The sequence below is a fragment of the Cellulosimicrobium sp. BMG9.22 genome (assembly GCF_059159975.1).
In genome coordinates this window covers 55891-112776 of record NZ_JBZGBY010000008.1, presented here as the reverse complement: position 1 = coordinate 112776, position 56886 = coordinate 55891, and the positions used below count along the sequence as shown (strand labels likewise).

Sequence of the window (56886 nt, the reverse complement as noted above, 5' to 3'; positions counted from 1 at the left end):
CCCGCGTGCGGGGGTCGTCCTACCGTACCCCGAGGGCGGTCCGCTCACGTCCCCGGTACGACTGCCGGGACGAGCCTGCGGGACGCCGACCGGTCTGCTGACGGTCCTGTTGGCGATCACGTGCTGTGCAACGCGCCGACGTGGGGTGTTGTTCCCGTCCGTGCCGGTTCGACGGCCGGTGCCCGGCATGTTCACGAGCCCTCCACGCGGTGCGCGCGGGAGGCGACCGAGGCCACCCGGAGATCGGCCACAGGTTCACCCGGGACCGGACGCCGGGGTCACCCGACGGGCGTGCCGACCAGAGTCAGCGCGAGCTCCACGGCAGCACGTGCCGCACCCTCGCGGACCGCGGCGCGACCGCCCGCGAGCCGCGACGCGCGCACCTCCGTCGCGTCCGGGGTGCTGACGGCGACGAGCACGGTGCCCGGCGCATGCCCGTCCTGCGGGTCCGGCCCGGCGACGCCCGTGGTCGCGAGCCCCACGTCCGCGCCCAGGACCCGGCGAGCACCGAGAGCCATCTGCCGCGCGACCTCCGCGTGCACGGCGCCGTGCTCGGCGAGCAGGGCGGCGTCCACGCCGAGCACGCCTGCCTTGACGTCCGTCGCGTACGCGACGACCGCACCCCGGAGGGCACGGGAGGCACCCGGAACGTCGACGATCGTCGCGCACAGCAGGCCGCCCGTCAGCGACTCCGCGGTCGCGAGCGTCCACCCGCGTGCGACGAGCCGGTCGAGCAGCGCGGCGGCGGGCGCCATCTCGGACGCCGCCTCGACGGTCATGCGATCGGCGCCTCGCCGGCCAGGCCGCCGGTCCGGGCGGCACGTGCCGCGCGGATCGCGTCCCGGCGCAGCCGCCAGCCCTGGTACGCGTACTCGACACCGGTCACGACCGTCACGACGATGGCCGCACCCAGGACCACCCAGGCCACGACCCCGATCCACCCGGGCAGCTGGGACAGCGGGAGGAGGAAGAGGGTGATGGCGACCGACTGCAGCACCGTCTTGAGCTTCCCTCCCCGCGACGCCGGCATGACCGCGTACCGCAGGACCGCGAAGCGCAGGAGCGTCACGCCGAGCTCGCGCGCGAGGACCAGCACGGGCACCCACCAGGGGAGCTCGCCGAGCGGCCACGCGAGCAGGACCAGAGCCGTCCCGATGAGGAGCTTGTCGGCGATCGGGTCGAGGAGCTTGCCGAGGTCGGTCACCAGGTCGTACCGACGCGCGAGGTAGCCGTCGAGCCGGTCGGACGACGCGGCGAGGACGAAGACGCCCGTCGCGACGAGCCGCCACGTCGTGGAGTCCCCGCCGTCGACGAGGAGCGCCCACGCGAAGAACGGGACCAGGAGGATCCGCACCATCGTGACGATGTTCGCGGAGTTCCACGGGGAGGGGACGGCGGTGACCACGGCTCCAGCGTAGGCGGTCGGCGCACGTGCCCGGCTACGGTACCCTCGCCGTCGTCCCGCTCGCCTGAACCGCTCGCCCGAGACCGCCGTCCTGAACAGGGCTCAGCGCCAGCCCTGCTCCACGTCTGCGCCGTCGTGGTAGTCGCCGGCGGCGGGCGGCATGTGCCCGTCCGTGCCGTCGGAGTAGTCGCGGGTCGCGGTGGCGGGGGCAGCTGCGGCAGGCTCCGCCTGGCCGTCGAACACCTCCTGCGCCGGTTCGCCACGGATGAGCGCGAGAGCCGACGGCAGCTCCTCGGGGCTGACGAGCACCTCGCGCGCCTTGGACCCTTCCGAGGGGCCGACGATCTCGCGCGCCTCGAGGAGGTCCATGAGGCGTCCTGCCTTGGCGAAGCCGACGCGCAGCTTGCGCTGCAGCATGGAGGTGGAGCCGAACTGCGAGGTGACGACGAGCTCCGCGGCCTGCAGGAGCAGGTCGAGGTCGTCGCCGATGTCCTCGTCGATCTGCTTCTTCGCCGCCACCTGGGTGACGTCCTCGCGGTAGACCGGCTTGAGCTGGGCCTTGACGTGCTCGACGACCGAGTGCACCTCGGACTCGGAGACCCAGGCGCCCTGCACGCGCATCGGCTTGGCGGCGCCCATCGGGAGGAACAGGGCGTCACCCTGGCCGATGAGCTTCTCCGCGCCCGGTTGGTCGAGGACGACGCGGGAGTCGGCGAGCGACGACGTCGCGAACGCGAGCCGCGACGGCACGTTCGCCTTGATGAGGCCCGTCACGACGTCGACCGACGGGCGCTGGGTCGCGAGCACGAGGTGGATGCCCGCGGCTCGCGCGAGCTGGGTGATGCGCTGGATCGACGACTCGACGTCGCGCGGGGCGACCATCATGAGGTCGGCGAGCTCGTCGACGACCACGAGCAGGTACGGGTAGGGCGCGATCTTGCGCTCGGATCCCGGCAGGGGCTTGACCTTCCCCGAGCGCACCGCGGCGTTGAAGTCGTCGATGTGCTTGTAGCCGAACGCCGCGAGGTCGTCGTAGCGCGCGTCCATCTCGCGCACGACCCAGTCCAGCGCCTCGGCGGCCTTCTTGGGGTTGGTGATGATCGGTGTGATGAGGTGCGGGATGCCCTCGTAGATCGTCAGCTCGACACGCTTGGGGTCGACGAGCACGAGGCGGACCTGCTCGGGCGTCGAGCGCATGAGGATCGACGTGATCATCGAGTTGATGAAGCTCGACTTGCCCGCGCCCGTGGCGCCGGCGACGAGGATGTGCGGCATCTTCGCGAGGTTCGCGACGACGTACCCGCCCTCGACGTCCTTGCCGACACCCATGACCATGGGGTGCTCGGTGCGCCGCGCTGCCGACGAGCGCAGCACGTCGCCGAGCACGACGGTCTCGCGGTCGGTGTTGGGGATCTCGATGCCGATCGCGGACTTGCCGGGGATCGGTGCGAGGATCCGCACGTCGGCGCTCGCGACGGCGTACGCGATGTTGTTCGACAGCGAGGTGATGCGCTCGACCTTGACCTTCGGGCCGACCTCGACCTCGTAGCGCGTGACGGTCGGGCCACGCGTGAAGCCCGTGACCTTGGCGTCGACCTCGAACTGCTCGAACGTCTGGGTGAGCGCGTCGACGACGCGGTCGTTCGCGGCAGAGCGCACCTTGTGCGGCGCGCCCTTGACGAGCGAGTCCTCGTTCGGGAGCAGGTAGACCGTGTCGCCCTCGAGCATCGGCTGCACGCCGCGCGGCAGAGGGCTGCTCGGCGGCGGCGGGGGCACGCTGCCCGCCCCGTCCCCCGGCGCCGGTGCCACGGCCGCCATCGCCGCCGCGGCCGTGTCCTGCGCGGCGCCCGGGGCGACGGCGGGCACGGCCTCGGTCGGGGCCGTCCCGGCGGGTGGCTCGTCGCCACCCTTGCGCCCCTTGCCGCGGCCCCGGGGTGACCCGTCCTCGTGGTCGAGGAACGCGGCCGTCTCGAACGCCTCGTCGCCGGCGAAACCACCCTCGGGCTTCTCGATCTCGGCCGCCTCGGCGGCGCGCTGCGCCTTGGTCTTGCGGGGTCTGCGCGGACGCCGTGCTGCACCCGGTTCGTCAGACCCGTCGTGGCGCGACACCCCCTCCGCGAGCGGGAGGCCGTCCGCGTCGGTCGCGCCGTCGTCGTCGTCGTGATGGTTGCCGGTGAGCGTGTCGTAGAGGCCGCGCAGCCGGCTCGGGATGCGGTGCACCGGTGTCGCGGTGACGACAAGGAGGCCGAAGAGGCCGAGCAGCAGGAAGATCGGGACCGCGAACCACTCGGTGAGCCCGGTCGTCACAGGCGTCGCCGCGAGGTAGCCGATGATCCCGCCCGCGTCCTGGACGGCCGCGAAGCCGTCACGCGGGGCCGGCAGGTCCTCGGCGACGTGCACCAGGGAGCACACGGACACCACGATGAGCGTGAGCCCGATCGCGACGCGCGAGTTCGCCTGCGCGCGCTCGGGGTGGCGCATGATCCGCACGGCGAGCCACAGGAGCAGGACGGGCACGGCCACGCCCGCGAGCCCGAAGGTGCCCGCCACGACGGCGTGCACCACGTCCCCGAACGTGCCCTGGATGCCCCACCACTCGCGCGCGGCGACGACGACCGCCAGGGCGATCAGGAAGAACGCGACGCCGTCGCGTCGATGTGCCGGGTCCAGCTCTCTCGCTCCCTTTCCGATGGTGCGCACGACCGCCCCCACGCCGTGCGCCGCGCCCAGCCAGACCCCACGCACGGCGCGGACGGGCCACGGCGGAGCAGCAGGACGTCGGGCCGGAGCCCGTGTGCTCGAGGACGACGGCCTGCCCGTGCCGGCGCGTGACGTGCCGCGGGCCGTGGACGAACCGCCGCGCGCCGAGGTGCGTGGCGCTGGCTTGCGGTTGCTCGCGGTCCGACGTGCCTGCGGGGACGTGCGGGTCGCCATAGTGGTCCTAACCTACCCGTGGGGGACGACACGGACGCGCACCCCGGCTCGCGTGTCCTGGGGCTCTCGCCGACCGGACGACGTCGTACCCGACGTGGAGAGGCCCTCGGTGACCGTGCCCGACGACGCCCGGACCACCGGTGCCGACGTGGCGACCGTCGGCGCGACGACCGCCGGGTACTCGACGCACCCGCACGGGGACCACGTGCTGTGGACCCGGTCGCACGGGGACGCCAGGAGGAGCAGCTCGCCGCGCTGCGCGCCCGCCGATCCTCCTCGCGCGCCCGCCCTCGGGGGCGCGTCGTGCGGCACCGGGCCGGCCACGGACGTCAGGCGGTGAACAGGCCGACCGCGAGCGTCACGACGCCCGCCGCGAGGACCACGCCACCTGCGGGCAGCAGCACGACGGCGCGGTTCGGCGCCTCGCGGCCGTTCCCGATCGCCGACAGGAAGAACCCCGCCGGCAGGAGGATCGCCGCGACGAGGACGCCCGTCGCCGCCAGCCAGCGCCAGAACCCGGTGAGGTCGGTGGCCTCGGCGAGCAGGACGCAGACCAGACCGAGGATCACGAGCACGCCGGCGTGGGCGTGCCCGGCACGGAAGAACGACGTCTGGAACCCGGTCGCCGGGACGCGCCGGGTCACGACCTTGACGAGGAACGCCCCGCCCGACTCGATGCCGACGACGGTGACCAGGACGATGCCCGCGGTGATGCGGGCGGCGTCGGTGAGCTCGAGCACGGGGACCTCCGGGATGGGCGACGCGCCCGCGATCGGCGGACGCGTTTGCGAACACTGTTATAGAACACCGTTCGCAAACGCGCGTCAAGACCTCTAGACTCGCTGCGTGGCCCGCCCCCGACTGCACGACGACGCCCTGCGCGACCGCCTCCTCGACGTCGCGTCGCGCGCGATCTCCGAGCGCGGCGAGGCCGCCGCGACCGTCCGGTCGGTCGCGACCGAGGCGGGCACGAGCCCGTCCGCGGTGTACGCGCTGTTCGGCAGCCGTGACGACCTCGTCGCCGCGGTCTCCGCCGAGGGCTTCCGTCGGTTCGCCGCGTTCCTCGACGCCGTCCCGCGCACCGACGACCCGGGCGCCGACCTCGCCGCGCTCGGCCTGGCGTACCGGGCCTTCGCGGTCAGCGACCCGCACTTCTACGCGGCCATGTTCGGGCGCGGCGCACGTCCCGCGACCGGTGCCCCGGACGCCGTCGCCCGGCCCACGTTCGGCGTCCTGCGCGACGCGGTCGCGCGGCTCCTGCCCGGCGCCGGCGCCAGCCGGGTCCAGGACGTCGCGCTCGGCCTGTGGGGACTGGTGCACGGGCTCGCGTCGCTCGAGCTCTCGGGGCTCGTCCCCGGGGACGACGCGGAACGCGAAGCGCGCTACGCCGCCGCCACCGTCACGGTCGGCCGCGCTCTCACCACGCCTGCGACGGCCTGACCCCGGAGCGCACGTCGGGCCGGGACACCCGGTGCCCCGGCCCGCCCCGTGCGCTCGTCGCGATCAGGACCAGGGCGCCCCGGCCGGGAAGGGGGCCGCCGCGGCTCGTTGGCCGGCCGTGATCTCCCGGACCACCCGGACCCACATCACGAGGGCGAGGACGACTGCGGCGGTCCCGACCGTCTCGGCGACGGGCAGGATGGTGAACGTCTCGTACCCGCCGACCGACGTGGACGTCGTGAACTGGGCCTCGACGTTGGTCGCCACACCGAAGAGCAGCCACCCGGCCCACCACCAGCCGAGGAGGACGCGCGGGTCGCGCACCGTGGCCGCGCGCACGTCGCGCACGACCTGGTAGGGGAACCAGAACGAGACGACGGGCACGATCCACCCCAGCCAGATCCACACCCGGCTGCGCGCGTGGGGCGCCCTGGGTGAGACCGCCTCGGCGAAGGTGCGGCTCTGCCACAGCCACACGCACGTGACGATCGCCGCGGCGAGCTGGGCGGCCACGAGCACACCGCCGACGGCGTCGTACGTCGTGAACACCTCGGCGCTCGGGATGCCGAGCCGTGCCGCCTGCGCGAACTCTTCCGCCGCCGAGAACGACGTGAGCCAGGCGGCCGCCTGAAGCACCGTCACGGCCGCGGCCAGCACGATGCTCGCCGTGCCGAGACCTCCCGGCACCGTCGGGAGCAGCGGGTACCCGCCGTACGGGGCCTGGGCGCCGTACGCGGGCGGTAGGCCGTACGCGGGCTGGGCGCCGTACGGGGGCGGACCGGGCGGAAGATTCGGCGGCGGCCCCTGGGGCGGCCCCCCGTAGGACTCGTGGTGCGTCACTGCAGCCTCCTCGGGCTCGAGCGGGGCGCCAGCATAGCGATCCCGACGAGCCCGAGGAGCACGTGTCCGGCGTTACGCCTCGACGACCACCGGGACGATCATCGGGCGGCGGCGCAGGCGGTTCGACACCCACCGGCCGATGACCCGGCGCATGATCTGCTGGAGCTGCTGCGTGTCCGTGGCGCCGCCGGCGATCGCGTCCTCGAGCGCCTTGACGACCTCAGGACGGATGTCGTCGAACACCTTGTCGTCCTCGGCGAACCCGCGCGCGAGGATCTGCGGGCCGGCGAGCACCTTGCCGGTCGCGGAGTCCACGACCGCGAACACCGAGACGAAGCCCTCCTCGCCGAGGATGCGCCGGTCCTTGAGCTCGGCGTCGGTGATCTCCCCGACGCTCGACCCGTCGACGTACACGTACCCGCACGGCACGGCACCCACGACCGACGCCCGCCCGTCCACGAGGTCGACGACGACGCCGTCCTCGGCGAGCACGACGCGGTCGGCGGGCACGCCCGTCCGGACCGCGAGGGCGGCGTTGGCGACGAGGTGTCGCACCTCGCCGTGCACCGGCATGACGTTCTTCGGCTTGAGCACGTTGTAGCAGTACAGGAGCTCACCCGCGCTGGCGTGCCCGGACACGTGCACCTTGGCGTTGCCGCCGTGCACGACCCTCGCGCCGAGGCGTGTGAGTCCGTTGATGATGCGGAAGACCGCGTTCTCGTTGCCCGGGATGAGGGACGACGCGAGGATGACGGTGTCGCCGTGGCCGACCTGGACCTTGTGGTCGCCGTTGGCCATGCGCGACAGGGCGGCCATGGGCTCGCCCTGGGACCCGGTGCACATGAGGACGATCTCGTCGTCGCGCAGCGAGTCGACCTTCTTGAGGTCGATGAGCACGCCCTCGGGCACGTGGAGGTAGCCGAGGTCGGACGCGATCGTCATGTTGCGGACCATCGAGCGCCCGACGAGCGCGACGCGCCGGCCGTGGTGGTGCGCGGCGTTGAGGACCTGCTGCACGCGGTGCACGTGCGAGGAGAACGACGCGACGATGATGCGCTTCTCGGACGACGCGAACACGTTGTCGAGCACGGGCCCGATCTCGACCTCGGGCGTGACGAAGCCCGGGACCTCGGCGTTGGTGGAGTCGACCATGAAGAGGTCCACGCCCTGCTCGCCGAGTCGGGAGAACGCGCGCAGGTCGGTGATGCGCCCGTCGAGCGGGAGCTGGTCCATCTTGAAGTCGCCGGTGTGCAGCACCGTGCCCGCTCCCGTCGTCACGGCGACCGCGAGCGCGTCGGGGATCGAGTGGTTGACGGCGACGAACTCGCACCCGAACACGCCGAGCTGCTCGACCTGCCCCTCCTTGACCGCGAGGGTCACGGGCGCGATGCGGTGCTCCTTGAGCTTCGCCTCGACGAACGCGAGCGTGAGCTGGGACCCGACGAGCGGGATGTCGCGACGCAGGCGCAGGAGGTAGGGCACAGCACCGATGTGGTCCTCGTGGCCGTGAGTGAGGACGATCGCCTCGATGTCGTCGAGGCGGTGCGCGATGTAGTCGAAGTCCGGCAGGATCAGGTCGACACCGGGCTGGTTGTCCTCCGGGAAGAGCACGCCGCAGTCGATGACGAGCAGACGCCCGTCGTACTCGAGGACGGCCATGTTGCGGCCGACCTCGCCGAGCCCGCCGAGGGCGACGATGCGCAGCCCTCCGGCCGGGAGCTCGGGAGGCAGGGAAAGTTCGGGGTGGGGATGGCTCACGGGGCCTCCTGTCGTGGCTGAGCCGGATGGTCGAGAGCTCGTGCTCTCGCTAGTTCGTGGTGGTGCCCGCGCCGGCCGTCTCGAGGACGCCCGCCGCGGCGAGCGCGTCGCGCACGAGGGCGACGTCCTCGTCGCTCGCGGCGACGTTGGGCAGGCGCAGGTGGCGGTTGTCCGTCACGCCGAGCAGCTCGACGGCGGCCTTGGCCATGACGGCCTGGAAGCCGGCGCCGTTGAGCGCGTCGATGACGGGCGTGGTGGTGAGGAACACGTCGAGAGCGCCCGCGTGGTCGCCCGCGTCGAAGCGGCGCACGACCTCGGCGAGCTGCACGGCCACCGCGTGCCCGGAGACGGACACGATGCCCGCGGCGCCGTGCGCGAGGAACGGCAGCAGCAGACCGTCGTCGCCGCTGTAGAGCGCGAGGCCGGTCGCGGCGGCGAGCTTCGCGGCGGCGTACACGTCGCCGGTCGCGTCCTTGCTCGCGACGACCCGCTCGTGCGCCGAGAGCCGGGCGTAGGTCTCAAGCGCGATCCGCACGCCCGTGCGGCCCGGGACGTCGTAGAGCATGACGGGCAGGTCGGTCGCGTCGGCGATCGTCACGAAGTGCCGGTACAGGCCCTCCTGGCTCGGGCGCGAGTAGTACGGCGACACGACGAGGAGCCCGTCGGCACCTGCCTCCGCCGCCTGCTCGGCCATCCGCACCGCGTGGTCCGTGTCGTTGGAGCCGGCTCCGGCCAGGACCGCCGCACGGTCCCCGACGGCCTCCACGACGACGCGCACCAGGTCCTGCTTCTCCGGCGCGTGCGTCGTCGGGGACTCGCCCGTCGTGCCGCTCAGGACGAGCCCGTCGTTCCCGTCGTCCACCAGGCGCTTCGCGAGCCGGGCCGCGGCCGCGAGGTCGACGGCGCCGTCGGGCGCCATCGGGGTGACCATGGCGGTGAGGACCGCACCGAACGGGCGCGCGGGTGTGGCGGGAAGGACCATGTGCACAAACTACCGTGCAGCGCGGCCGACCACCGCGTCCGTCCGGTGCACCGCCCCGCGTGCGGCGCGCCGAACCGCAGGGCGATACTCGGAGCATGTCCCGTCCCGCCTCGACGTCGAGCCTCTCCCCCGCGCTCGTCGCGCACGTGCCCACGGGGCTGCTCGTCGACGGCCACTGGGGCTCGGCCGAGGGCGGCCGGACGTTCGAGGTCGAGGACCCGGCGACCGAGGAGTCGATCTTCGACGTGGCGGACGCGAGCCCGGGCGACGCGCTCCGGGCGCTCGACGCGGCCCACCGGGCGGCGCCGGCCTGGCGTGCGACGCCGCCGCGCGAGCGTGGCGAGGTCCTGCGCGCGGTCCACGACCGCGTCGTCGCGCGGGCCGACGACGTCGCTGCCCTCATCACGGCCGAGTGCGGCAAGCCGCACGCGGAGGCGCGCGCGGAGGTGCTCTACGGCGCCGAGTTCCTGCGCTGGTACGGCGAGCAGGCGGTGCGCGCCGGGGGCCTCGCGCGCACCGCTCCCGCGGGCGGGAGCCGCCAGCTCGTCTTCCGCCGACCCGTCGGGCCTGCGCTGCTCATCACGCCGTGGAACTTCCCCCTCGCGATGGCGACGCGCAAGATCGGCCCGGCGCTCGCGGCCGGGTGCACGGTCGTGATCAAGCCGGCGCGCCTCACGCCGCTCACGACCGCGCTCGTCGCCGAGGTGATCCGCTCCGAGCTCGCGGAGCGCGGCCTGCCGACCGGCGTCGTCAACGTGGTCCCGTCGTCGCGCGCCGCCGACGTGACGGGACCGCTGCTCGCGGACCCCCGCCTGCGCAAGCTCTCCTTCACGGGCTCGACCGCGGTGGGGCGCACGCTCCTCGAGAAGGCCGCGCCCCAGGTGCTGCGCACCTCGATGGAGCTCGGCGGCAACGCGCCGTTCCTCGTGTTCGCCGACGCCGACCTGGACGCGGCGGTCGAGGGCGCGCTCGTCGCGAAGCTCCGCAACGCCGGGCAGTCGTGCGTCGCGGCCAACCGCTTCCTCGTGCACGACGCCGTCGCGCGCGAGTTCGCGCAACGGCTCGCCACCGCGTTCGCGGACCAGAGGGTCGGGCCGGGGGCGGACGAGGGCGTGCAGGTCGGTCCGCTGATCGAGGCGAAGGCCGTCGACAAGGTGGCCGAGCTCGTCGACGCCGCGTCCGACGGCGGGGCGCAGGTCCTCACGGGTGCCGACCGACCGCGCGAGGTGGGGCACTTCTACTCTCCGACCGTGCTCTCGGGCGTGGATCCCGACGCCCGCGTCGTCACGGAGGAGATCTTCGGGCCGGTCGCGCCGGTCGTCGCCTTCGGGGACGACGACGAGGGACTCGCGCTCGCGAACGCGACCGAGTACGGGCTCGCCGCCTACGCGTACACGACGTCGCTCGACCGGGCGGTGCGCGTGTCCGAGGAGGTCGAGGCGGGGATGATCGGGATCAACCGCGGCATGGTCTCCGACGCCAGCGCCCCGTTCGGCGGCGTCAAGCAGTCGGGACTCGGTCGCGAGGGTGGCGAGGCGGGCCTCGAGGAGTACCTCGAGACGGTGTACGTCGCCCTCTGAGGCGCCGGACGGTGCGTGCGACGGTCGACCTGCCCGCCGCCTCCCGTTGGTAGCCTGACGCTCCCCGCCACCGACTCCCGGAGAGCCCACGCCCGTGCCCTCGACGCCCGCGCCCGTCATCACCCCGAACGTCCCCTCCCCCCACGCCCGCTTCACCGCGGTCGGGTACATGATCTTCGCCTCCCGCTGGCTCCAGGCGCCGCTCTACTTCGGCCTCATCGTCGCCCAGGTCGTCTACGTGTGGCAGTTCCTCAAGGAGCTGTGGCACCTCATCGTGGGCGGTTTCACCGGTCGTGCCGTGGACCACGCGACCCACGAGGTCACGAGCTTCGGTGCCGAGGAGATCATGCTCGCGGTCCTCGGGCTCGTCGACGTCGTGATGATCTCCAACCTCCTCATCATGGTCATCGTGGGCGGCTACGAGACGTTCGTGTCCCGCATCCGGCTCGACCACCACCCCGACCAGCCCGAGTGGCTGAGCCACGTCAACGCGAACGTGCTCAAGACCAAGCTCGCGATGTCGATCATCGGCATCTCGTCGATCCACCTGCTGCGGACGTTCATCGAGTCGTCGACGGGCCGGATCACGGGTGAGGTGATGCTGTGGCAGGTCGTCATCCACCTCGCGTTCGTCGTCTCCGCCGTCGCGCTCGCCGCCATCGACCGCATGTCGCTCACCGCCCACCAGCGCGCGGCCAACGCCGCCGCCGCGGGCGAGGGGCCCGCGGACCCGCACGCATGAGCGGACCCGACGACGTCCCCCGCTCCGACGCCGACGCCTCCGGGGCGCTCGAGTCCCAGGAGACGGACGCCGGCGAGCACGCGGCCGAGCGGGCGGTCGAGGACGAGGTCCGCGCGGCGGTCCGCCAGGCCGTGTCCGTGTCCGTCGCGACGGGCCTCTACGGGATCTCGTTCGGTGCGCTGTCCGTCGTCGCGGGGCTCGACCTCGCCCAGACCATGGCGCTGAGCCTGCTCATGTTCTCCGGCGGGTCGCAGTTCGCGCTCATCGGCGTCGTCGGCGCAGGTGGCGCCCCGGCCGCGGCGATCACGACGGCCGGTTTCCTCGGCGTCCGCAACGCGCTGTACGGGGCACAGCTCGGGCCGCTCCTCGCCCTGCGCTCGTGGCACAAGGTCGTCGCCGCCCAGTTCACGATCGACGAGTCGACGGCCGTCGCGACCGCGCAGCGCTCGCGCCGCGCGGTCCGCGCCGGGTTCTGGTGGACCGGGGTGGGCATCTTCGTCCTGTGGAACGCGATGACCCTGGTCGGTGCGCTGGCCGGCGACGCCCTGGGCGACCCCCGGGCATGGGGGCTCGACGCCGCCGCCGCGGCCGCGTTCCTCGGTCTCCTCTGGCCGCGCCTCGCCTCGCGCGCGATGCAGCTCACCGCGGCCGCGGCCGTCGTCGTCGCCGCCGCGCTCATCCCCGTCACGCCCGGCGGCGTGCCGGTCCTGGCCGCCGCCGCGGTCGCGATCCTCGTCGGGGTGATCGACGCCCGGCGCCGGTCCGGCGGCACCGGTCCGCGCGATGCCGAGAACGGGCGCAGGCCCGAGGAGGAGTCCTCATGATGACGCCCGCGACCGTCTGGGTCGTCGTGCTCGTCGCGTCGGCGGTGTGCTTCGCGCTCAAGCTCGCCGGTCACCTCGTGCCCGAGCACTGGCTCGGCGACGAGCGGGTGGCACGCACCGCGGCGCTCGTCACCGCGGCGCTCCTCGCGGCGCTCGTGACCGTGCAGACCGTCGGGGACGGGCAGGCCGTCGTGGTGGACGCCCGGCTGCCCGCGCTCGCCGTCGCCGCGGTCGCCCTCGCGCTGCGCGCGCCGTTCATCGTCGTGGTCGTCCTCGCCGCCGTCACCGCCGCCGGCCTGCGGGCGCTCGGCTGGGGCTGAGGGCGCCGCGGCCCGTGCGCCGGGCCGTTCCCGCGGTCTCGTAGGGTGGGCCCGTGAGCCTCTTCCGCGAGACCGCCGACGTCTCCGTCCGCCCTGCCGTGCCCGGCGACGACGTCGCGATGACCGCGATCCAGGTCGGGGCGTGGCGCTCCTCGCACACCGACGTCCTCGGCGACGAGGTGCTCGACTCGCTCGACACCGTGCGCATGCGCGAGCAGTGGGCCGCCGCGATCTCGTCCCCGCCCGGCCCCGGCTTCGCGGTGCTCGTCGCGTGCGCGGGCCCCGACGTGGTCGGGTTCGCCGCCGTCGCCCCCGGGCAGGTGCTCGCTCTCGAGGTCGAGCCGCGGCACCAGCGCGGCGGGCACGGCTCGCGCCTGCTCTCCGCCGCGGTCGACCGGTTGCGCCGCGACGGGGCGGACGAGGTCGTCACGTGGGTCCTCGACGGCGACGACGCGCGCGAGACGTTCCTCGCCGGCTCGGGCCTCGGACCCGACGGCCGGACCCGCACGCTCGCGACCGGGCTGCGCGACGTCGTCGAGCACCGGTGGGCCGCGGAGATCTGAGCCGACGCCGCCACGGCGGTCCGTGCGAGGCGCGCGCACGGCCTCGTCAGCGCGTCGGGCGCCCCGACCGGTAGAGGCCGGCGGCCTTGCGCAGAGCCTCGCGGGCGCGACGGCGGTCGCGCGCCGCGTCGTAGGCGAACGCGAGGTGGTACCACGCCTCCCAGCTCGTCGGGTCGGCGTCGACCGCGTCGCGGTAGGGGCCGAACGCCGCGTCCGCGGCCTCGCGGTCGATGCGCCCGCCCGGCGACCGGGGCAGGTCGTCGACCGGCAGGCGGTCGCGCGCCGCGAGGTCGTCGGCCATGCGCTGCACGGTCCCGGCGAGCAGGAACTCCCGACCGACGAGCCCGACGACGAGCAGCGGCAGGAGGAGCACCCCGGCGCCGATCGCGACCGCGACGGGCTCGCCCGTGCGGATCAGCGCGGCCGAGCGCCCCGCCACCTGCCACACGTAGAGCCCGAGCAGCACGGTGACGAGGATCGCCCCGAGGATCGCCTTCCAGGGACGGCCGGTGCGCGCGGGTAGCGCCGACCCGCCGGAGCCGTCCGTCGCACGGTCGTCCTCGTCGGGACCGCCGGCGGCGCTCACGCCAGGTCCAGCACGTTCTCGAGCCCGACGGTCAGCCCCGGTCGTCCGACGACCTCGCGCACCGCGAGCAGCACGCCCGGCATGAACGAGACGCGGTCGAACGAGTCCTGGCGGATGACGAGCTGCTCCCCCGGGTTGCCGAAGAGGATCTCCTCGTGCGCGACGAGGCCGCGCAGGCGCACGGCGTGCACGCGCACGCCGTCGACGTCCGCGCCGCGCGCGTCCCAGCCCGACTCGGTCGCGTCCGGGCTCGCCGCGAGGCCGGCGTCGGCGCGCGCGGCGGCGATCGCCGCCGCGGTGTGGCGGGCGGTGCCCGACGGCGCGTCGACCTTGTCCGGGTGGTGCAGCTCGATGACCTCGGCGGACTCGAAGTAGCGCGCGGCCTTCGCGGCGAACGTCATCGCGAGGACGGCGGAGAGGCCGAAGTTCGGGGCGATGAGGACTCCGACGGCCGGGCCTCCCGACGCGACGACGCGCTCGAGGTGCTCGGTGACGCGACCCCGGCTCTCGTCCGTCCAGCCCGTCGTCCCCACGACGGCGTGCACCCCCGCGTCGATCAGCGCGTGGACGTTGGCCTCGGTCGCCGACGGCACGGTGAAGTCGATCGCGACGTCCGCCCCGCCCAACGTGCGCGCCGAGACCTCGTCACCGGCGTCGAGGCGGGCGACCAGCTCGAGGTCCGCCGCGCCGTCCACGGCCACGCAGACCGTCGCCCCCATGCGTCCGGCGGCCCCGAGCACGGCGACCCGGAGCGGTCGCCCGGCACCCTGGCCGTCGACGGTCTCGGAGGAGCTGGGCGCGGTCGTGTTCTGCTCGTTCACGCCCGTCACCCTATCGGGCACCGGGGCGAGGTCGTGGCCCACGGGCGGGTGCGCGCTCGCGGCCGGGCCACCGCACGGAGCACGCCGACGGCCGCCCTCCGGACGGAGGACGGCCGTCGGCGAGGAAGGACGGTCAGGCGCCGAAGGGGCCCACGCGTACGACCGACCGCGCTCGCGAGGCGAGCTCGTCGGCCAGCTTCTGCACGTCCTCGGCCGTCACGGAACGGATCGCGTCGAGCGATTCCTCGACGCTCAGGAGCTCGCCGTAGACGAGCTCGGCCTTGCCGAGCCGGCTCATGCGCGAACCCGAGTCCTCGAGCCCGAGGACCATGCCGCCCGAGAGCTGACCGATGCTGCGGTCGAGCTCGGCACCGGTGATGCCGTCGCCGGCGAGCCGGTCCAGCTCCTCGTGCAGGAGTGCGGTGACCTCGTCGACCTTCGCCGGGGCGCACCCGGCGTAGAGACCGAACGTCCCGATGCCGCCGTGGCCCGACGCGAAGGAGTACGTCGAGTACGCGAGGCCGCGCTTCTCGCGGATCTCCTGGAACAGTCGCGAGCTCATACCGCCGCCGAGGACGGCGCTGAGCACCGACAGCGTGAAGCGCCGGTCGTCCGTCGCGGACAGTCCCGTACCGCCGATGACGACGTTGGCCTGCTCGACGGCGCGGTGCACCGTGAGCTCGACGCCCGTCGTCCCGACGCCGGCGAGGGCCGGGTCGTCCGCGTCGCGACGCGCGCGGGGCACGCCGGCCGCGTCGAGCGACCAGCCGCCGTCGTGCAGCGCCCGGCCCACCTGGGCGACCAGCGTGTCGTGGTCGACGCCGCCCGCCGCCGCGACGACGAGCGTCTCGGGACGGTAGTGCCAGCGGTAGTGCTCCCAGACGGCCTCGCGCGGGACGGCGTTGATCGTGTCGGGGGTGCCGCCGATGGGGCGGCCGAGCGCGTGCCCGCCGAGGACGGCGGTCGCGAACTCCTCGTGGACGACGTCCGACGGGTCGTCGTCGTTCATCGCGAGCTCTTCGAGGATCACGCCGCGCTCGGTCTCGAGCTCGTCGGGATCCAGACGTGCGGACGTCACCATGTCGGTGATGACGTCGACCGCCATGGGCAGGTCGGCGTCGAGCACGCGCGCGTAGTAGCACGTGTGCTCCTTGCCGGTCGCGGCGTTGGCCTCGCCGCCGACGGCGTCGAACGCCTCGGCGATGTCCATCGCGGAGCGGCGCGCGGTGCCCTTGAACAGCAGGTGCTCGAGGAAGTGCGTCGAGCCGAAGTGGCCGTCGGTCTCGTCGCGCGAGCCGACGCCGACCCACGCACCCATCGTCGCCGAGCGCAGGCCCGGCATGGACTCGGTGAGCACGCGGACCCCGCCGGGCAGGACGGAGCGACGGATCGTCGCGCCGTCCTGCCCGGCGGTCAGCTCGGCCCCGGCACTGCCGGCCGGGACGAGCGGGAGGTCCCAGGGCACGTCAGGCGTCCGCACCCTCGGTCGCGGGTGCCTCGGCGTCCGCTGCGGCGTCCTCCTCGACCACGGCGTGCAGCGAGAGCTTGCCGCGCGGGTCGATCTCGCCGATCTCGACCTGGACCTTCTGGCCGATGGACAGCACGTCCTCGACGTTCTCGACGCGCTTGCCGCCCACGAGCTTGCGGATCTGGCTGATGTGCAGCAGACCGTCCTTGCCCGGGGAGAGCGAGATGAAGGCGCCGAACGACGTCGTCTTGACGACCGTGCCGACGAAGCGCTCGCCGATCTCCGGGACGTGCGGGTTGGCGATCGCGTTGATCGCCGCGCGGGCGGCCTCGGCCGACGGGCCGTCGGTGGCGCCGATGTACACGGTGCCGTCGTCCTCGATGGAGATGTCCGCGCCCGTCTCCTCCTGGATCTGGTTGATCATCTTGCCCTTCGGGCCGATGACCTCGCCGATCTTGTCGACCGGCACCTTCACGGAGATGACGCGCGGGGCGTTCGGGGACATCTCGTCCGGCACGTCGATGGCCTCGGCGAGGACGTCGAGGATCGTCAGGCGCGCGTCGCGCGCCTGGGTCAGCGCGCCGGCGAGCACCGAGGCGGGGATGCCGTCGAGCTTGGTGTCGAGCTGGATGGCCGTGACGAACTCACGGGTGCCGGCGACCTTGAAGTCCATGTCGCCGAACGCGTCCTCGGCCCCGAGGATGTCGGTGAGCGCCGCGTAGCGGGTCTCACCGTCCACCGTGTCGGAGATGAGGCCCATCGCGATGCCCGCGACGGGCGCGCGCAGCGGCACGCCCGCGTTGAGGAGCGAGAGCGTCGAGGCGCACACGGAGCCCATGGAGGTCGACCCGTTGGAGCCGAGCGCCTCGGACACCTGACGGATCGCGTACGGGAAGTCCTCGCGGCTCGGGAGCACCGGCACGAGCGCACGCTCGGCGAGCGCGCCGTGGCCGATCTCGCGGCGCTTCGGGCTGCCCACGCGGCCGGTCTCGCCGGTCGAGTAGGGCGGGAAGTTGTAGTTGTGCATGTAGCGCTTGCGCGTCTCCGGACCGAGCGAGTCGATCTGCTGCTCCATGCGGAGCATGTTCAGCGTCGTGACGCCGAGGATCTGCGTCTCGCCACGCTCGAACAGCGCGGAGCCGTGCACGCGCGGCAGGACCTCGACCTCGGCCGAGAGCGTGCGGATGTCCGCGAGCCCACGGCCGTCGATGCGCACGCCGTCGGTGAGCACGCGCTGGCGCACGAGCTTCTTCTGGAGCGAGCGGTACGCGGCGGAGAGCTCCTTCTCGCGGCCGTCGAAGCCGGCCTGGAGCTTGCCGACCATCTCGTTCTTGATCTCGTCGAGACGGTTCTCGCGGTCCTGCTTGTCCGCGATCGCGAGCGCGTCGCGCAGGTCGGCCGAGACCTCGGCCTCGACCGCGGCGAACGCGTCGTCCTGGTAGTCCAGGAAGACCGGGAACTCCCTGACCGGCTTCGCGGCCTGGGCGGCGAGCGCCGACTGCGCGTCGCACAGGGCCTTGATGAACGGCTTGGCCGCCTCGATGCCCTCGGCGACGACCTCCTCGGTCGGCGCGGCGACGCCCTCGTCCTTGACGAGGCCCCACGCACCGTCGGTGGCCTCGGCCTCGATCATGGCGATCGCCACGTCGGCCGTTCCGTCGTCACCAGTGACCACTCGTCCGGACACGACCATGTCGAAGACGGCGCGCTCCTTGTCGGAGTACTTGGGGAACGCGACCCACTGGCCGTCGACGAGCGCGATGCGCACGGCGCCGATCGGGCCGGAGAACGGCAGGCCCGAGATCTGCGTGGACAGCGACGCCGCGTTGATCGCGAGCGTGTCGTACGCGTCGTCCGGGTGCAGCGCGAGGACGGTCACGACGACCTGGACCTCGTTGCGCAGGCCCTTGACGAACAGCGGGCGCAGCGGGCGGTCGATGAGGCGGCACGCGAGGATCGCGTCCGTCGAGGGACGGCCCTCGCGGCGGAAGAACGAGCCGGGGATGCGGCCCGCGGCGTACATGCGCTCCTCGACGTCCACCGTGAGGGGGAAGAAGTCGAACTGCTCCTTGGGGTGCTTGCCGGCCGTGGTGGTCGACAGGAGCATGGTCTCGTCGTCGAGGTACGCGGCGACGGAGCCGGCGGCCTGACGGGCGAGGCGCCCGGTCTCGAACCGGACGGTGCGGGTGCCGAAGCGACCGTTGTCGATCGTGGCCTCGGCGAACTGGATCTCGGGACCCTCCACGGGTGCCCTCCCTTTCTCGAAGCGCCGCCCGGGTAGCCCTGTCGAGGGTTCCGGTCCGTGCCCTCGGCGCACGTGGCGCGAGGGCTCCGGTCGCACTCGACGCTCGGCGGTCTTCGATCGAGGTCCACGGCGGTTCCCGCACCGGGCCGTCCGAGGGACGGCGACCGAGGGGGTCCGTGAGCCACTACCGAGGACCGAACGAGAGGCCGGCGGCGCGGTGGTGAGTGGTATGCGGTTGTGGGTGTGACTGCTACATCACACCAGACCAGCCCGGTCCCTGCAGGGACCGGGCTGGCGCGGGTGTGTCAACGACGCAGACCGAGGCGCTCGATGAGGCTGCGGTAGCGGTTGATGTCGACCTTCTGCAGGTAGCCGAGGAGACGGCGACGCTGGCCGACGAGGAGGAGCAGACCACGACGGCTGTGGTGGTCGTGCTTGTGCTCCTTGAGGTGCTCGGTGAGGTCCTTGATGCGCTGCGTCAGCATCGCGATCTGGACCTCGGGCGAACCGGTGTCGCCCTCGCTCGTCGCGTACTCGGTCATGATGCGCTGCTTGGTGGCAGTGTCGAGGGGCACGGCTCTCCTTCGTAGGGTCGTTGCGCGGTGCGCCGGGACGTAGCTCCCGGGCTCTCTGGATCCGCGGCCGGTCAGACGGCGCACCCATCCTACCAGCGCGCGGCCCTGCTCCCTCCGGGCTCAGGGCTGCCCGTCGTGGCCTGCCGTGCCTCCGCCGCGGAACTCCCCCGCGTCGTCCGGCAGGACGCCCGCGAACCGCAGCACGTCGGGGAGCGTGAGGACGAGCGACCCGTCCTCGAAGTGCACGCCCTGTGCAGGCGTCCAGTGGTGGGTCGCGCGGAGGTACGACCGGTCGTCCTGGCGCAGCAGGTGGACGAAGGTCTCCGCGAGGACGCGGCTGCCGACGTCCCCCAGGAAGCTGCCGTCGCCCTGGAGCTCCGCCTCCTTCAGCACGTAGTACCACAGCGGGGTCCCACCGCCCACGGAGCGCACCTTGTCCATGGCGTCGACGACCGGCTGCGGCGCGTTCTCCACGAGCCGCTCCGGCGACAGGGGCTCGAGACCGAACGCACGGGCCACCGCCTCGCCGGTGGGCAGCCCGAGCATGTACCCGCGCAGCAGGTTGCGCTGCGCGAGCTGCTTCTGCAGCTCGCTCGCGATCGTCTGTTCGGTCGTCGGCGACCGGCCGGGCTCCAGCTCGATCTTCCCCTCCTTGATCATCGACCCGAGCGAGGGGGCGAGGAACGTGTCGATCTTCTCCGCGGAGTGGAACGGGTTGGCGTCGCCCTTGTCCACGAACTTCGACCAGTCGATCGGCCAGTTCGACGGGAGCACGGGGTTCGGCGGACCACCCTGGGTCAGGCCGCCACCGCCCGTGAACCGGAAGAGCTGCTCGAGCGTCGCGAGACCCGCCGGCCCGCCCGGTGTGAAGTTGACGTTGAAGTCGTACGTGTCGCGCACCATCGAGTGCCCGAAACGGAATGCGGCGACCGCGAACTCGAGCGGCATCGCGATCGGGTGCCGAGGCCGGAAGAACGGGGCGTCGCCGAGCAGGATCGCGTCGAGCACGCCCGGCTTGGTGAGGGTGCGCAGGTAGTCGTTGACGACGAGCCACTGGTAGTGCCACCGCACGAGCTGGTTCGCCCGCTCGTACAGCCCGCGCTCACCCGCAGCGCGTACCCACGGCTCGAGCTCCGCCACCCAGTCCACGACGGCGTTGTGGAACCGGATCATCGCGACGTGGAACTGTGCGACGACGAGGTTCTCGTCGTTGCGCCCGTCCGGGATCAGCGGACCTCGGTCGGCGTCGCGCGGGAGGTCGCGCTGCCGGTCGGGCTCCGGCGGGCAGAGCAGGAACGTGGGCCCCCCGCCGGGGACGGCGAACGGCTCGAGAGGGATCCGCCCGAGCCGCAGCTTCGCGGAGCCCTCGACGAACGCCGCCTCGCTCCGGGTCGTCCCGCGGTCGGGATCCCCCACGAACTTCGGGCCGCTGCCGTAGAGCGAGTCGAGGTCGAGAGCGGGGTGCCTCGCGTTCCGCAGGCTTCTGACGACGACCTTCGGGTCGAAGACCCGGAACGGCACCCGGTCGATGTCTCCGAGCGCCTGGTTGCCGTCCGCGTCCTCGTCCTCGTCCGGACCGTTGGTGTTCAGCGTGATGTCGTGGTCGATGAACTGGCCCCAGTACGTGTATACGGCGGGGACGTGCGAGTTGCGCACCGCCGGACCGCCGCCGGGCGGCGCCGCGGGTGAGCTCACCATCGCGGTGCCGAGGGCCTTGAGGTGCTCGACGACGGCGGCCGTCGTGCCGTTGCCGAACGCCAGGTGCGCGTTCGGGAACGTCGCGGCGAGCTCGGGGAAGAGGTAGTCGAAGGCGGTCGTCGAGTCGTAGCGGTGCTCGCGCAGGTCGCGGTAGACCGCGGCCTGAGCGGCGGGCAGGAGCGGCGCGTTCGACGTGGCGGGGTCGGTCGTCGCGCCGGGCGCGTCGTCGACGGCAGCGACGGTCGACCCGTGGCCGACGCTGCGCACCGTCCGGCCGATCGGGGTGGACGCCTGGTCGATCGAGTCGGGCGTGACGTCGTCGACCACGTCCTCGGCGACGGTCGCCGCCAGGTTCTGCTGAGCCTCCATGGCTCTGCCTCTCTGTACGAGGTGCGGGAAGCGACCCGACGAGCGGGCCGCGGCCGCCGTCGGCACGACGAGGCGTGCGAAGGGCGGCGAGTGCGACCCGACCGGGACCGATCACCTCGGCCGGCAGGGCCGCGACGGCACGCCGCACGGACACGACGCGCCTCACACGATGAGGGAGCGTGCGGCGGCGCGCCCGTGACACCGCGACGTCTCTGGGGCGCCTACGCGCGCAGGAGCCCTCGTCGTCGGGCTTCTGCCACGGCCGCGGTGCGGGACGACGCACCGAGCTTGTCGTAGACGTGCACGAGGTGGGTCTTGACCGTCGCGCGCGCTCCTCGGCCCGTCGGGCGCGGGCAAGTCGAGCGTGCTCGCGGTCGCCGCGACGCTCACCCGGCCGACCTCCGGCGTCGTCCGCATCGGCGCCGAGGTCGTCAACGCCCCGCTCCCGTCCGGGGACGGGCCCGCCGGACGCGGTGTCCGGCGCGCGGCTCGGCGCGCCGCGGAGCAGGCGGCGCAGCTGCGGCGCGACCGCATCGGCATCGTGTTCCAGCAGCCGCATCTCGTCCCGTCGCTCACGGTCCTCGAGCAGCTCGGGCTCATGACCCACGTCCGTGGCGGCTCCCCCTCGTCGCGGCGCGAGCACGCGCTCGCGCTGCTCGACGCCGTGGGCGTCGCGGACCGCGCCCACCGCCGACCCGAGCACCTGTCCGGCGGTCAGCGGCAGCGCGTCGCGATCGCGCGGGCGCTCATGAACGACCCGCAGGTCCTGCTCGTCGACGAGCCGACGTCGGCGCTCGACCACGACCGCGGCGTGCAGGTCGTCGCGCTCGTCGCGCGCCTCGCGCGCGACCTCGACGCGTCGGCGCTGCTCGTCACGCACGACGAGGCGACGCTCGACCCGGTGGACGCACGAGCCCACCTGGTCGACGGACGGCTCCGGGCGTCGTCGCCGGCCCGGTGACCCGCGCCGGTCGCGTCAGCGCGGTCCGCGCACGTGCGTCGCGACGGCGAGCGCGACGGCGGCCGCGAGCGCCTGGGCACCGACGGCGACCCAACCCGCGGTGCCGAGAAGGAGCGCGACGCCCAGCGGGACGGCGCCGAGGACGGCGAGATCGGGTCCCTTCCGGAACACCGCCGCGGCACCGGTGGGCAACCCTCCGACGGGCGTGGCGAGCAGCGGGCCCGCCCAGTTCGGCGGCTCGCGGTAGGCCGAGCGCACGGCCGCGGCGCCCTGGACGATGCCGGTGAGCACCGCGAGGGCGAGCCATCGCAGGTCGCCCGTCGCCGCGACCAGCGGTGCGAGTCCCACCGCGAGGCACACGGCCGCCGTGGCGGCGGGCACCGCGGTCCGGGCGAGCCGGGTCCAGCGTGCGCCGAGCGGCAGCAGAGCGTCCACGACCGGGGCCATCTCCGCCGTCCGGGCACCCTCCGCACCCAGGACCGCCGCGCCGAACCCGGCGGCGACGAGGACGACGAGGAGGCCGAACCCGGCTCCCAGCACGGGCACCTGCTGCGCGACGACGGTCAGGGCCGCGAGCCCGACGAGCTGCGCGAGGGCGGACGTGCTGCGCCGCAGGAGCGTGACGTCCGCCGCGACGATCGCGGCCGCCGGACCGCGGACCCCCGCGAACCCGGTGGGACGCCGGACCCGGAGCCGCGCGGCGGACGCGGACCGCAGCGCACGACCCAGCTCCCGGGTGTCGAACGAGAACACCGCGCCGCCCACCTGGTCGGCCACCGCGCTCTGCGACCGCAGGACCTGTGCCCCCAGCGTCTCGAGCCGACGCCACCACCACGCGACGAGCACCGCCGCGGCGGCCAGGACGACGAGCGCGACCGTCGGCGGGACGCCGAGCGCGGACGCCCCGGCGCGACCCGCGACCACGAGCGCGACGCCCACCACGGGGACCCCAGCCACGACGACGTCGCTCGCCCGCGCGAGCAGCACCGCGGTCCGGCCGCGCGACTGGACGAGGCCGGCGAGCGCGACGAGCAGCAGGCCGACCGCGCCACCGGAGAGCCCCGCACCCGCCGCATCGCCCGCGTCGACCCCGGAGGCGAACGACACCGCTCCTACCCCGACCGCGCCCACGACGCCACCGAGCAGCACCGCGCGCACGAACGACGGCGTGACGAGACCCCGGCGGTCGGCGGGCGTCGGGACCCACCACCGGACCCCCGCGCTCCCGGCGCCCACCGGTCCCAGACGTACCGCGGTGCCCACGAGGAACGCGAGGAACGCCGTCGCGCCGAGCGCCTGGACGGCACCCGGCCCGAGGACGACGTCGGCCGCGGTCGAGGCGGGTGCGGCGAGCGTCTCGCGCAGCATCGAGGCGAGCCCGACGACCCAGCCCACGGCCAGGGCGACGGACACCACGGCGTACGCGACGTCCACCACGACCTCGCCCGGACCGGCATCCGCGCGCGACGCCGCGACGCGTGCGGTCAGCCGGCGCAGCTCCCGGCCGGTGAGCTGCTCGTCGGGGTCCGTGCGCAGCCGCACTCAGCGCACCGCCGCGAGGGCGTCGCGCGCGGCGGCCGGCTCCAGGGCGACGCACGCGTCGTCCGCCACGAGGAGCCCGCGCGCCCCGGTCCGCGCGACGAGGTCGGGGTCGTGCGTCGCGAGCACCACCGCGACGCCGCTCGCGGCGTCGTCGACGAGCAGCCCGGCGAGCCGCTCGCGCATCCCGGGGTCGAGCCGCTGCTCGGGCTCGTCGAGGACGAGCAGCTCGCGCGGCCGGACGAACCCCGACGCGAGCAGGAACCGGCGCCGCTGGCCCGAGGACAGTGCCGACGGCAGCGAGGCCGCCTGGGCGGTGATCCCGAACCGCTCGAGGAGCTCGTCCGCGACCGTCCCCGCCCCGACCACGCCGTGCCCGCGCGCGACGAGGACGAGGTGCTCGCGCACCGTCAGGCCCGGGAAGTACGCGTCGTCGTCGAGGACTCCGGCCACGCGCGCCCGGAAGTCCCGCTCGCGCTCGTCGACCTCGCGGCCGAAGGCGCGCACCGAGCCCCCGAGCGGTGGCTGGAGACCGAGCAGGGTCCGCAGGAGCGTGGACTTGCCGCTGCCGTTGGCGCCGATGACGACGACGAGCTCGCCCGGGAGCACAGTGAGGTCGACGGGCGCGCACACGGGCACGTCCGCGTAGCCGACGCGCAGCGCGCGCGCCTCGAGGACCGGCACGTCGGCCACGGCTCAGGCCTTCGCCGCGACGGCACGCGCCGCGCCCGGATCGGCGAGGATCCCGCGGGCGCGGGCGACGTCGTCGTGCATCTGGGCGACGAGGGGCTCGATCCCGTCGAAGCGCAGCGTCGGGCGCAGCCGCTCGACGAGCTCGAGGACGACCTCCTCGTCGTAGAGGTCGAGGTCCGCACGGTCCAGGACGTACGCCTCCACGCGGCGCTCCACCCCGTCGAACGTCGGGTTGGTGCCGATGGAGATCGCGGCGGGCAGGCGCACGTCCGGGTGACCGGGATCGGCGTCCCGCAGGCCGGGGCGCACCAGCCACCCCGCGTACACGCCGTCCGCGGGGACCATCCCGGTGATGCCACCGAGGTTCGCCGTGGGGAACCCGAGGTCGCGCCCCCGCGCGTCGCCGTGCACGACCGTGCCGCGCACGCGGTGGGCGCGCCCGAGGATGCGCGCCGCCTCCCGCACGTCGCCGCTCCCGAGCAGGGCGCGCACCCCCGTGGACGACCAGCGGGCCTGGTGGTCGCCGCCGCCGGTCTCCTCGGTGACGGGCACTCCCTGGTGCTGGCCGACGTCGTCGATCGCCACCACCTCGAAGCCGTACCGGTCGCCGAGCCCGACCATCGTCGCGAGGGTCCCCGCGTTGTCGCGCCCGAAGCGCACGTCGTGCCCTACCACGACGGTGCCCGCGTGCAGGCCGTCGACGAGGTAGGCCCGGACGAACTCCTCGGGCGTCTGCCGCGCGAAGTCGAGCGTGTACTCGACCAGCAGGACGGCGTCGAGTCCGGTGCCGGCGAGGAGCTCGACGCGGTCGGCGATACCGGTGAGCAGCTCGGGGGCGCTCTCGGGCCGGTGCACGTGGGCGGGGTGCGGGTGGAACGTCACCGCGACCGCCTGCGCGTCACGAGCGCGCGCGAGCTCGACGATCCGGCCGAGCACCTGCGCATGACCGCGGTGCACGCCGTCGAAGTTGCCGATCGTCACGACCGACGGGCCGAACCCCGGCGGGACCTGGCTCAGGTCCGTCCACAGGTGCACGCGAGAACTCCTCCGTGAAAGGGGTGGTGTGCGCCGCCGGCGGGGGCGACGCGCTGGACAAGCCTGCCACGACGCGCCCGCGACGCCGAACCGGGGGTGGAGCCACGGGCGAGACGGGCGGGCGGGCGGTCAGGCCGGGGCGAGGACGAGCACCGGGCGCGCGAGGTCCTTGCCCCCGCGGCGCGTGTCCTCGACGAGGGCGACGAGCTCGCCCGTCGGGGCGATCGCCGCCGTCGTGCCCGGCGCGCCGCTCGCGTCGACCCACTGGCCGTACGAGAGCGCGGTGGCCTCGGCGGCCGTGAGCTCGCGCACCGGGAACGTCGCGCGGGCCGCCTGGGCGAGCGGCAGGGTCGCGAGGACGCCGTCCCGGTCGGCCTGCGCCTCGAGCTCGTCGAGCGTCGACGCGACGTCGAGCCCGTAGCCACCGACGCGCGTGCGGCGCAGCGCGGTGAGGTGCCCGCCCACGCCGAGGGACGCACCGAGGTCGCGCGCGAGCGCGCGCACGTAGGTCCCGGACGACACGGTCACCGCGACGTCGAGGTCGAAGGCCGGCGGGGCGTCGTCGGGCAGGCCGTGCTCCCCGGGGGCGACCGCGCGCGCGTCGAGGACCTCGAAGCGCGAGACGACGACGGGGCGCGCCGCGAGCGTGACGTCCTCCCCCGCGCGCGCGAGCGCGTACGCACGCTTCCCGTCGACCTTGATCGCGCTCACGCTGCTCGGCACCTGGAGGATCTCGCCCGTCAGCCGCGCGACCCCGGTGCGCAGCGCGTCCGGGCCGACGGCGGACGCGTCCGCCCGCGCGACGACCTCGCCCTCGGCGTCGTCGGTCGTGGTCGCGACCCCCAGCCGGATCGTCGCGTCGTAGTCCTTGTCCGCCCCGACGACGTACGTCAGGAGCTTGGTCGCGCGCCCGACGCCGAGCACGAGCACCCCCGTGGCCATCGGGTCCAGCGTCCCCGCGTGGCCCACCTTGCGCGTCCCGGCGAGGCGTCGCCCGCGGCCGACGACGTCGTGGCTCGTCCACCCGCCGGGCTTGTCGACGACGACGAGGCCGTCGGGCGCCGTCGGGCGCCGCGGCGGGGCGTCCCGGCGCGGCTGTGCCGTGCCGCTCATCGTGCCTCGCCCTCGCCGGTCGGCGCCGCGAGCGCGTCCGCCGAGCGCACGGTGCACTCCACGAGCGAGGCGATGGCCGGGTTCTCGTCGACGTGGGCCGGCGCCTGGACGGCGAAGAGCGTGTTGAGGAGCATGCCCTGGGCGACGAAGTCCCGCGCCTCCTCGTCGGTCGCACCCGTACGCGTCCGGTAGACGTCGAACGCCCGCCCGAGCACCTCGCGCGCCCGGGCGCCGAGGACCGGGTCGGAGCCGAGCACGAAGCCGTGCATCATGACGCGCAGCTGGTCCGGGTCCGCGATGAGGCGCGTGTACGCCTCCGCCATCCTCGCCTTCGCGTCGGGGCCGGGCTCGACGGCCTCGAACCGGGAGACGATCTCGCCGGCGATGCGGTCGAACGCCTCGCGGAACAGCTCCTCCTTCGTCCCGAAGAGGCGTACGACGTAGGGCTGGGAGACGCCTGCGGCCCGGGCGACCTGGTCCGTGCTGGTCCCCGCGTACCCGCCCTCCGCGAAGACGGCGGTGGCCGCGTCGAGGATCTGCTCGCGGCGCTCGTCACGGGTCAGGCGTCGGGCGGGAAGCTCTGAGTTCACGCTTGACAGGTTATCAGCCGATAACTAGCGTCACGTAGGTAGTAATCAATCCATACCTACCTCCCTGGAGCGCGCCATGACCACCTCGACGGACGTCGATCCCCTTGCCGGTGCCGCGGCGCCCACCGGCCGCCCGAGTCCGGGCGCGCCGGGCGTCGACCGGGCACGGCGGGTCCCCGTGGCGCTCGCCCTCGTCGCGGCGTCCCTGCCCATGTTCATGGCGACGCTCGACAACCTCGTCGTGACCGGGGCCCTGCCCGTGATCTCCGCCGAGCTGCGTCCGAGCGTCGAGCAGCTCCAGTGGTTCGTCAACGCCTACACCCTCGCGTTCGCGACCCTCATGCTCCCCGCGGCGGCGCTCGGCGACCGCTTCGGCCGACGGCGCGTGTTCGTCGGCGGGATCGCCGTCTTCACGCTCGCCTCGGTCGCGGCTGCGCTCGCCGGCACGGCGGAGGCGCTCGTCGCGGCGCGCGCCGTGCAGGGCGCCGGGGCCGCGGCGATCTTCCCCCTCTCGCTCACGCTTCTCGTCGCCGCCGTGCCCGCTTCCCGCCGGGCGCTCGCGATCGGCGTGTGGGGCGGCGTCTCCGGGCTCGGGATCGCGCTCGGCCCGCTCGTGGGCGGTGCGGTGGTCGAGGGAATGAGCTGGCAGGCCATCTTCTGGCTCAACGTCCCCGTCGCGCTCGTCGCCGTCCCGCTCGTGCTGCGCGCGCTGCGCGAGTCGTTCGGCCGACGCCAGCCCTTCGACGTCCCGGGTCTGGTGCTCGCGGGCGGCGGGGTCCTGCTCGGCGTGTGGGGCGTCGTCGACGCCGAGCGGCGCGGGTGGGGTTCCGTGGGCACGGTCGCGATGCTGACCGGGTCCGCGCTGCTCCTCGCGGCGTTCGTGCGGCACGAGTCGCGCGCACGCCACCCGCTCGTGCCGCTACGGCTCTTCCGCTCGCGCAGCTTCAGCGCCGCCAACGCCGCGAGCCTCGCGTTCGCCGTCGGCATGTTCGGCGCGGTGTTCCTGCTGACGCAGTTCCTCCAGGTCGGGCAGGGCTACTCGCCGCTCGAGGCCGGGGTCCGGACGCTCCCGTGGACCGCGGCCCCCATGGTCGTGGCTCCGATCGCGGGCATGCTCGCGTCCCGCACCGGGGTCCGGCCCCTGGTCGTCGGCGGACTGGCCCTGCAGACCGCTGCCCTGGCGTGGATGGCGTTCCTCGTGGACGCCGACCCCGCGGGCTACCCCGCGCTCGTCCCGGCGTTCGTCCTCGCGGGGGTCGGCATGGGACTGACGTTCGCGCCCGTGGCCACCGCCGTCCTGCACGGCGTCCCGGACGCCGACCACGCGACGGCGAGCAGCGTCAACGCGACCGTGCGCGAGATCGGCGTGGCGCTCGGCGTCGCCGTCCTCACCGCGGTCTTCCTCGCCGCGGGTGGCGCGCTGACCCCCGACGACTTCGCGACGGGGCTCGTGCCGGCCCTCGTGGTCGGGGCCGGTGTGCTCGGTCTCGCGACGCTCTCCGCGCTGTTCCTCCCGCGCGGATCCGGCCGCTGAACCCTCCCACCGGGCACGACGACGGCCGGCGTCGGACGCGTGGTGCGTCCGACAGCCGGCCGTCGAGGCGGTGGGAACTCAGGCCCGCGCGTCCCCCGTCGGGCCGTCGTCGCCCTCGGCAGCCGCGTCGTCGTCCGCCGTGCGGTAGGGGTCGGCGTCGCCCGCGTACGTCTTGCCCTCGCGCAGAGCAGCGAGCTCGGCATCGCGGCGCTGCGCCTCGAGGAGCGCCGCGTCCAGGTGCGCGGCGGTCTCGGGGACGGAGTCCAGGTGGAACTCGAGCGTGGGCGTGAGCCGGATCCCCGTCTGCTTGCCCACCTCGGACCGGATGACGCCCTTGGCGCTCTCGAGCGCCGCGGCGGTCCCGGCCCGCTCCTCGTCCGTCCCGTACACCGTGTAGAACACGGACGCGTTCTGCAGGTCACCGGTCACGCGCACGTCCGTCACCGTGACGAACCCGAGACGAGGGTCCTTGATCCGCGTGTCGAGCATCTGCGCGACGATGACCTTGATCCGGTCGGCGAGCTTCCTCGCCCGAGGGTGATCGACCATGGCTTCTTCCTTTCGTGCCGGGCGTACCGGCTTCGCTCCCCGACGACGGTACGCCGGACGCGACCTCCGCCGAGCGGGACGCCCTGAGAGGGCGACGCCAGGCGGGCCGCAGGCGAGATGGCAAGGGCGTGCCGCCGCGAGGGCGGCGGCGGGTCGTGGTGGGTCTGGCGGGAGCCGCGAGGAACGAGCGTCCGGATGGTAGACCCGCCGCCGCCCTCGCGGCGGTGCGCCCGTGGTGACCCCAGGGACGACGACCGGGGGCGAGCCGACAGGCCCGCCCCCGGTCACGTCACGTCAGGAACGCGGCTTCTCCCGCATCTCGAACGTCTCGATCGTGTCGCCGATCTCGAGGTCGTTGAACGACCCGAGGCCGATACCGCACTCGAAGCCCTCGCGGACCTCGGTGGCGTCGTCCTTGAAGCGCTTGAGCGACTCGACCGTGAGGTTGTCCCCCACGACCTTGCCACCGCGCAGGACGCGCGCCTTGGCGTTGCGACGGATCTCGCCCGAGCGGACGATCGTTCCGGCGATGTTGCCGAACTTCGAGGACCGGAAGATCTCGCGGATCTCCGCGGAGCCCAGCTGGGCCTCCTCGAACTCGGGCTTGAGCATGCCCTTGAGCGCGGCCTCCACGTCCTCGATCGCCTGGTAGATGATCGAGTAGAAGCGGACGTCGACGCCCTCGCGCTCGGCCAGGTCCTCGACGCGCTCGCCGTACTTCACGTTGAAGCCGATGATGATCGCGTTGTCGACCGTCGCGAGGTTGACGTCGTTCTGCGTGATCGCACCCACACCGCGGTGGATGACGCGCAGCTCGACCTCGTCGCCCACGTCGATCTTGAGCAGCGCGTCCTCGAGCGCCTCGACGGCACCCGACACGTCGCCCTTGAGGACCAGGTTGAGGGTCTCGACCTTGCCCTGCTGGAGCGCCTGCGTGAAGTCCTCGAGGCTGATGCGCTTGCGGCGCTTGGCCAGGAGTGCGGCACGCTCGGCGGCCTCGCGCTTCTCGGCGATCTGACGGGCGGTGCGCTCGTCCGGTGCCACGAGGAACGTGTCGCCGGCGCTCGGCACCGACGCGAGACCCAGGACGAGGACCGGGCGTGCCGGGCCTGCCTCGGTCACGGCGGCGCCGTGCTCGTCGAACATCGCCCGGACGCGGCCGTGGGCCGTGCCGGCGACGATCGCGTCACCGACGTGCAGCGTGCCGGACTGGACCAGGACGGTCGCGACGGCGCCGCGACCCTTGTCCAGGTTGGCCTCGATGGCGACGCCGCGGGCGTCCTTGTCGGGGTTGGCCCGCAGGTCGAGGGAGGCGTCCGCCGTGAGGAGGACGGCCTCGAGCAGGTCGTCGATGCCCATGTTCTGCTTCGCGGACACGTCCACGAACATGGTGTCGCCGCCGTACTCCTCGGCCACGAGGTTGTACTCCGTGAGCTGCTGGCGGATCTTGTCGGGGTTGGCCCCCTCCTTGTCCACCTTGTTCACCGCGACCACGATCGGCACGTTGGCCGCCTGGGCGTGGTTGAGCGCCTCGATGGTCTGCGGCATGACGCCGTCGTCGGCGGCCACGACGAGGATCGCGATGTCCGTCACCTGGGCACCACGGGCACGCATGGCGGTGAACGCCTCGTGACCCGGGGTGTCGATGAACGTGATGGCGCGGTCGTTGCCCTCGTGCTCGTGACGCACCTGGTAGGCGCCGATGTGCTGGGTGATGCCACCGGCCTCGCCCGCGACGACGTCCGTCTGGCGGATCGCGTCGAGGAGCTTGGTCTTTCCGTGGTCGACGTGACCCATGACGGTGACGACCGGCGGACGGGCCCGGAGCTCGTCGTCGCCCTCGCCCTCGAGCTCGGCGTCCAGGTCGATGTCGAAGGACCCGAGCAGCTCGCGGTCCTCCTCCTCGGCCGAGACCATCTCGATGATGTAGCCGAGCTCGGTCGCGAGCGTGCCGAACGTGTCCTCGTCGAGGGACTGCGTCGCGGTCGCCATCTCACCGAGGTGGAAGAGCACCGTGACGAGGCTCGCGGGGTTCGCGTCGATCTTGTCGGCGAAGTCGTTCAGGGACGAGCCGTGACGCAGCCGCACGACGGTCGAGCCGTTCCCGCGGGGAACCTGCACGCCGCCGAGCGACGGCGCCTGCATCTGCTCGAACTCCTGACGCTTCGCGCGCTTCGACTTGCGCCCCCGGACGGGACGACCGCCGGCGCGCCCGAAGGCACCCTGCGTCGAACCACGACCGGCGCCGCCACGGCCGCCGCCACCGGGACGACCGGCGAACCCGCCGCCGCCACCGGGCGCACCGCCGCCGCCACCGGGACGACCGGCGAACCCGCCGCCGCCACCACCGCGACCGCCGCCGCCACCAGGGCGACCGCCCGGGGCGGGACGCTCACCGGGACGACCGACCGAGGTACGGCCGGGCATCATGCCCGGGTTGGGGCGAGGCCCACCCGGACGCGGTGCCGGGCGCGGACCCCCGGGGCGAGGACCGCCCGGGCGCTCGCCCGACGCCGCCGCAGGGGCGCCGTCGGTGCGCTCGGGACGCGATCCTGGCCTGGGCATGCCCTGGCTCGGCGCGAACGGGTTGTTGCCGGGGCGCGGGGCGCCGGGACGAGGACCGCCCTGGCGCGGCATGCCCTGGCTCGGCGCGAACGGGTTGTTGCCCGGACGCGACGCGCCGGGACGTGCGCCCTGGCCACCGGGACGGGGCGCGGGCGCGTTGGTGCCACCGCTCGGCTTGGGCGAGGCGGTCGGCTTCTGCGTGGGTGCCGGCGCGGGCGCGGGCGCCTTCGGTGCCGGGGCCTTCGGTGCCGGTGCCTTCGGTGCGGGCGCCGCAGCCTTCGGTGCGGGTGCGGGTGCCTTCGGCTCGGCCGCGGGAGCGGCCGGCTCCGGGGTGGCCGGTGCCGCCTCGGCCGCCGGGGCGGCCGCGGTCTCCGGCTTGGGTGCCGGCTTCGGTGCTGCCGGCCGCGCGGCGCTCGGCGCCGCGGCAGGCTTGCTCGCGCCGCCGCCCCCGGCGGGGAAGGCGTCGCGCAGCTTACGGACCACCGGTGGCTCGATGGTCGAGGATGCCGAGCGGACGAACTCACCGAGCTCCGTCAGCTTGGTCATGATGGTCTTGCTTTCCACCCCGAGCTCCTTCGCGAGCTCGTAGACGCGGACCTTTGCCACAACTCTCCTGTCTCGGCCCGCCCCGGACAGGGAGGACCGTCGTTAGTGCTGGGTGCTCATCGCTGGGTACTCATCGGGTGCCCATCGGCTTCTAACCCGCTTCCTTGTCGACGTGTCGTGCGGTGCGACCCGTGCGAGCACGGTGTCGTGGTGCGTGGCTCATGCGTTCTCGTCCCGCCTGGCCTCGATCGCGGCGCGGACCCCGGCGAGGTCGAGCGGACCTGCGACGTGCAGGGCCCGCGGCAATGCCCGCCGGCGTTCCGCCGCCTCGAGGCACCGTGGCGCCGCGTGGAGCCATGCGCCGCGGCCCGGAAGCGACCGCCCGACGTCGAGCACGAGCCGCGGCTCGTCGGTGCTCGTGCCGGACCGGTCGACGACCAGACGGAGGAGGACGGACCTGAGGTCGCGCTCCCGGCACCCGACGCACGTGCGGACCGGACCCACGTCCGAGGATTCGGGGCGGGTCGTCATGTCCGGGGGCATGGTCGAGACGCGGGCTCGCGGCCCAGTCGGGGACAGTCTACCGTGCCGCCCCGTCGTCCGTGACCGTCCCACCTCCCCGCCTCAGCTCTCGGCAGGACGCCGACCTGCCGACGCGCCGTCGTCCTCGGGTCGCGAGACGGCGTCGCCGCCCTCGTCCGAGCGGATGTCGATGCGCCAGCCCGTGAGCTTGGCGGCGAGGCGGGCGTTCTGGCCCTCCTTGCCGATGGCGAGCGACAGCTGGAAGTCGGGGACCACGACCCGCGCGGCGCGCGCGTCGGGGTCCACGATCGTGACGGACGACACCCGGGCCGGAGAGAGCGCGTTGGCCACGAGACGCGCGGGGTCGTCGCTGTGGTCGACGATGTCGATCTTCTCCCCGTGCAGCTCGGCCATCACGGCCCGCACGCGCGAGCCCATCGGGCCGATGCACGCACCCTTCGCGCCGAGCCCCGGGACGGTCGAGCGGACCGCGACCTTCGAGCGGTGCCCGGCCTCGCGGGCGATCGCGGTGATCTCCACGGAGCCGTCCGCGACCTCGGGAACCTCGAGCTCGAAGAGCTTGCGCACGAGGTTGGGGTGCGTGCGGCTCAACGTGATCTGTGCGCCCTTCATCCCCCGGGCGACCTCGAGGACGTAGGCGCGCAGCCGCTCGCCGTGCAGATACTCCTCGGTGGGCACCTGCTCGTGGGGCGGGAGCACGGCCTCCGTACCGCCGACGTCGACGAGCACGACACGCGGGTCGCGGCCCTGCTGGATCACTCCGGCGAGCACCTCGCCCTCCTTGCCGCGGAACGTGCCGAGGATCTGGTCGTCCTCCGCGTCACGCAGGCGCTGGACGATGACCTGGCGCGCGGTCGAGGTCGCGATGCGCCCGAAGTCCGCGGGCGTGTGGTCGAACTCCGGGCCGTGCTCGACCGGGCCGCGCGGGGCGTCCTCGTCGTCCGTCTCCGGCGTCGGCAGCTCCTCGCGCGCCCAGACGGTGACGTGCCCCGTCTTGCGGTCAAGCTCGACGCGCGCCTTGGTGTACGCGTCCGGGGTGCGGTGGTAGGCGGAGAGCAGCGCCTGCTCGATCGCGGCGACGAGGACGTCGAGGCTGATGTCCTTCTCACGCTCCAGCAGCCGCAGCGCGCTCATGTCGACGTCCATCAGTCCTCCTCGTCGTGGGCGGTCGTGCCGCCGGTCCGGTCGTCGGTCGAACCTGATTCGTCGAGCTCGGGCAGGTCGGCCTCGAGCGCCCGCTTGAGCTCGACCTGCACCTGACCGCGCATCACCTCGGCGAGCGGGACGCTGCGCTCCTGCGTCGCGCCACGGGTCCCCTGGACGTCCAGGTGAAGCGCGTCGTCGACGGCGCGCAGACGCCCCTCGACGGTCCCGCCGTCGGCGAGCACGAGGCGCACGACACGGCCGCGGGCGCGCTTGAAGTGGCGTGGCTCGGTGAGCGGACGGTCCGTCCCCGGCGTCGAGACCTCGAGGGTGTAGGCGCCGTGCAGGGCGTCCACGGCGTCCAGCGCCGTCGACACCGACCGCGACGCGTCAGCCACCGTGTCGAGGTCGAGGCTGCCCTCGACGTCCTCCGGGAGGTCGAGCACGACCCGCACGACCGAGCGCGCCCCCGCGCGCGACACCGTGACGTCCTCGAGGTACAAGCCGGCGTCCCGGACGACGGGCTCGAGGCCCTGCCGGACGCTCTCCTGGAGCGCCCCCGTGCCGCCGGACTGACCGCCTGTCTGCCCTGCCATGACTCAGCTCCTGTCCGTATCCCACGCCGGGTACGGAGACGACCGGTGTGTTGTTGTGCTGGTGGACCCGACGATCTGGCCGTCGGGACGTTCGACCGAGGACCAGCCTAACGACTCGGGCGCCCCGGACGTGACATCATCGCCCCCGATGACTCCCCACGCGACCGCGGCCGCCTCCGCGACCCCCGCCTCGGCCCGCTCGGGCCGGGTCCGCGGGGTCGCCCTCGTGCTCGCCGCGTGCGCCGTCGCCGCCGGGTGCGGGGTCCGTCTCGAGTCGCCGCCTCCCACGGAACCCTCGCCCGACGCGGTGGAGGTCCTGCGATCGCGTGCCGTGGACGACGCGCTCCAGGTCGCCGGCCTCGTGACGGAGGTCACCCCGACGGTCACCGACCCGGCCACGCTCGCCGTGCTCGGCGAGGCCGGCACGTTCGCGGCCCGGCACGCCGAGGAGCTCGGCGGCACCTACGACTCCGGGCTCCCCGATCCGGCCGCCCCGGCCCCCGACGTCACGGTCACCACGCAACCCCCTGGGGAGGGCGCCATCACCGAGGACACCTCGGACGGGGTGGGCGAGCCCGCTGACGGCGACCCGACGACGGCGACCGGTACGGACGACCCGCTCGCCGACCCGTCGGCACCCGCGACGACCGACGACGTGGTCGCCGCTCTCGTCGCGGCGTCCCAGCGCACGAGCGCGTCGGCCGACGTCTCCCCCGACGCTGCCCTGGCCCGACTCCTCGCGTCCGTCGCCGCCTCCGAGAACCTCTCGGCACAGCGGCTCGCCGTAGCGACGGGCTCGAGCGCGGCCGCAGGTCTCACGACGACGGCCTCGCCGGTCGAGGAGGCGCCGTCCGGTGTCGGAGCGACCGACCTCGCGACGCTCGTCGAGGCCGAGGACGCCGCGGGCTACGCGCACGAGGTCCGGGCGGCGCAGTCCGAGGGCGACGTCCGCACGGCGGCGGTCGCGCGCGCCGCGCAGCACCGTGATCGCGCCCAGGCCTGGGCCCTCGCCGCCGGGACGGACGGCACGGGCCAGGATCCGCGCCGCGCAGCGTACGTCCTGCCGGACGACGCCGACACGCCGACGCTCGCGCGTCGCCTCGAGTCCGGGCTGGCCCAGTCGTACGCGAGCCTCGTCGCGACTGCCGCCGCGTCGTCGCGCGCCGCGGCGATCGCCCATCTCACGGACTCGTGGGCGAGCGCCGTCGCGTGGGGCGAGCCGCCCGTCGCGTTCCCCGGCCTTCCCGAGCAGGCGGGCTGATCGACCGGTCCGGCAGGGCGGACCCACCGGCTCAGCCCAGCAGGTCGGCGACCCGTCCTGCGACGTGCTCGACGGCGTCGGCCACGGGGACCTGGACCGCCTCGCCCACGCGCGGGCGCACCTCGACCACGCCGTCGGCCAGCCCGCGCCCGACCACGAGCAGCAGCGGCACGCCGAGCAGCTCGGCGTCCTTGAACTTCACGCCGGGCGACACCTTGGGGCGGTCGTCGTAGATCACCTCGATGCCGCGGGCGGCCAGCTCGGTCGCGAGACGCTCGGCCTCCTCGAACACCGCGGCGTCCTTGCCCGTCGCGACGACGTGCACGTGCGCGGGCGCGACGTGCGCGGGCCACGCGAGACCGGCGTCGTCGTGGTTGGCCTCCGCGAGCGCCGCGAGCACGCGCGTGACGCCGATACCGTAGGAGCCCATCGTCACGACGACCTGCTTGCCGTTCTCGTCGAGCACGGTGAGGCCGAGCGCCTGGGCGTACTTGCGGCCGAGCGCGAAGATGTGGCCGATCTCGATGCCGCGTGCGAGCTCGAGCGGGCCGGAGCCGTCGGGTGCGGGGTCGCCCGCGCGGACCTCGGCGGCCTCGATCGTCCCGTCGGCCGAGAAGTCGCGCTCGGCGACGAGGTCGAACACGTGCTTGCCCTGCTCGTTCGCGCCCGTGATCCAGCGCGTCCCGGCGACGACGCGCGGGTCCAGCAGGTAGCGCACCGAGTGCCGCTCGGGCTCGGGCGCGTCCTCCGCGGCCGGGTCGGCGGGCGCCTCCCGGCGCGCGTTCGGCCCGAGCACCTGCGGGCCGATGTACCCCTTGACGAGCTCGGGGTGCGCGGCGATGTCGGCCTCGGTCGCGGGCTCGACCTCGGCGGGCTCGAACGCGGCGCCGACGCGCTTGAGGTCGACCTCGCGGTCGCCCGGCAGACCGACGACGACGACCTCCCGGTGCCCGTCCGGGTGCGTGAGCGCGAGCACGACGTTCTTCAGCGTGTCGGCCGCGGTCCACGACCGGTCGGGCCGCGCGAACCGCGCGTTCGCGAGGTCGACGAGGGTCGCGATCGTCGGGGTGTCGGGGGTGTCCTCGACGTGCGCGGCCGGGACCTCGGCGTAGTCGAGCGCCTCGGGGACCGGCGTGACGACCGCCTCGACGTTGGCCGCGTACCCACCCGCTGAGCGGACGAACGTGTCCTCACCGATCGCCGTCGGGGTGAGGAACTCCTCCGAGCGCGACCCCCCCATGGCGCCTGACGTCGCGGCGACGATCACGTACTCGAGCCCGAGCCGGTCGAAGATGCGCCGGTAGGCGTCGCGCTGCGCCTCGTACGAGCGGGCGAGCCCCTCGTCGGTCGTGTCGAACGAGTAGGCGTCCTTCATGACGAACTCGCGACCGCGGATGAGCCCGGCACGCGGGCGCGCCTCGTCGCGGTACTTCGTCTGGATCTGGTAGATCGACAGCGGCAGGTCCTTGTACGACGAGTACAGGTCCTTCACGAGGAGGGTGAACATCTCCTCGTGGGTCGGCGCGAGCAGGTAGTCGCCATCCTTGCGGTCCTTGAGCCGGAAGATGTTGGGGCCGTACTCCGTCCAGCGGCCCGTCGCCTCGTACGGCTCCTTGGGCAGGAGCGCCGGGAAGTGCACCTCCTGCGCACCTGCGGCGGCCATCTCCTCGCGGACCACGGCCTCGACCTTGCGCAGCACGCGCAGGCCGAGCGGGAGCCACGTGTAGATGCCGGGTGCCGCGCGGCGGATGTACCCGGCCCGCACGAGGAGCCGGTGGCTCGCGACCTCGGCGTCGGCCGGGTCCTCGCGCAGCGTCCGGACGAACAGGGTGGACAGGCGCAGGAGGTCGGAAGACATGCGGCACACCTTACCGGCGGGGAGGATGTCCCCATGCCCGAGCTCCCCGAGGTCGAGGCCCTCGTCCGGTTCCTCGACGACCGCACGGCGGGCCGCACCGTCGTCGCCGCGGACGTGGCCCAGATCTCCGCGCTCAAGACGTTCGACCCGCCCGCCACGGCGCTCGTCGGCCGCGAGGTCGCGGGGGCACGACGCCACGGCAAGTGGCTCGACCTGGTGCTTGCCCGCCCGTCGGGCGCCGGCACGGACGCCGTGCCGGGCGGTCCCGACGACGCCGAGCTGCACCTCGTGTTCCACCTCGCCCGCGCGGGGTGGCTGCGGTGGTCGGAGAAGGCGCCGACGACGCCCGTCAAGCCGCGGCTCGGGGGCAGCGGCGGCGGGAGGATCGCCGTGCTCGGGCTGCGCGTCCGGTTCGACGACGGCTCCGGGTTCGACCTCACCGAGGCAGGGACGCGCAAGCGGCTCGCGGTGCACGTCGTGCGCGACCCCGCGGAGGTCCGGGCGATCGAGACCCTCGGCGTGGAACCGCTCGACCCCGCGTTCACGCCCGCGGTGCTCGCCGGCCTCATGGCCGCGCGCAACCAGCAGGTCAAGGGGCTCCTGCGCGACCAGTCGTCCATCGCGGGGATCGGCAACGCCTACTCGGACGAGATCCTGCACGCGGCCCGCACGAGCCCGTTCAAGCTCACGCGCTCGTTCACGCCGGACGAGGTCGCCCGGGTGCACGCCGCCGTCGGCGAGGTGCTCGCCGAGGCCGTGGCGGCGTCGTCGGGCCGGCCGGCCGCCGAGCTCAAGGATGCCAAGCGCTCGGGGATGCGCGTGCACGGCCGCACCGGCCTGCCGTGCCCCGTGTGCGGCGACACGGTGCGCGAGGTGAGCTTCGCCGACCGGAGCCTGCAGTACTGCGCGACGTGCCAGACGGGCGGGCAGGTCCTCGCCGACCGCCGGATGTCGCGCCTGCTCAAGTAGGCGGCACGCAGACTCAGAAGAGCACGGTCGCGTAGGTGCCGACCTGCTCGAACCCGACGCGTCGGTACGTCGCGAGCGCGCGGGTGTTGTAGTCGTTGACGTAGAGCGAGACGACGGGTGGCGCGGCCCGGCGCGAGGCCTCCGTGGGCACCCCTTCGCGGGCGAGCCGCACCACCGCGGCCATGCCCGGCGCGGCGAGACCGCGCCCGCGGTAGCGCGGGTCGACCCACACGCCCTGCACCTGCGCGACGAGGGGAGTCACCGCGCCGAGCTCGGCCTTGAAGACGACGTGCGGTGCGCCGTCGCGCTCCCCCGCCAGCCGGACGAAGGAACGGCCCGCCAGGACGAGGGACCGGACGCGCTCCTCGTAGGCGCGCCCTCCGCCCTCGACCGGCGAGTAGCCGACCTCCTCGGTGAACATGCGGACGCACGCGGGCAGGACGACCGGCACCTCGGCCGGGACGGAGCGCCGCACGGCGTGGTCCGGTGCGACGTCGGGATCCCGGCCGATCGCGAGCGACGGCTGGCTCGCGCGGATCTCCCGGGGCGCCGGCCAGTGCTCGGCGAGACGCTCCCAGAGGGCGAGGACGGCGTCGCGCTCCCCCACCACGGACGACGAGCGTCGACCCGCGTGCCGGGCGAGGTCCGCGAACGCGTCGACCGCGGCACGTCGGTCGGCCTCGTCGAGCGTCGACGGGACGACAGGCACGAGGTTCGCGCCCGCCCAGCACACCGCCACCAGCGGGCCCTGGGCGGGAAAGCCCCATGCCTGGCCGCCCGCACCGTGCAGACCCGCAGCCTGCGCGACGACGAGGCGGGACGCCGCGAGCGCCGAGGCGACCGGGTCGCCCGCACACACCGCGAGAGCCTCCGTCACGTCGGCGTCGCGCAGGACGCGTGCCCGCTCGGACGACTCGCCCCGTGCTCGCGGGCGCAGGGCGGGGACCGACGGGCGCCAGCGGGCCACGGGAGCGTCAGCCCACCGTGACGACCGGCGGACCGGCCTGCGAGTCGTTCTCCGGGGTCATGGTCTCGGCGATGCGCAGCGCCTCCTCGATGAGGGTCTCGACGATGAGCGACTCCGGGACGGTCTTGACGACCTCACCCTTGACGAAGATCTGTCCCTTGCCGTTGCCCGACGCGACGCCGAGGTCCGCCTCCCGCGCCTCGCCCGGGCCGTTGACGACGCAGCCCATCACCGCGACACGCAGCGGGACCTCCATGCCCTCGAGGCCCGCGGTCACCTTCTCGGCGAGCGTGTAGACGTCCACCTGGGCGCGACCGCACGACGGGCACGACACGATCTCGAGCTTGCGGGGCCGGAGGTTGAGCGCCTGGAGGATCTGGTTGCCGACCTTGACCTCCTCGACGGGAGGTGCGGACAGCGAGACCCGGATCGTGTCGCCGATGCCCTTGCTGAGCAGGGCGCCGAACGCCGTCGCCGACTTGATGGTGCCCTGGAAGGCTGGGCCGGCCTCGGTCACGCCGAGGTGCAGCGGCCAGTCGCCCGCCTCGGAGAGCAGCTCGTACGCGCGCACCATGACGACGGGGTCGTTGTGCTTGACCGAGATCTTGAAGTCGTGGAAGCCGTGCTCCTCGAACAGCGACGCCTCCCACACGGCCGACTCGACGAGCGCCTCGGGTGTCGCCTTGCCGTACTTCGCGAGCAGGCGCGGGTCGAGCGAACCTGCGTTCACGCCGATGCGCAGCGACACACCGGCGTCCGAGGCCGCCTTCGCGATCTCCTTGACCTGGTCGTCGAACTTGCGGATGTTGCCCGGGTTCACGCGCACCGCGGCGCAGCCCGCGTCGATCGCGGCGAACACGTACTTGGGCTGGAAGTGGATGTCCGCGATCACGGGGATCTGCGACTTCCTCGCGATCGCCGGCAGCGCGAGCGCGTCGTCCGCGCTGGGGACCGCGACGCGCACGATGTCGCAGCCCGAGGCCGTGAGCTCGGCGATCTGCTGGAGCGTCGCGTTGATGTCGGTCGTCGGCGTGGTCGTCATCGACTGGACGCTGATCGGCGCGTCGCCGCCGACCTCCACCTTGCCGACCTTGATCTTGCGGGTCTTGCGCCGTGGCGCGAGCACCGGGGGCGGCGCGGCGGGCATTCCGAGGCTGATGGGTACGCTCACGCCCCTAGTATCCCCCGCGCCGTGCCCGACGCCGCACCCCGGACCTGTCTGCGGCGTCACCTTCCCGCCGGGTCCGGCACATCTTCGCGGACCCTCCACGCGCTCGTGCGCTCGGTCGGGCTCGCGGTCGGGTCCGCGGTGGTGGTCGGGTCCACGGCCCGCGTGGTCGGGTCCGCGCTGGGGCCGGGCCCGCCGAGAAGTGAGTTCTCGCCCCCGAATCAGTCGAATCCGGGGCCGAAACTCACTTCTCGGTCGCGGACCGACCGCACGTCGGGCGCGAGGCGCCACGAGAGTGCGGACCGTGGTGCGGACCGTGGTGCGGACCGGTGCGTGGGACCAGGGTGAGACGGAGCCGGGTCGGGGTGGGTGGGGTGCGAAGGGCGTCAAGCCGCGCTCGAGAACGTGCGACGAACGGCCGAGGTGACGGCGCGGCAGCCCGAGCGCGCCACCCACCCCGGCCACCCGACGCGACCACGCGGGTCGTGAACCCGGCCCGAGCCCGTGCTACGCGAGGCGGACCGGGTCGATGATGTCCGCGACGATGAGCAGGCCGCCGACGCCGAGGAGCACGACGAACATCACGTACGCGACCGGCATCATGCGGGCGAGGTCGGCGGGGCCCGGTCGGGGCCGGCCGCGGACGCGGGCCACCGTGCGCTTGGCGCCCTCGTAGAGCGCGTTGACCACGTGCCCGCCGTCGAGCGGCAGGAGCGGGATGAGGTTGAAGACGAAGAGCGCGACGTTGAGCGCTGCGAGGAGGAAGAGCATGAGGACGACGCGGTCGAGGACCGGGTTGTCCGCGCCGGCCACGTCCACGGCCGCCCGGCCGACGCCGACGACGCTCATCACGGAGTCCTGGCCGCGCGGGGCGTCGGTGAACGCCGCCTCCGCCGCCTCGTAGACCTTCACGGGCAGGGTGACGATGATCGCGGCCGTGCCGCTGACCTGCTGCCACGTCGCGTCGAGCGCCGTCCCCACCCCGGCGCGCTCCCGCTCCTGGACGGGGACGAAGCCGACGGCGCCCGCGGGCTCGGTCACGGGCTCGCCGTCGTCGTCGACGACCGGCGTGCCGTCCTCGGCGATCACCTGCCGCTGGACCTCCGCGGGCGTGATCGTCAGGTCGACGCGTTCGCCGTCACGCTCGACCACCATCGGCACGGTCTCGTCGGCCGTCCCGCGGATGAGCCCGGAGAGCTGCTCCCATGACGTCACGTCCTGCCCGTCGTACTCGACGACGGCGTCGCCGGGCTGCAGGCCTGCCGCGGCTGCGGGCGACTCCGGGGCGTCCGCCGCGCACGCGGTCTGCTCGGTGGTGATGCTCGTGGCGAGGCACGGGTTGACGCTCGCGACCGTCGTCGTGACGGCGCCCCCCGGCAGACCGATGCCGACGAAGACGACGAGGAACAGCACGACGGCGATGAGGAGGTTCATGAAGGGACCGCCGAGCATGACGACGACCTTCTTGGGCGCGGAGAGGTTGTAGAACGCGCGGTGCTCCTCACCCGGGCGGATCTCCTCGGTGCTGGCGTCGCGCGCGTCGGCGATGACCTGCGCGAAGAAGCCTTGCCCGCGGGGGCGCGCGCCGGCGGGGGCCGGCGGGTACATGCCGACGAGGCGGACGTAGCCCCCCAGGGGGATCGCCTTGAGCCCGTACTCGGTCTCGCCCTTGGTGCGCGACCACAGGGTCGGCCCGAACCCGACCATGTACTGGCTCACACGGACGCCGAACTTCTTCGCCGGCACCATGTGCCCGACCTCGTGCAGCGCGATCGAGACGACGATCCCGACCACGATCACGAGGATGCCGATCAGCGTGGCCATCTCGTCCTCTGCTCCTTCTGGGCGTCCGCGCCGGTACCGGCGGCGGGGCGGTGCGGTGTCACCGGCGGTCCAGCAGCTCGTGGGCGCTGGCGCGCGCCCACGACTCGGCGTCCGCCACGTGGTCCAACGTCACGGCGTCCGCGGAGGTTCCGTCGTGCGCGGCGAGCACGCGCTCGACCGTCGTCACGATGTCACCGAAACCTGCACGTCCGCTGAGGAACGCCGCGACGGCCTCCTCGTTGGCCGCGTTGTAGACCGCGGGGTGGGTCGCGCTGGCCGCCACGGCGGCGCGCGCGAGGCCCACCGCCGGGAACGCGGCGTCGTCGAGCGGCTCGAACGTCCACGACGTCGCCGTCGACCAGTCGCACGGCGGGGTCACGGGGTCGAGACGGTCCGGCCACGACAGCCCGAGCGCGATCGGCAGGCGCATGTCGGGCGGCGAGGCCTGTGAGATCGTCGACCCGTCGACGAACTCGACCATCGAGTGCACGACGGACTGCGGGTGCACGACGACCGTGATGTCGTCGGCGGGCACGTCGAACAGCAGGTGCGCCTCGATGAGCTCGAGGCCCTTGTTCATGAGGCTCGCGGAGTTCACGGTGACGACGGGCCCCATGGCCCAGGTCGGGTGCGCGAGCGCCTGGTCGACCGTGGCGGCCTTGACGTCGTCGGCCGTCCAGCCACGGAACGGGCCGCCCGAGGCGGTCAGGACGAGCCGGCGCACCTCGGCGTGCGTCCCCGAGCGCAGGCACTGCGCGATCGCCGAGTGCTCCGAGTCGACCGGGACGATCTGGTCTCCGCGCTGCTGGGCCGCGCGCACGAGCGCGCCCCCGGCGACGAGCGACTCCTTGTTCGCGAGCGCGAGCGTCGAGCCGGCGCGCAGGGCCGCGAGCGTCGGCCCGAGCCCCACGGACCCGGTGACGCCGTTGAGGACGACGTCGCTCCCCCGGCCGGCGAGCTCCGACGCGGCGCCGGGACCGGCGAGCACCTCGGGGACGTCGCCACGACCGACGAACGCGTCCGCGAGCGCGGCCTCGAGCGCGGACGCGCGGCCCGCGTCCGCGACACCTACGGCGCGCACGCGGAGCTCGGCGGCCTGACGCGCGAGCAGATCCACGTCACCGCCGCCCGCGGACAGCGCCTCCACCCGGAAGCGGTCGGGATGCGTGCGGACCACGTTGATCGCCTGCGTGCCGATGGACCCGGTCGAGCCGAGGATCGTCACGGTGCGGCGGCCGGGCGCCTCGGGCGCGGCCGACGTGCCGTCGGAGGGGAGGGGTGCTGGGTCGTGCATGGTCACCATCCTCCCAGCACGCGGACGCTGCCCGGGTACGGCCCCGCCCGCACGGCGTCCGACGGCGCGGCGCCGCCGCCTCGTGCGCCAGTCAACGCGGGCGCGTCCACTCGAGCGTGTACCGGAAGAAGAGCCGACGGCGGCACCTCGCGCCCGGGAGCACGTCGTGCGCCGCGCGCGCGACCTCGGCGAACGTCATCTCCGGGTCCCGCACGGGCATCGCCGGCTCGTGCGGCGGCGCGGGCGTGCGCAGCGGGCGCGGGTGCCGCAGGAGACCGACCACCGGGTTGAGGAGCGCGGAGACGACGTCGATCGCGACGTCGGTCCGCGACGCAGGGCGTGCCAGGCCGACCACGAGCAGCCGGCCGCCGGGCGCGAGGAGCTCGCGGGCGTGCCCGAGCGCCGGTCCGAGCTCGAGGTGGTGGAGCGACGCGACCATGGTCACAGTGTCGTAGCGCTCCGCCACGTCGTCGAACGCGAGGCACCGCACCGTGACGTGCGGGTCGTCCGCGAAGCGCTTCGCTGCGCGGCGCGCCATGGTCGCGTCCACGTCGATGCCGTGCACCTCCGCGACGTTCGCCTTCGCACGCAGCACGGCGAGCAGGGTCCCCGTGCCGCATCCGACGTCGAGCACGCGCCGGGCTCCCGACGGCAGCCGGCGCACGATCCACCCGTGGAAGTGGTCGTTGTGGCTCCACGGGTGGCGGGCGTTGAACACGGCGAGCCCTTCGACGACGCTCCGCACCCACGGGTTCGTCGACGTCCGCGGGTTCATCCGGGCGCCGCCAACGGCGCGAGGGACGTCACTCGACCCCGAGCAGCACCTCGATGGCGCGGGCGAAGAACGCGTCGACCGGACCCTCCGCGTAGCCGTCGCGGCCGCGCGCGCGGCCGAACGTCGCCGACCGGATCTCCGCCGCGCTGACGGGGACCTGGCGGTCGAAGTAGGCGACGAGGCGGTCGCACAGGTCGTCGACGTCGTCGACGTCGTACGCCGGCTTGCCGCGCTCTGCGAGCGCGAACTTCTCGCCGTCCGGTCGCCCGAGCCGCCCGTACAGGGTGCGTGCGCGCTCCGCGAGCGCGTTCATCCAGGCTTGCTGGCCGTGCGCCGCGACGTACTCGGCCCGCTGACGCGCGATGAACGCCCCCTCGAGCCGGTCGAGCGCCGCGTCCACCTCGTGCGTGTCGTACCCGCCGCGGACGAGGTCGAACACCGAGGTCTGGATCTCGGTGCTCGTGAGCCGCTCCACCACCCGACCCTCGTACACGTCCCGGGCGTGCTCGAAGAAGTCGTCGACCTCCTCCGGGTCGTACCCGTTCCGGGTCTTGCCGACCGTGGTGAACAGCGAACTCACTCGTCCTCCTCTGCAGCGAGCTGCCCGCAGGCGCCGTCGATGTCGCTCCCGCGGGTGTCACGGATCGTCGTCGGGATCCCGTGCCCGCGCAATCGTGCCACGAACTCCGCCTCGACGGCAGGGTCGCTCGCGGTCCAGATGGACCCGGGGGTGGGGTTCAGCGGGATGGGGTTGACGTGCACCCAGCCGCGACCGCGGGCGTTGAGCTTCTCGCCCAGCAGGTCCGCGCGCCACGCGTGGTCGTTCATGTCCTTGATGAGCGCGTACTCGATGCTCACGCGCCGACCGGTCACCTCGAAGTAGTGCCGTGCGGCGTCGAGCGTCTCGTCGACGCTCCAGCGCGTGTTGATCGGCACGAGCTCGCTGCGCAGGTCGTCGTCCGGCGCGTGCAGCGAGAGAGCGAGCGTCACGGGGATGCCCTCGTCGGCGAGCTTGCGCATCGCCGGGACGAGACCGACCGTCGAGACCGTGATGTTGCGCGCCGACATGCCGAGGCCGTCGGGCGCGGGCGCGACCAGGCGGCGGACGGTGCCCATGACGGCCTTGTAGTTCGCGAGCGGCTCCCCCATGCCCATGAACACGAGGTTGTTCAAGCGGGCCGGGCCGCCCGGGATCTCACCGTCGGCGAGCGAACGGGCGGCGGACCGCACCTGCTCGACGATCTCCGCGACCGAGAGGTTGCGCGTGAGGCCGAGCTGGCCCGTCGCGCAGAACGGGCACGCCATGCCGCAGCCCGCCTGGCTCGAGACGCACAGCGTCGAGCGCTGCGGGTAGCGCATGAGGACGGACTCGACCTTGGCCCCGTCGAAGAGGTGCCAGAGCGTCTTGACCGTCGTGCCGCCGTCGGCCTCCATGCGTCGCGCCGCCGTGAGCAGCGGCGGGAAGAGCGCGTCCGCGAGCACGTCGCGCGTCGCCTTCGGCAGGTCCGTCATCGCCTCGGGGTCGCGTGTGAGGTGCGCGTAGTAGTGCGTCGCGAGCTGCTTGGCCCGGAACGGCTTCTCACCCAGCTCGACGACGGCGTCCCGCACCTCCTCCGGCGCGAGGTCGGCGAAGTGGCGCGGGGGCTTGCCGCGTCGAGGCGCCGACATGACGAGCGGCAGCGGCTTCGACTCCGCGGAGGGGCGGACGGAACGGACGGTCATGGGAGGGTCCAAGCGTGGGGGGCGGTCGAGCGGAGGGCGTGCGGTGCTGCCGTCAGACGGCCAGCGCGAGCAGCACGTACACGAACGGGGCGGTGAGGAGCATGGAGTCGAGCCGGTCCAGGATGCCTCCGTGACCGGGCAGGAGCGACCCCATGTCCTTCAATTCTAGGTCCCGTTTGATCATCGACTCGGCGAGGTCGCCCACGGTCGCCGTCAGCGGGGCGAGCACCCCGAGGGCGACGCCGAGCAACGGACTCGCGCCGAGCCCGAACACCACCCCCACGACACCGACGGCGGTCGCGAGGACGAAGGAACCCGCGAGGCCCTCCCAGGACTTCTTCGGGCTCACCGAGGGCGCCAGGGGGTGCCGCCCGAACAGGACCCCGGCCACGTACCCGCCCACGTCGTTGGCGACCGCGAGCAGGATGAAGAGCAGGACCCGGACACGCCCGTCCGGCTCGGCGAGCATGAGCATGACGAAGCCCGCCATGAACGGCAGGTACGCCGCCGCGAACGTCCCCGCAGCGGCGTCGCGCACCGCGGCCGTGCCCGACCCGTCGATGACACGCCACACGACGAGGCCCGCGACGGTGAGCATGAACGAGACGAGCAGCGCCTCGGGCCCCGAGTAGTACGAGGACACGAGGATGCCGACGGTACCGACGAGCAGCGGCAGGACCGGCACGTGCAGGTCGCGGCGCTTGAACGCCTGCGCCAGCTCCCACAGCGCCGCACCCACGGCCACGACCGCGAGCAGCACGAAGAACTCGGGTCGGAACGCGAGGCTCGCCGCGACGAGCGCGAGCAGGCCGAGGCCCACCCCGATCGCCACAGGGAGGTTCCGGCCCGCCTTCGGGGCACGCCGCGCGCCGGCGGAAGAGCCGTCGTCGGCGGCCGTCGAGGACGAATCTGTCATAGGTGGTGGAGCTCGCCGAGCGAGGTGCTCAGACCTCGAGCAGCTCGCTCTCCTTGCCCGCGAGCAGCGCGTCGACCTGGTCGACGTGCGCCTTGGTGAGCGCCTCGAGCTCCTTCTCCGCGCGGGCGACCTCGTCCTCGCCGGCCTCGCCGTCCTTGACGATGCGGTCCAGCTCCTCCTTGGCGCGACGGCGGACGTTGCGGATCGAGACGCGCGAGTCCTCCGCCTTCGACCTGGCGAGCTTGACGAAGTCGCGGCGACGCTCCTCGGTGAGAGCGGGCAGCACGATGCGGACCACGTTGCCGTCGCTGGACGGGTTGACGCCGAGGTCCGACTCGCGCAGCGACTTCTCGACCGCGGTGATCGAGCTCTTGTCGAAGGGGGAGACGAGGATCGTGCGCGCCTCCGTCACCGTGAACGACGCGAGCTGCTGCAGCGGTGTGGGCGCACCGTAGTAGTCGACCGTGATCTTGTTGAACATCGCGGCGTTCGCACGCCCGGTGCGGATCGCGGCGAAGTCCTCCTTGGCCACCTCGACCGCCTTGTCCATCTTCTCCTCGGCCTCGAGGAGGGTCTCGTCGATCACCAGTGCTCCTTCGTCGTTCGTCGGTCGTTCCGTCGGTGGGTCCGTCGGGCGGTGTCAGCGTCAGGCGGCCGTGACCAGTGTGCCAATATTCTCGCCGACCAGGGCGCGTGTGACGTTCCCCGGCTCTCCCATGCCGAAGACGCGCATGCGCACGTCGTTGTCGCGGCACAGGCTCATCGCCGTCGCGTCCATGACCCCGAGGTCGTTGACGAGCGCGTCGGTGTACGTCAGGTGGTCGAGCTTGACGGCGTCCGGGTCCTTGCGAGGATCCGCCGTGTAGACACCGTCCACGCCGTTCTTGCCCATGAGCACCATCTGGCAGTGCGTCTCGAGAGCGCGCTGCACGGAGACCGTGTCCGTGGAGAAGTACGGCATCCCGGCGCCGGCGCCGAAGATCACGACGCGGCCCTTCTCGAGGTGGCGGATGGCACGCAACGGGATGTAGGGCTCGGCGACCTGCCCCATGGTGATCGCGGTCTGCACGCGCGTTGTGACGCCCGCCTGCTCGAGGAAGTCCTGGAGAGCCAGGCAGTTCATCACGGTGCCGAGCATGCCCATGTAGTCGGCGCGCGCGCGGTCGAGGCCGCGCTGCGAGAGCTCGGCGCCGCGGAAGAAGTTACCCCCGCCGACCACGATCGCGACCTGGACGCCCTGCGCCACGGCGTCGGCGATCTCCTGCGCGACACGCTGGACGACGTCCGGCGCGAGCCCGATCTGACCGCCGCCGAACGTCTCGCCGGAGAGCTTGAGGAGGACCCGGCGAGGCGGGGCGCCCGCTCCGCCCTCGCGCGTCTGCTCGCTTGTCGTCACTGTGGCCACCTGTCCTCGAGTCGTCGCCCGCGCGGGCGGGTCGTGTGCCGTGGTCGCGGTGCTCGTCGGGTGCGCACGTCGTGCGCGTGCCCGGCGGCCGCGGTCGTCACGCGCCCGGGAAAGCCCCGGGTGCGCGGTGGCCCGGCCCGGCCGTCACGCGGACGACAGGGCCGGGCCAGGGGTGGCGTCAGGCGCCGACGCGGTACCGCACGAACTCGGTGATCGAGCCGCCGGCCTCGGAGACGACCTGGCCGACCGTCTTCTTCGGGTCCTTCGCGAGCGGCTGGTCGACGAGGACGACGTCCTTGAAGAAGCCGTTCAGGCGACCCTCGATGATCTTCGGCAGCGCAGCCTCGGGCTTGCCCTCGTTGCGCGAGGTCTCCTCGGCGATCCGACGCTCGTTCTCGACGGTGTCGGCCGGGACCTCGTCGCGCGAGAGGTACGTCGGCGACATCGCGGCGACGTGCTGCGCGACGTCCTTCGCGACGGCCTCGCCCGCGGCGTCGGTCGCGACGACGACGCCGATCGACGGCGGCAGGTCGCGCGCGGTGCGGTGGAGGTACGCGGTGACGCGCTCGCCCGCCACGCGGGTGACACGGCGCAGGACGATCTTCTCGCCGAGCGTCGCGGCCTGGTTGTCGATGACGACCTGGACGGTCTCGCCGTCCGCGTCGGCGGCAAGCGCCGCGTCGGCGTCGCGCGCACCGGCGTCGGCCGCGGCCTTGAGCACGCGGTCCGCCAGGGCGATGAACGTCTCGTTCTTCGCGACGAAGTCCGTCTCGGAGTTGAGCTCGATGAGCGTCGCGACCTGCCCGCCCTCGGTGTCGCGGATGTCGACGGCGATGAGGCCCTCGGAGGTCGAGCGGCCCTCGCGCTTGGCGACGCCCTTCAGACCCTTGACGCGGATGATCTCCAGCGCCTTGTCCGCGTCGCCGTCCGCCTCGTCGAGCGCCTTCTTCACGTCGAGCATGCCGGCACCGGTGCGCTCGCGCAGGGCCTTGATGTCAGCGGCGGTGTAGTTCGCCATGATGGTTCCTCACTCGTGGTTCGTCACGGGTACGTGCTGGTGGCACCTCGCGCGGTGCCGGTGCGACCGGACGGCGCGGGGCGCGCGACGGTCTCCCGTCGCGCGCCCCGGGTCGTCACTTGGTCTCGTCGGCCTCGGCGGCAGGCGTCTCGGCTGCGTCGGCCTCGACGGCCTCCGTCTCCACGGACTCCGTGGCCTCGGGCTCCGCCTCGGCGGTCTCCGTGGCCTCGACCTCGGCGGCCTCAGCAGCCGCCTCGACGGCCGGAGCGGCGTCCGCACCCGGCGCGACGGCCTCCTCGGCGCCGGAGGGGCCCTCGGTCGGCGCGGCGTCCGCGGCCGTCTCGTCGGTCGCGAGCTGCTGCTCGGCACCGGCGAGGAGCTCGCGCTCCCACTCGGCGAGCGGCTCGGCGTCCGCCTCGGTGCCGGCCTCGGCACCCGAGCGGCCGGAGTGACGCTGGAGCAGACCCTCCGCGACCGCGTCCGCGATCACGCGCGTGAGCAGCGTGACGGAGCGGATCGCGTCGTCGTTGCCGGGGATCTTGTAGTCCACGACGTCCGGGTCGCAGTTGGTGTCGAGGATCGCGACGATCGGGATGTGGAGCTTGCGCGCCTCGTCGACCGCGAGGTGCTCCTTGTTCGTGTCGACGATCCACACGGCGGAGGGGACCTTCGCCATGTCGCGGATGCCGCCGAGCGTGCGGGCGAGCTTGTCCTTCTCGCGACGCAGGACGAGGAGCTCCTTCTTGGTGAGCGACGAGCCGGCGACGTCGTCGAAGTCGATCTCCTCGAGCTCCTTGAGGCGCTGGAGACGCTTGTGCACCGTGGTGAAGTTGGTGAGCATGCCACCGAGCCAGCGGTGGTTCACGTACGGCATGCCGACGCGCGCGGCCTGCTCGGCGACGGGCTCCTGGGCCTGCTTCTTGGTGCCGACGAAGAGGATCGAGCCGCCGTGCGCGACCGTCTCCTTGACGAACTCGTACGCGCGGTCGATGTACGACAGCGACTGCTGCAGGTCGACGATGTAGATGCCGTTGCGCTCGGTGAAGATGAAGCGCTTCATCTTCGGGTTCCAACGGCGGGTCTGGTGCCCGAAGTGGACACCGCTCTCGAGGAGCTGGCGCATGGTCACGACGGCCATGACACGTCCTTTCGCCGTGCGGCCCGGGATCCACCCGGTACGCGCACGCTTCTGGCGGCCCTCCCCGTGAGGACGGGCCGCGGTGCGGTTGACGGTGCCGACCTGATGGTCCGCACCCCTGGCGCCACCCGTGCCGACACCTGCCCGCACACCGTCGAACAGGTGCGAGCAGGACCGACGTCGGACGCGGCCTCACCCGACGACCCGGCGGAACCGGGAGGATGAGCAAGGACGTGACGCGCGAAGTCGACCGACTCGCACCGCCTTCGTCGAGAATGACCCCGAACAAGGCAGACGAGCGTGCCGGTCGCGTCGGTCAGTCTACCCGACCGCCGGACCGTCCACAGCCCGCGCCCGCCGGTCCCCCTCCGGTGCGTCGTCCACAGACTGACGACGGCCGCACCCGCACGACCACCGTACGCGGCAGCCTGGCGTGATGGACCTCGACAGCCACCTCGACCCGGACCTTCTGCCGCACCGCTGGACGGGCCTCGACCGGTGCCCGCGTCCTGCTCGCCGGCCCGTGCTCGCGATCGCCGTCGGTGGGCTGCTCGCCGTCACCGGCCCCGGCGCGGTCGCCGGCCCGCACCCGGCGGTGCCGCTCGTCGGTGCACCGCCGGTGGGCGCGTCGTCCGTCACCCACGTGGACGTCGCCGATCCGTACGTCGACGACGGAACCGCAGGGCGGGCAGCGGGATGGGTCCCGCCGCTCGAGCGCGACCCGGACGACCTGGGCGTCCTCGCCCCGTTCGACCCACCGGAGCACGACTGGCTCCCCGGGCACCGCGGCGTCGACCTCGAGGCGTCGCCCGGGGAGACCGTCCGCTCCCCCGCGCCCGGAGTCGTCACGTTCGCCGGTCCGGTCGCCGGACGGGCCGTGCTCGTCGTCGCGCACGACGACGGGCTGCGGACGTCGCTCGAACCCGTCGTGGGCTCGGTGGCGCCGGGGACGCGGGTCGGGGCGGGGACCGCCGTCGGCACGGTCGAGGACGCCGTGGCCGACGGCGTCCACGGTGGCCACTGCGCCGCCGTCTGCGTGCACTGGGGCGTGCGCCGCGGCGAGCGCTACGTCGATCCGCTCGCGCTGCTCGGTGAGCGACCTCCGATCGTGCTGCTGCCCCTCGGCTAGTCCTCAGGCGCGCGGGAACGCCTGCTCGAACGAGCTGCGCAGCCGCTCGGCCGTCACGTGCGTGTAGCGCTGGGTGGTCGCGAGCGAGGAGTGGCCGAGGATCTCCTGCACGCTGCGCAGGTCCGAGCCTCCGGCGAGCAGGTGCGTGGCCGCGCTGTGGCGCAGGTCGTGGGGCGCGACGTCGTCGACGCCCGCAGCCTGGGCGAGACGGTGCACGGCGTCACGGACCTGCCTCTGTCCCCACCGGCCGCCGCGGTCCCCGAGGAGCAGCGCCGCCCCCGACCGCTCGGTCGCGAGCGCCGGGCGCCCGACGTCGAGCCACCGCCGCACCGCGCGGGCGGCCGGGAGGCCGAACGGGACGACGCGCTCCTTGTCGCCCTTGCCGACCACCCGCACGGTGCGCACGTCGAGGTCCAGGTCGTCGACGTCGGTCCCGGCGAGCTCGCCGACGCGGACGCCCGCGCCGTAGAGCAGCTCGGCAGCCGTCCACTCCCGCACGCGTGCGGGATCCCCGTCCGCGGCCGCGTCGCGAGCCACGTCGAGCAGACGCGCGGCGGCCTCCACGGCCAGCACGGTGGGCAGCGTGCGGGGAACGCGCGGGCTCGCGAGCCGCACGGCGGGATCGGTCGCGATCCGCCCCGACGTGCGCGCCCAGTCGAAGAACGCCCGGGCCGCCGCCCCGCGACGCGCGAGCGTCGCACGGGCGAGTCCGCGCTCCGACTGCTCCGTCAGCCACGACCGCAGGACCGCCAGGTCGACCGCGTCGACCGTCGTCGCGCCGCCGCGCGACGCGTGCCGCAGCAGCGTCTCGACGTCCCCCGCGTAGGCCCGGACCGTGTGCAGGGACGTCCCCCGGTCGACCTCGAGGTGCTCGCAGAAGGCGGAGAGTGCCGCGCGCAGAGTCCCCGGGAGGGGATCACGCTCGTCGCCCTCCCGATCGCGGCGCCCCTGCTCGTCCCGACCGTCCACGCGTCCCGACCTGTCCACGCCCTCAGTGTGGCCGGAGGCGTCGCGCCGGCCGGGGAGGCTCTCCGGAGGCGCCCGGACTCAGCCGCTCGCGAGCCGCCGCCAACCGCCCCTCGTGCGCTCGGCCAGCGTGCGGACCTCGAGCCGTCCGAGCGCGGCCAGCGCGTCCGGCACGGAGAGGCCGGCCGTGCGCGCGACGGACTCCGTGGACGCGTGCGTCCGCACGGGCAGCGCGTCCCACGCCTTGCGCTCGACCTCGTCGAGGCCGTCGTACGCAGCGGTCGGCCGGTCGGCGGCGGACCGCGGGACGGCCGGCGCCAGGTCGCGTGCGAGCTCCCCGGCGAGCTCGGCCACCTCTGCGGCGTCGGTGACGCACACGGCCGCGCCGTCGCGCAGGAGGCGGTGGCAGCCCGACGACGCCATGGACGTCACCGGGCCGGGCACCGCGCCGACGGGGCGCGAGAGCTCCACCGCCCGGGCCGCGGTGCTGAGCGAGCCGGACCGCCACGCCGCCTCCACGACGACGGTCGCGCACGCGAGCGCGGCGATGAGCCGGTTGCGCTGCAGGAACCGCACGCGGCTCGGCACGGACCCTGGCGGCACCTCCGAGACGACCGCACCACCCGACTCGAGGACCGCACGCAGCAGGTCGGTGTTCCCCGTCGGATACAGGCGGTCGACCCCGCCCGCGAGGAAGGCGACGGTCGGGCCGCCGGCGACCAGCGCCGCGCGGTGCGCCGCCGCGTCGATCCCGTAGGCGCCACCGGACACGACGGTGAAGCCGCGCGCGGCCAGCCCGGCGCCCATCTCCCCCGTCACGTGCCGCCCGTAGTCGGTGCAGGCGCGCGCCCCGACGAGCGCGACGGAGCGGTCGGCGAGGCGGTCCAGGTCGCGCGCGCCTCGGACCCACAACGCGTGCGGGCGCGTCGGCCCGAGGACGTCCAGCGCAGCGGGCCATCCCGTGTCCTCCGGCACGACCAGCGACCCTCCCAGGCGTTCGAGCACGCGCAGCTCCCGGCGCGGGTCGAGCCCGTCGAGCCGAGGTGCCCAGCGGGCCAGACCCCGCAGCAGGCGGGGAACGGGTCCGCCGCGACCGCCCGCACCGGCGCCCGCACCGGCGCTCGGGCCGGCCCCCGGACCGGAGCCTGGACTGGCGCTCGGCAGGAGCTCGCCGAGCCCGGCGACGCGCAGAGGGTCGGTCGGCACGGCGACACCGGGGTCCGCAAGCTCGACGAGCGCGCGGCGTGCCTCGGCCGGGTCGTTCACGGCCTCGTGGACCCAGGCCAGTGCCGGTCCCGCGCCGAGATGCTCGACGAGGACGACGGCGACGTCGTCACCGGGCTCGGCGATCCGCGACCACGCGGCCCGCGCGAGCCGGTCGTCCGTCACGTCGAACAGCGGCCGCACGGGAGTCACGACCCCTTCCGCCCGCTCAGCCACGGTAGCCCCGCGTGCGCAGCGCGAGCCCGGCCCCGACGTCCGACCGGGTGGGTGCGTCCCGCCCCGCGAGGTCGGCGACGGTCCACGCGAGCCGGAGCACCCGGTCCGCGCCGCGCAGGCTCAGCGTGCCGCGGTCGAGCGCGGTGTCGACGTCCGTGAGGAGACCCGGGTCCGCGCCGAGGCGGTCGCGCAACCAGGTGCCGGGCACCTCGGCGTTGGTCCGCCAGCCCGTCCCCGCGAGCCGGTGCTGCGCGGCCTCGCGCGCCGCCCGCACGCGTGCCGCGACCACCGCGCTGGACTCCGGGACGACGTCACCCGCGCGCTCGACCCGCGAGACGGGCCGCACCTCGACCTGGACGTCGACCCGGTCGAGCAGCGGGCCCGACAGCCTGCCGAAGTAGCGCCGCTGCGCCACCGGCGAGCACGTGCAGTCCAGCCCCTTGCCCACACCCTTGCCGCACGGGCACGGGTTCGCGGCGAGCGCGAGCTGGAACCGGGCCGGGTAGCGCGCCGTGCCGCCCGCGCGGTGGATGACGAGCTCGCCGTGCTCGAGCGGCTGGCGCAGCGTCTGCAGCACGCGCGCGCCGAACTCGGGCGCCTCGTCCAGGAAGAGGACCCCGCGGTGCGCGCGGGAGGCCGCGCCGGGTCGCGGCATGCCCGTCCCGCCCCCGACGATCGCGGCGGGTGTCGCGGTGTGGTGCGGGTCCTCGTACGGCGGGCGGCGCACGAGCCCGCCGCCCGGGTCGAAGACTCCCGCGACGGAGTGCACCGCGGTCACCTCGACGGCCTCGCTCTCGGTGAGGTCCGGCAGGATGCCGGGCAGCCGCGACGCGAGCATCGTCTTGCCCGCGCCCGGTGCCCCGACGAGCAGCAGATGGTGCCCGCCCGCGGCCGCGACCTCGAGCGCGTGCCGCGCCTCGCCCTGCCCGACGACGTCCGCGAGGTCGCCGGTCGGGGGCCGCTCGACGACCGGGCGGGCCGGTGCCACCGGCGCGACGGGCGTGTCGGGCTCGTCGAGCGTCGCGCCGTGGAGGCGTGCGACGTCGGCGAGGTTCGTGGCCCCGACGACGCGTGCTCCGGGGACCAGTCGCGCCTCGGCGACGTCGGCCGCGGGCACGACGACGTCGCGGTATCCGGCGGCGACTGCCGCAGCGACGGCGGGCAGGATGCCGCGGACCGGTTGGAGCCGCCCGTCGAGCCCCAGCTCGCCCAGGTGCACGACGCCCTCGACGGCGCTGGGCGGCAGCACTCCCGCCCCGCCGAGCGTCGCGACGGCGATCGCGAGGTCGAAGCCGGTGCCCGACTTCGGGAGCGCGGCGGGCGAGAGGTTCACGGTGATCTTGCGCTGCGGCCACGAGATGCCCGACGACGCCACCGCCGCTCGCACCCGGTCGCGCGACTCGCTGAGCGCCGTGTCCGGCAGGCCGACGAGCACGAACCCGGGAACGGACGCCGCGAGGTGCGCCTGGACCTCGACGACGTACCCCGTGAGCCCGACGAGCGCGACGGCGCGCGTGGTCCCGAGGCCCATCAGGCGCTCACCCCGACGAGGTGCTCGACCTGCGCCGCGCCGGCGCGTGCCACGACGACCGCCACCACGTCGATGCGGACCGATCGCGCGCGGACCTCGTGCGTGGCGAGCCACTCCCCCGTCAGGCGCCGCAGCCGCGCGATCTTGTCGGCCGTGACGGCCTGGGCGGGGTGACCGAAGCCGGTCCCCCGCCGCGTCTTGACCTCGACCGCGACGAGCACGTCGTCGTCCAGCGCGACCACGTCGAGCTCTCCGCGCGTCCCGCGCCAGTTGCGGTCGAGCACGGTCCAGCCGGCCTCGACCAGGTAGGCCGCGGCCACCTTCTCCCCGTACCGCCCGACGGCGTCCTTCGCTCTCATGAGCTCACCTCCGCGACCCACCGTGGGGCCGCAGCACGGTTCGGCGCCAGGAGCCCGCGAGGGGTGTGGACGGAGGGTCAGAGGTCGGGCCTGTGCACGGCCAGGACCGCTGTCAGAGCTGGAGCTCGGCCTTGGCGAGCTCTTCGACGTTGACGTCCTTGAACGTCACGACGCGCACGGACTTCACGAAGCGCGCGGAGCGGTAGACGTCCCAGACCCACGCGTCGGCGAGCCGCAGCTCGAAGTACACCTCGCCGGCGGCCGACCGCACCTGCAGGTCCACCTGGTTCGCCAGGTAGAAGCGGCGTTCGGTCTCCACCACGTACGAGAACAGGCCCACCACGTCGCGGTACTCGCGGTAGAGGGCGAGCTCCATCTCGGTCTCGTAGTTCTCGAGGTCTTCGGCGCTCACGTGTCCATCATGGACCATCACGGCCCGCGGGCCTGCCTCAGCTCGTGGGCAGGACCGCCGCCGGGTCGAGCTCGAGCACGTCGACGAGCTCCTCGTAGGCCGCCACGTCCAGGCCCGTCTCGCCGCGCCGGGGCAGCCGCCACGACCGGCGGTGCTGCGGCGTCGGGCCGTGCTCGC

53 protein-coding genes and 1 pseudogene (1 of these 54 only partly in view) are annotated in these 56886 nt (G+C 74.0%); 11 read left to right on the top strand and 43 right to left on the bottom strand.

Features of this window, described 5'->3' with window-relative positions:
• Positions 1-278: 278 nt before the first annotated feature.
• From AC4H2H_RS08415 to AC4H2H_RS08400, 4 genes are all read right to left on the bottom strand, one after another.
• Entirely contained in the window at positions 279-779 is a 501-nt protein-coding gene (locus AC4H2H_RS08415) for a CinA family protein (protein WP_494370346.1), read from the bottom strand.
• Complete coding sequence (gene pgsA, locus AC4H2H_RS08410; RefSeq protein ID WP_494370345.1) at positions 776-1405, bottom strand: CDP-diacylglycerol--glycerol-3-phosphate 3-phosphatidyltransferase; 630 nt, start codon at positions 1403-1405, stop codon at positions 776-778. The genes AC4H2H_RS08415 and pgsA overlap by 4 nt, the downstream gene beginning before the upstream one ends.
• A 102-nt stretch (positions 1406-1507) precedes the next feature.
• The gene (locus tag AC4H2H_RS08405) at positions 1508-4339 is read right to left on the bottom strand and encodes an FtsK/SpoIIIE family DNA translocase (protein ID WP_494370344.1); all 2832 of its coding nucleotides are present in this window, start codon (positions 4337-4339) and stop codon (positions 1508-1510) included.
• Positions 4340-4668: 329 nt separating this feature from the next.
• Positions 4669-5079 carry a hypothetical protein gene (locus tag AC4H2H_RS08400; RefSeq protein WP_494370343.1) on the bottom strand — a complete coding sequence of 137 codons (411 nt, stop codon included), beginning with the start codon at positions 5077-5079 and terminating at the stop codon, positions 4669-4671.
• Positions 5080-5185: 106 nt separating this feature from the next.
• Here AC4H2H_RS08400 and AC4H2H_RS08395 point away from each other — a divergent pair, with 106 nt between their 5' ends.
• Positions 5186-5779 carry a TetR/AcrR family transcriptional regulator gene (locus AC4H2H_RS08395; RefSeq protein WP_494370342.1) on the top strand — a complete coding sequence of 198 codons (594 nt, stop codon included), beginning with the start codon at positions 5186-5188 and terminating at the stop codon, positions 5777-5779.
• Positions 5780-5842: 63 nt separating this feature from the next.
• On the opposite strand, the gene AC4H2H_RS08390 is transcribed toward AC4H2H_RS08395, so the two are convergent.
• From AC4H2H_RS08390 to dapA, 3 genes are all read right to left on the bottom strand, one after another.
• A complete protein-coding gene (locus AC4H2H_RS08390; protein ID WP_494370341.1) occupies positions 5843-6619 on the bottom strand; it encodes a DUF4328 domain-containing protein in 777 nt (258 codons plus the stop codon).
• 72 nt (positions 6620-6691) lie between these two features.
• Positions 6692-8377, bottom strand: a complete 1686-nt coding sequence (locus tag AC4H2H_RS08385; protein WP_494370340.1) for a ribonuclease J — start codon at positions 8375-8377, stop codon at positions 6692-6694.
• 49 nt (positions 8378-8426) lie between these two features.
• On the bottom strand, positions 8427-9359 hold the full coding sequence (gene dapA / locus AC4H2H_RS08380; protein ID WP_494370339.1) for a 4-hydroxy-tetrahydrodipicolinate synthase: 933 nt from the start codon (positions 9357-9359) through the stop codon (positions 8427-8429).
• Between the two features lie 95 nt (positions 9360-9454).
• Between dapA and AC4H2H_RS08375 the strand changes: the two genes are divergently transcribed.
• From AC4H2H_RS08375 to AC4H2H_RS08355, 5 genes are all read left to right on the top strand, one after another.
• Complete coding sequence (locus tag AC4H2H_RS08375; protein ID WP_494370338.1) at positions 9455-10939, top strand: NAD-dependent succinate-semialdehyde dehydrogenase; 1485 nt, start codon at positions 9455-9457, stop codon at positions 10937-10939.
• 94 nt (positions 10940-11033) lie between these two features.
• Entirely contained in the window at positions 11034-11681 is a 648-nt protein-coding gene (locus AC4H2H_RS08370) for a TIGR00645 family protein (RefSeq protein WP_494370337.1), read from the top strand.
• The gene (locus AC4H2H_RS08365) at positions 11678-12505 is read left to right on the top strand and encodes an AzlC family ABC transporter permease (protein WP_494370336.1); all 828 of its coding nucleotides are present in this window, start codon (positions 11678-11680) and stop codon (positions 12503-12505) included. The genes AC4H2H_RS08370 and AC4H2H_RS08365 overlap by 4 nt, the downstream gene beginning before the upstream one ends.
• Positions 12505-12825: an AzlD domain-containing protein gene (locus AC4H2H_RS08360; protein WP_494370363.1), complete on the top strand. Its 321-nt coding sequence runs from the start codon at positions 12505-12507 to the stop codon at positions 12823-12825. Before AC4H2H_RS08365 ends, AC4H2H_RS08360 begins: the two co-directional genes overlap by 1 nt.
• Positions 12826-12878: 53 nt before the next feature.
• Entirely contained in the window at positions 12879-13388 is a 510-nt protein-coding gene (locus AC4H2H_RS08355) for a GNAT family N-acetyltransferase (RefSeq protein WP_494370335.1), read from the top strand.
• Positions 13389-13434: 46 nt separating this feature from the next.
• Here the strand turns inward: AC4H2H_RS08355 and AC4H2H_RS08350 are convergent, their stop codons facing one another.
• From AC4H2H_RS08350 to AC4H2H_RS08320, 7 genes and pseudogenes are all read right to left on the bottom strand, one after another.
• Positions 13435-13878 carry a hypothetical protein gene (locus AC4H2H_RS08350; protein WP_494370362.1) on the bottom strand — a complete coding sequence of 148 codons (444 nt, stop codon included), beginning with the start codon at positions 13876-13878 and terminating at the stop codon, positions 13435-13437.
• Between the two features lie 92 nt (positions 13879-13970).
• On the bottom strand, positions 13971-14714 hold the full coding sequence (gene dapB, locus AC4H2H_RS08345) for a 4-hydroxy-tetrahydrodipicolinate reductase (protein ID WP_494370361.1): 744 nt from the start codon (positions 14712-14714) through the stop codon (positions 13971-13973).
• Positions 14715-14928: 214 nt separating this feature from the next.
• Positions 14929-16260 (bottom strand): M16 family metallopeptidase, encoded by a 1332-nt coding sequence (locus tag AC4H2H_RS08340; protein ID WP_494370334.1) that lies wholly within the window; start codon positions 16258-16260, stop codon positions 14929-14931.
• Position 16261: 1 nt separating this feature from the next.
• The gene (locus AC4H2H_RS08335; protein ID WP_494370333.1) at positions 16262-18508 is read right to left on the bottom strand and encodes a polyribonucleotide nucleotidyltransferase; all 2247 of its coding nucleotides are present in this window, start codon (positions 18506-18508) and stop codon (positions 16262-16264) included.
• 305 nt (positions 18509-18813) lie between these two features.
• Positions 18814-19083 carry a 30S ribosomal protein S15 gene (gene rpsO / locus AC4H2H_RS08330; protein WP_030150575.1) on the bottom strand — a complete coding sequence of 90 codons (270 nt, stop codon included), beginning with the start codon at positions 19081-19083 and terminating at the stop codon, positions 18814-18816.
• Positions 19084-19203: 120 nt separating this feature from the next.
• A complete protein-coding gene (locus tag AC4H2H_RS08325; protein WP_494370332.1) occupies positions 19204-21150 on the bottom strand; it encodes a peroxidase family protein in 1947 nt (648 codons plus the stop codon).
• 221 nt (positions 21151-21371) lie between these two features.
• A pseudogene (locus AC4H2H_RS08320) lies at positions 21372-21476 on the bottom strand (DNA-binding response regulator); the annotation flags it as partial.
• Between the two features lie 38 nt (positions 21477-21514).
• On the opposite strand from AC4H2H_RS08320, the gene AC4H2H_RS08315 reads away from it, so the two are divergent.
• Positions 21515-22111 (top strand): ABC transporter ATP-binding protein, encoded by a 597-nt coding sequence (locus AC4H2H_RS08315; RefSeq protein WP_494370331.1) that lies wholly within the window; start codon positions 21515-21517, stop codon positions 22109-22111.
• A gap of 15 nt (positions 22112-22126) precedes the next feature.
• On the opposite strand, the gene AC4H2H_RS08310 is transcribed toward AC4H2H_RS08315, so the two are convergent.
• The 5 genes from AC4H2H_RS08310 to AC4H2H_RS08290 form a co-directional block, all read right to left on the bottom strand.
• The gene (locus AC4H2H_RS08310) at positions 22127-23653 is read right to left on the bottom strand and encodes a DUF6297 family protein (protein WP_494370330.1); all 1527 of its coding nucleotides are present in this window, start codon (positions 23651-23653) and stop codon (positions 22127-22129) included.
• Positions 23654-24343 carry an ABC transporter ATP-binding protein gene (locus tag AC4H2H_RS08305; RefSeq protein WP_494370329.1) on the bottom strand — a complete coding sequence of 230 codons (690 nt, stop codon included), beginning with the start codon at positions 24341-24343 and terminating at the stop codon, positions 23654-23656.
• 3 nt (positions 24344-24346) lie between these two features.
• Positions 24347-25378 carry a bifunctional riboflavin kinase/FAD synthetase gene (locus tag AC4H2H_RS08300; RefSeq protein WP_494370328.1) on the bottom strand — a complete coding sequence of 344 codons (1032 nt, stop codon included), beginning with the start codon at positions 25376-25378 and terminating at the stop codon, positions 24347-24349.
• A 129-nt stretch (positions 25379-25507) separates the two neighbouring features.
• On the bottom strand, positions 25508-26491 hold the full coding sequence (truB, locus tag AC4H2H_RS08295; protein WP_494370327.1) for a tRNA pseudouridine(55) synthase TruB: 984 nt from the start codon (positions 26489-26491) through the stop codon (positions 25508-25510).
• Entirely contained in the window at positions 26488-27081 is a 594-nt protein-coding gene (locus AC4H2H_RS08290; protein WP_494370326.1) for a TetR/AcrR family transcriptional regulator, read from the bottom strand. The genes truB and AC4H2H_RS08290 overlap by 4 nt, the downstream gene beginning before the upstream one ends.
• A 76-nt stretch (positions 27082-27157) precedes the next feature.
• Between AC4H2H_RS08290 and AC4H2H_RS08285 the strand changes: the two genes are divergently transcribed.
• Positions 27158-28615: an MFS transporter gene (locus AC4H2H_RS08285; protein WP_494370325.1), complete on the top strand. Its 1458-nt coding sequence runs from the start codon at positions 27158-27160 to the stop codon at positions 28613-28615.
• Between the two features lie 78 nt (positions 28616-28693).
• Here AC4H2H_RS08285 and rbfA read toward each other — a convergent pair whose 3' ends face one another.
• The 5 genes from rbfA to rimP all read right to left on the bottom strand — a co-directional run bounded on the left by rbfA (position 28694) and on the right by rimP (position 34557).
• Positions 28694-29164, bottom strand: a complete 471-nt coding sequence (rbfA, locus tag AC4H2H_RS08280) for a 30S ribosome-binding factor RbfA (protein WP_494370324.1) — start codon at positions 29162-29164, stop codon at positions 28694-28696.
• Between the two features lie 294 nt (positions 29165-29458).
• On the bottom strand, positions 29459-32335 hold the full coding sequence (gene infB / locus AC4H2H_RS08275) for a translation initiation factor IF-2 (RefSeq protein ID WP_494370323.1): 2877 nt from the start codon (positions 32333-32335) through the stop codon (positions 29459-29461).
• A 159-nt stretch (positions 32336-32494) separates the two neighbouring features.
• Positions 32495-32806, bottom strand: a complete 312-nt coding sequence (locus AC4H2H_RS08270; protein WP_494370322.1) for a YlxR family protein — start codon at positions 32804-32806, stop codon at positions 32495-32497.
• A gap of 93 nt (positions 32807-32899) precedes the next feature.
• Positions 32900-33964: a transcription termination factor NusA gene (gene nusA / locus AC4H2H_RS08265; RefSeq protein ID WP_494370321.1), complete on the bottom strand. Its 1065-nt coding sequence runs from the start codon at positions 33962-33964 to the stop codon at positions 32900-32902.
• Positions 33964-34557 (bottom strand): ribosome maturation factor RimP, encoded by a 594-nt coding sequence (gene rimP, locus AC4H2H_RS08260; RefSeq protein ID WP_494370320.1) that lies wholly within the window; start codon positions 34555-34557, stop codon positions 33964-33966. The genes nusA and rimP overlap by 1 nt, the downstream gene beginning before the upstream one ends.
• 148 nt (positions 34558-34705) lie before the next feature.
• Between rimP and AC4H2H_RS08255 the strand changes: the two genes are divergently transcribed.
• Complete coding sequence (locus AC4H2H_RS08255) at positions 34706-35818, top strand: DUF4439 domain-containing protein (protein WP_494370319.1); 1113 nt, start codon at positions 34706-34708, stop codon at positions 35816-35818.
• 31 nt (positions 35819-35849) lie between these two features.
• On the opposite strand, the gene AC4H2H_RS08250 is transcribed toward AC4H2H_RS08255, so the two are convergent.
• Positions 35850-37676 carry a proline--tRNA ligase gene (locus tag AC4H2H_RS08250; RefSeq protein WP_494370318.1) on the bottom strand — a complete coding sequence of 609 codons (1827 nt, stop codon included), beginning with the start codon at positions 37674-37676 and terminating at the stop codon, positions 35850-35852.
• A gap of 33 nt (positions 37677-37709) precedes the next feature.
• Here AC4H2H_RS08250 and AC4H2H_RS08245 point away from each other — a divergent pair, with 33 nt between their 5' ends.
• Positions 37710-38645 carry an Fpg/Nei family DNA glycosylase gene (locus AC4H2H_RS08245; RefSeq protein WP_494370317.1) on the top strand — a complete coding sequence of 312 codons (936 nt, stop codon included), beginning with the start codon at positions 37710-37712 and terminating at the stop codon, positions 38643-38645.
• A gap of 13 nt (positions 38646-38658) precedes the next feature.
• On the opposite strand, the gene AC4H2H_RS08240 is transcribed toward AC4H2H_RS08245, so the two are convergent.
• From AC4H2H_RS08240 to rpsB, 12 genes are all read right to left on the bottom strand, one after another.
• Positions 38659-39612 carry a GNAT family N-acetyltransferase gene (locus AC4H2H_RS08240; RefSeq protein ID WP_494370316.1) on the bottom strand — a complete coding sequence of 318 codons (954 nt, stop codon included), beginning with the start codon at positions 39610-39612 and terminating at the stop codon, positions 38659-38661.
• 7 nt (positions 39613-39619) lie between these two features.
• Entirely contained in the window at positions 39620-40759 is a 1140-nt protein-coding gene (gene ispG, locus AC4H2H_RS08235) for a flavodoxin-dependent (E)-4-hydroxy-3-methylbut-2-enyl-diphosphate synthase (protein WP_494370360.1), read from the bottom strand.
• Positions 40760-41287: 528 nt separating this feature from the next.
• Complete coding sequence (locus AC4H2H_RS08230) at positions 41288-42604, bottom strand: M50 family metallopeptidase (RefSeq protein WP_494370315.1); 1317 nt, start codon at positions 42602-42604, stop codon at positions 41288-41290.
• 58 nt (positions 42605-42662) lie between these two features.
• Positions 42663-43898: a 1-deoxy-D-xylulose-5-phosphate reductoisomerase gene (dxr, locus tag AC4H2H_RS08225; protein ID WP_494370314.1), complete on the bottom strand. Its 1236-nt coding sequence runs from the start codon at positions 43896-43898 to the stop codon at positions 42663-42665.
• 91 nt (positions 43899-43989) lie between these two features.
• A complete protein-coding gene (locus tag AC4H2H_RS08220) occupies positions 43990-44673 on the bottom strand; it encodes a class I SAM-dependent methyltransferase (protein WP_494370313.1) in 684 nt (227 codons plus the stop codon).
• A 28-nt stretch (positions 44674-44701) separates the two neighbouring features.
• Positions 44702-45253 carry a DivIVA domain-containing protein gene (locus AC4H2H_RS08215; RefSeq protein ID WP_494370312.1) on the bottom strand — a complete coding sequence of 184 codons (552 nt, stop codon included), beginning with the start codon at positions 45251-45253 and terminating at the stop codon, positions 44702-44704.
• Positions 45250-46395, bottom strand: coding sequence for a dual-specificity RNA methyltransferase RlmN (gene rlmN / locus AC4H2H_RS08210; protein ID WP_494370311.1), 1146 nt, complete (start codon positions 46393-46395; stop codon positions 45250-45252). Before rlmN ends, AC4H2H_RS08215 begins: the two co-directional genes overlap by 4 nt.
• Positions 46396-46447: 52 nt before the next feature.
• Positions 46448-47311, bottom strand: coding sequence for a phosphatidate cytidylyltransferase (locus tag AC4H2H_RS08205; RefSeq protein ID WP_494370310.1), 864 nt, complete (start codon positions 47309-47311; stop codon positions 46448-46450).
• Positions 47312-47339: 28 nt separating this feature from the next.
• Positions 47340-47897, bottom strand: coding sequence for a ribosome recycling factor (gene frr, locus AC4H2H_RS08200; protein WP_494370309.1), 558 nt, complete (start codon positions 47895-47897; stop codon positions 47340-47342).
• Between the two features lie 60 nt (positions 47898-47957).
• Positions 47958-48716 carry a UMP kinase gene (gene pyrH, locus AC4H2H_RS08195; RefSeq protein ID WP_494370308.1) on the bottom strand — a complete coding sequence of 253 codons (759 nt, stop codon included), beginning with the start codon at positions 48714-48716 and terminating at the stop codon, positions 47958-47960.
• A gap of 178 nt (positions 48717-48894) precedes the next feature.
• Positions 48895-49734 (bottom strand): translation elongation factor Ts, encoded by an 840-nt coding sequence (gene tsf / locus AC4H2H_RS08190; RefSeq protein WP_494370307.1) that lies wholly within the window; start codon positions 49732-49734, stop codon positions 48895-48897.
• Positions 49735-49849: 115 nt separating this feature from the next.
• Complete coding sequence (gene rpsB / locus AC4H2H_RS08185; protein WP_494370306.1) at positions 49850-50872, bottom strand: 30S ribosomal protein S2; 1023 nt, start codon at positions 50870-50872, stop codon at positions 49850-49852.
• A 436-nt stretch (positions 50873-51308) separates the two neighbouring features.
• On the opposite strand from rpsB, the gene AC4H2H_RS08180 reads away from it, so the two are divergent.
• Positions 51309-52001: a murein hydrolase activator EnvC family protein gene (locus AC4H2H_RS08180; RefSeq protein WP_494370305.1), complete on the top strand. Its 693-nt coding sequence runs from the start codon at positions 51309-51311 to the stop codon at positions 51999-52001.
• A 3-nt stretch (positions 52002-52004) separates the two neighbouring features.
• On the opposite strand, the gene AC4H2H_RS08175 is transcribed toward AC4H2H_RS08180, so the two are convergent.
• The 6 genes from AC4H2H_RS08175 to rnhB all read right to left on the bottom strand — a co-directional run.
• Positions 52005-52901: a tyrosine-type recombinase/integrase gene (locus AC4H2H_RS08175; protein WP_494370359.1), complete on the bottom strand. Its 897-nt coding sequence runs from the start codon at positions 52899-52901 to the stop codon at positions 52005-52007.
• Between the two features lie 147 nt (positions 52902-53048).
• Positions 53049-54383, bottom strand: a complete 1335-nt coding sequence (dprA, locus tag AC4H2H_RS08170) for a DNA-processing protein DprA (RefSeq protein WP_494370304.1) — start codon at positions 54381-54383, stop codon at positions 53049-53051.
• Between the two features lie 16 nt (positions 54384-54399).
• Complete coding sequence (locus AC4H2H_RS08165; protein WP_494370303.1) at positions 54400-55938, bottom strand: YifB family Mg chelatase-like AAA ATPase; 1539 nt, start codon at positions 55936-55938, stop codon at positions 54400-54402.
• Positions 55938-56297, bottom strand: coding sequence for a YraN family protein (locus AC4H2H_RS08160; protein ID WP_494370302.1), 360 nt, complete (start codon positions 56295-56297; stop codon positions 55938-55940). Before AC4H2H_RS08160 ends, AC4H2H_RS08165 begins: the two co-directional genes overlap by 1 nt.
• A gap of 112 nt (positions 56298-56409) precedes the next feature.
• Complete coding sequence (locus tag AC4H2H_RS08155; protein ID WP_024840525.1) at positions 56410-56709, bottom strand: DUF2469 domain-containing protein; 300 nt, start codon at positions 56707-56709, stop codon at positions 56410-56412.
• Positions 56710-56746: 37 nt separating this feature from the next.
• Positions 56747-56886, bottom strand: the end of a protein-coding gene (gene rnhB / locus AC4H2H_RS08150; protein WP_494370358.1) for a ribonuclease HII. It continues 631 nt past the right edge of the window; only the last 140 of its 771 coding nucleotides appear in the window; the start codon falls outside the window, past its right edge; it ends in the stop codon at positions 56747-56749.

Coding starts and splice junctions, on each gene's coding strand:
- AC4H2H_RS08160 (WP_494370302.1), bottom strand. CDS start 56,297: ATGAGAGCGAAGGACGCCGTCGGGCGGTACGGGGAGAAGGTGGCCGCG.
- rbfA (WP_494370324.1), bottom strand. CDS start 29,164: ATGGTCGATCACCCTCGGGCGAGGAAGCTCGCCGACCGGATCAAGGTC.
- rpsB (WP_494370306.1), bottom strand. CDS start 50,872: ATGGCCGTCGTGACCATGCGCCAGCTCCTCGAGAGCGGTGTCCACTTC.
- dapA (WP_494370339.1), bottom strand. CDS start 9,359: ATGGTCCTTCCCGCCACACCCGCGCGCCCGTTCGGTGCGGTCCTCACC.
- AC4H2H_RS08250 (WP_494370318.1), bottom strand. CDS start 37,676: ATGTCTTCCGACCTCCTGCGCCTGTCCACCCTGTTCGTCCGGACGCTG.
- AC4H2H_RS08415 (WP_494370346.1), bottom strand. CDS start 779: ATGACCGTCGAGGCGGCGTCCGAGATGGCGCCCGCCGCCGCGCTGCTC.
- AC4H2H_RS08375 (WP_494370338.1), top strand. CDS start 9,455: ATGTCCCGTCCCGCCTCGACGTCGAGCCTCTCCCCCGCGCTCGTCGCG.
- truB (WP_494370327.1), bottom strand. CDS start 26,491: ATGAGCGGCACGGCACAGCCGCGCCGGGACGCCCCGCCGCGGCGCCCG.
- AC4H2H_RS08165 (WP_494370303.1), bottom strand. CDS start 55,938: ATGGGCCTCGGGACCACGCGCGCCGTCGCGCTCGTCGGGCTCACGGGG.
- AC4H2H_RS08285 (WP_494370325.1), top strand. CDS start 27,158: ATGACCACCTCGACGGACGTCGATCCCCTTGCCGGTGCCGCGGCGCCC.
- rlmN (WP_494370311.1), bottom strand. CDS start 46,395: ATGACCGTCCGTTCCGTCCGCCCCTCCGCGGAGTCGAAGCCGCTGCCG.
- AC4H2H_RS08245 (WP_494370317.1), top strand. CDS start 37,710: ATGCCCGAGCTCCCCGAGGTCGAGGCCCTCGTCCGGTTCCTCGACGAC.
- AC4H2H_RS08205 (WP_494370310.1), bottom strand. CDS start 47,311: ATGACAGATTCGTCCTCGACGGCCGCCGACGACGGCTCTTCCGCCGGC.
- AC4H2H_RS08325 (WP_494370332.1), bottom strand. CDS start 21,150: ATGGAGGCTCAGCAGAACCTGGCGGCGACCGTCGCCGAGGACGTGGTC.
- AC4H2H_RS08230 (WP_494370315.1), bottom strand. CDS start 42,604: ATGGCCACGCTGATCGGCATCCTCGTGATCGTGGTCGGGATCGTCGTC.
- AC4H2H_RS08180 (WP_494370305.1), top strand. CDS start 51,309: ATGGACCTCGACAGCCACCTCGACCCGGACCTTCTGCCGCACCGCTGG.
- AC4H2H_RS08220 (WP_494370313.1), bottom strand. CDS start 44,673: ATGAACCCGCGGACGTCGACGAACCCGTGGGTGCGGAGCGTCGTCGAA.
- AC4H2H_RS08405 (WP_494370344.1), bottom strand. CDS start 4,339: ATGGCGACCCGCACGTCCCCGCAGGCACGTCGGACCGCGAGCAACCGC.
- AC4H2H_RS08365 (WP_494370336.1), top strand. CDS start 11,678: ATGAGCGGACCCGACGACGTCCCCCGCTCCGACGCCGACGCCTCCGGG.
- AC4H2H_RS08360 (WP_494370363.1), top strand. CDS start 12,505: ATGACGCCCGCGACCGTCTGGGTCGTCGTGCTCGTCGCGTCGGCGGTG.
- AC4H2H_RS08270 (WP_494370322.1), bottom strand. CDS start 32,806: ATGACGACCCGCCCCGAATCCTCGGACGTGGGTCCGGTCCGCACGTGC.
- tsf (WP_494370307.1), bottom strand. CDS start 49,734: ATGGCGAACTACACCGCCGCTGACATCAAGGCCCTGCGCGAGCGCACC.
- ispG (WP_494370360.1), bottom strand. CDS start 40,759: ATGCCCGCCGCGCCGCCCCCGGTGCTCGCGCCACGGCGCAAGACCCGC.
- AC4H2H_RS08255 (WP_494370319.1), top strand. CDS start 34,706: ATGACTCCCCACGCGACCGCGGCCGCCTCCGCGACCCCCGCCTCGGCC.
- dxr (WP_494370314.1), bottom strand. CDS start 43,898: ATGCACGACCCAGCACCCCTCCCCTCCGACGGCACGTCGGCCGCGCCC.
- nusA (WP_494370321.1), bottom strand. CDS start 33,964: ATGGACGTCGACATGAGCGCGCTGCGGCTGCTGGAGCGTGAGAAGGAC.
- rimP (WP_494370320.1), bottom strand. CDS start 34,557: ATGGCAGGGCAGACAGGCGGTCAGTCCGGCGGCACGGGGGCGCTCCAG.